Origin of the sequence: Kitasatospora xanthocidica (genome assembly GCF_014656195.1) — a bacterium.
Classification (GTDB): domain Bacteria; phylum Actinomycetota; class Actinomycetes; order Streptomycetales; family Streptomycetaceae; genus Kitasatospora; species Kitasatospora xanthocidica.
Map to the genome: position 1 here is coordinate 333579 of NZ_BNBY01000003.1, position 55633 is coordinate 389211.

Annotated in this window: 55 protein-coding genes and 1 pseudogene (2 of these 56 only partly in view); 26 read left to right on the forward strand and 30 right to left on the reverse strand. The window is 72.3% G+C overall.

Annotated features, from left to right (window positions below; genetic code table 11):
• The 3 genes from IE332_RS07615 to IE332_RS07625 form a co-directional block, all read left to right on the forward strand.
• Positions 1-464 carry the 3' end of a FecCD family ABC transporter permease gene (locus tag IE332_RS07615; RefSeq protein ID WP_189914366.1) on the forward strand. It extends 634 nt beyond the left edge of the window, so the window shows 464 of its 1098 coding nt (coding positions 635-1098); its start codon lies off the left edge, out of view; the stop codon is at positions 462-464.
• Positions 461-1492: a FecCD family ABC transporter permease gene (locus IE332_RS07620; RefSeq protein ID WP_189914367.1), complete on the forward strand. Its 1032-nt coding sequence runs from the start codon at positions 461-463 to the stop codon at positions 1490-1492. Before IE332_RS07615 ends, IE332_RS07620 begins: the two co-directional genes overlap by 4 nt.
• A 176-nt stretch (positions 1493-1668) precedes the next feature.
• The gene (locus tag IE332_RS07625) at positions 1669-2151 is read left to right on the forward strand and encodes a hypothetical protein (protein ID WP_373313683.1); all 483 of its coding nucleotides are present in this window, start codon (positions 1669-1671) and stop codon (positions 2149-2151) included.
• Positions 2152-2438: 287 nt separating this feature from the next.
• Here the strand turns inward: IE332_RS07625 and IE332_RS07630 are convergent, their stop codons facing one another.
• The 12 genes from IE332_RS07630 to IE332_RS07685 form a co-directional block, all read right to left on the reverse strand.
• Positions 2439-3233, reverse strand: a complete 795-nt coding sequence (locus tag IE332_RS07630; protein ID WP_189914369.1) for an SDR family NAD(P)-dependent oxidoreductase — start codon at positions 3231-3233, stop codon at positions 2439-2441.
• Between the two features lie 250 nt (positions 3234-3483).
• Entirely contained in the window at positions 3484-4929 is a 1446-nt protein-coding gene (locus tag IE332_RS07635) for a complex I subunit 5 family protein (protein ID WP_373313684.1), read from the reverse strand.
• Positions 4930-5303: 374 nt separating this feature from the next.
• Positions 5304-5651, reverse strand: coding sequence for a sodium:proton antiporter (locus IE332_RS07640; protein WP_189914371.1), 348 nt, complete (start codon positions 5649-5651; stop codon positions 5304-5306).
• Entirely contained in the window at positions 5651-6403 is a 753-nt protein-coding gene (locus tag IE332_RS07645) for an MnhB domain-containing protein (protein ID WP_189914372.1), read from the reverse strand. The genes IE332_RS07640 and IE332_RS07645 overlap by 1 nt, the downstream gene beginning before the upstream one ends.
• Positions 6400-6708, reverse strand: a complete 309-nt coding sequence (locus tag IE332_RS07650) for a Na(+)/H(+) antiporter subunit B (RefSeq protein ID WP_189914373.1) — start codon at positions 6706-6708, stop codon at positions 6400-6402. Before IE332_RS07650 ends, IE332_RS07645 begins: the two co-directional genes overlap by 4 nt.
• Positions 6705-7007 carry a cation:proton antiporter gene (locus tag IE332_RS07655; protein ID WP_189914374.1) on the reverse strand — a complete coding sequence of 101 codons (303 nt, stop codon included), beginning with the start codon at positions 7005-7007 and terminating at the stop codon, positions 6705-6707. Before IE332_RS07655 ends, IE332_RS07650 begins: the two co-directional genes overlap by 4 nt.
• A 74-nt stretch (positions 7008-7081) precedes the next feature.
• Complete coding sequence (locus tag IE332_RS07660; protein WP_189914375.1) at positions 7082-7372, reverse strand: MrpF/PhaF family protein; 291 nt, start codon at positions 7370-7372, stop codon at positions 7082-7084.
• Positions 7369-7842: a hypothetical protein gene (locus tag IE332_RS07665; protein ID WP_189914376.1), complete on the reverse strand. Its 474-nt coding sequence runs from the start codon at positions 7840-7842 to the stop codon at positions 7369-7371. The genes IE332_RS07660 and IE332_RS07665 overlap by 4 nt, the downstream gene beginning before the upstream one ends.
• 380 nt (positions 7843-8222) lie before the next feature.
• Positions 8223-8546, reverse strand: coding sequence for a plasmid stabilization protein (locus IE332_RS07670; protein ID WP_189914377.1), 324 nt, complete (start codon positions 8544-8546; stop codon positions 8223-8225).
• A 531-nt stretch (positions 8547-9077) separates the two neighbouring features.
• On the reverse strand, positions 9078-9302 hold the full coding sequence (locus tag IE332_RS07675; protein ID WP_189914378.1) for a hypothetical protein: 225 nt from the start codon (positions 9300-9302) through the stop codon (positions 9078-9080).
• A 320-nt stretch (positions 9303-9622) separates the two neighbouring features.
• Positions 9623-9859: a DUF6296 family protein gene (locus tag IE332_RS07680; protein WP_189914379.1), complete on the reverse strand. Its 237-nt coding sequence runs from the start codon at positions 9857-9859 to the stop codon at positions 9623-9625.
• A gap of 436 nt (positions 9860-10295) precedes the next feature.
• Positions 10296-10754, reverse strand: a complete 459-nt coding sequence (locus IE332_RS07685) for an SRPBCC family protein (protein ID WP_189914380.1) — start codon at positions 10752-10754, stop codon at positions 10296-10298.
• A 617-nt stretch (positions 10755-11371) separates the two neighbouring features.
• Between IE332_RS07685 and IE332_RS40750 the strand changes: the two genes are divergently transcribed.
• The 3 genes from IE332_RS40750 to IE332_RS07700 all read left to right on the forward strand — a co-directional run bounded on the left by IE332_RS40750 (position 11372) and on the right by IE332_RS07700 (position 12886).
• A complete protein-coding gene (locus tag IE332_RS40750) occupies positions 11372-11818 on the forward strand; it encodes a Rieske (2Fe-2S) protein (RefSeq protein ID WP_229928406.1) in 447 nt (148 codons plus the stop codon).
• A 170-nt stretch (positions 11819-11988) separates the two neighbouring features.
• A complete protein-coding gene (locus tag IE332_RS07695) occupies positions 11989-12645 on the forward strand; it encodes a HemK2/MTQ2 family protein methyltransferase (RefSeq protein ID WP_189914381.1) in 657 nt (218 codons plus the stop codon).
• A 25-nt stretch (positions 12646-12670) separates the two neighbouring features.
• The gene (locus IE332_RS07700; protein ID WP_268256543.1) at positions 12671-12886 is read left to right on the forward strand and encodes a CDGSH iron-sulfur domain-containing protein; all 216 of its coding nucleotides are present in this window, start codon (positions 12671-12673) and stop codon (positions 12884-12886) included.
• On the opposite strand, the gene IE332_RS41810 is transcribed toward IE332_RS07700, so the two are convergent.
• Positions 12839-13855 carry an iron-containing redox enzyme family protein gene (locus tag IE332_RS41810; protein ID WP_268256538.1) on the reverse strand — a complete coding sequence of 339 codons (1017 nt, stop codon included), beginning with the start codon at positions 13853-13855 and terminating at the stop codon, positions 12839-12841. The two genes, IE332_RS07700 and IE332_RS41810, sit on opposite strands and share 48 nt — an antisense overlap.
• Positions 13852-14019, reverse strand: coding sequence for a hypothetical protein (locus IE332_RS07710; RefSeq protein WP_189914637.1), 168 nt, complete (start codon positions 14017-14019; stop codon positions 13852-13854). Before IE332_RS07710 ends, IE332_RS41810 begins: the two co-directional genes overlap by 4 nt.
• 145 nt (positions 14020-14164) lie before the next feature.
• On the opposite strand from IE332_RS07710, the gene IE332_RS07715 reads away from it, so the two are divergent.
• Both IE332_RS07715 and IE332_RS07720 read left to right on the forward strand, forming a co-directional pair.
• A complete protein-coding gene (locus tag IE332_RS07715) occupies positions 14165-15184 on the forward strand; it encodes a YihY/virulence factor BrkB family protein (RefSeq protein ID WP_189914383.1) in 1020 nt (339 codons plus the stop codon).
• A gap of 116 nt (positions 15185-15300) precedes the next feature.
• Positions 15301-15873, forward strand: coding sequence for a flavin reductase family protein (locus IE332_RS07720; protein ID WP_189914384.1), 573 nt, complete (start codon positions 15301-15303; stop codon positions 15871-15873).
• A gap of 176 nt (positions 15874-16049) precedes the next feature.
• On the opposite strand, the gene IE332_RS07725 is transcribed toward IE332_RS07720, so the two are convergent.
• Positions 16050-16469: a hypothetical protein gene (locus IE332_RS07725; RefSeq protein ID WP_189914385.1), complete on the reverse strand. Its 420-nt coding sequence runs from the start codon at positions 16467-16469 to the stop codon at positions 16050-16052.
• 151 nt (positions 16470-16620) lie between these two features.
• Here IE332_RS07725 and IE332_RS07730 point away from each other — a divergent pair, with 151 nt between their 5' ends.
• The 3 genes from IE332_RS07730 (at position 16621) to IE332_RS07740 (ending at position 18648) form a co-directional block, all read left to right on the forward strand.
• The gene (locus IE332_RS07730) at positions 16621-16773 is read left to right on the forward strand and encodes a hypothetical protein (RefSeq protein ID WP_189914386.1); all 153 of its coding nucleotides are present in this window, start codon (positions 16621-16623) and stop codon (positions 16771-16773) included.
• A gap of 268 nt (positions 16774-17041) precedes the next feature.
• Complete coding sequence (locus tag IE332_RS07735; protein ID WP_189914387.1) at positions 17042-17638, forward strand: GNAT family N-acetyltransferase; 597 nt, start codon at positions 17042-17044, stop codon at positions 17636-17638.
• 110 nt (positions 17639-17748) lie between these two features.
• Positions 17749-18648 carry an aminoglycoside phosphotransferase family protein gene (locus IE332_RS07740; protein WP_229928407.1) on the forward strand — a complete coding sequence of 300 codons (900 nt, stop codon included), beginning with the start codon at positions 17749-17751 and terminating at the stop codon, positions 18646-18648.
• A 144-nt stretch (positions 18649-18792) separates the two neighbouring features.
• Here the strand turns inward: IE332_RS07740 and IE332_RS07745 are convergent, their stop codons facing one another.
• The 3 genes from IE332_RS07745 to IE332_RS07755 form a co-directional block, all read right to left on the reverse strand.
• Positions 18793-19164 carry a hypothetical protein gene (locus IE332_RS07745; RefSeq protein ID WP_189914388.1) on the reverse strand — a complete coding sequence of 124 codons (372 nt, stop codon included), beginning with the start codon at positions 19162-19164 and terminating at the stop codon, positions 18793-18795.
• A gap of 495 nt (positions 19165-19659) precedes the next feature.
• Complete coding sequence (locus IE332_RS07750; protein WP_189914389.1) at positions 19660-20397, reverse strand: VOC family protein; 738 nt, start codon at positions 20395-20397, stop codon at positions 19660-19662.
• 142 nt (positions 20398-20539) lie between these two features.
• Positions 20540-23263: a beta-L-arabinofuranosidase domain-containing protein gene (locus IE332_RS07755; protein ID WP_189914390.1), complete on the reverse strand. Its 2724-nt coding sequence runs from the start codon at positions 23261-23263 to the stop codon at positions 20540-20542.
• A gap of 930 nt (positions 23264-24193) precedes the next feature.
• Here IE332_RS07755 and IE332_RS07760 point away from each other — a divergent pair.
• A complete protein-coding gene (locus IE332_RS07760; RefSeq protein ID WP_189914391.1) occupies positions 24194-24958 on the forward strand; it encodes a glycoside hydrolase family 12 protein in 765 nt (254 codons plus the stop codon).
• Positions 24959-25112: 154 nt separating this feature from the next.
• Here IE332_RS07760 and IE332_RS07765 read toward each other — a convergent pair whose 3' ends face one another.
• Complete coding sequence (locus IE332_RS07765; RefSeq protein ID WP_189914392.1) at positions 25113-25799, reverse strand: NADPH-dependent F420 reductase; 687 nt, start codon at positions 25797-25799, stop codon at positions 25113-25115.
• A 74-nt stretch (positions 25800-25873) separates the two neighbouring features.
• Between IE332_RS07765 and IE332_RS07770 the strand changes: the two genes are divergently transcribed.
• From IE332_RS07770 to rbsD, 6 genes are all read left to right on the forward strand, one after another.
• Positions 25874-26254: a winged helix-turn-helix transcriptional regulator gene (locus IE332_RS07770; RefSeq protein WP_189914393.1), complete on the forward strand. Its 381-nt coding sequence runs from the start codon at positions 25874-25876 to the stop codon at positions 26252-26254.
• Positions 26255-26560: 306 nt separating this feature from the next.
• Positions 26561-27649 carry a LacI family DNA-binding transcriptional regulator gene (locus IE332_RS07775; RefSeq protein ID WP_189914394.1) on the forward strand — a complete coding sequence of 363 codons (1089 nt, stop codon included), beginning with the start codon at positions 26561-26563 and terminating at the stop codon, positions 27647-27649.
• On the forward strand, positions 27646-29166 hold the full coding sequence (locus IE332_RS07780; RefSeq protein ID WP_189914395.1) for a sugar ABC transporter ATP-binding protein: 1521 nt from the start codon (positions 27646-27648) through the stop codon (positions 29164-29166). The genes IE332_RS07775 and IE332_RS07780 overlap by 4 nt, the downstream gene beginning before the upstream one ends.
• Positions 29156-31102, forward strand: a complete 1947-nt coding sequence (locus IE332_RS07785) for an ABC transporter permease/substrate-binding protein (RefSeq protein ID WP_189914396.1) — start codon at positions 29156-29158, stop codon at positions 31100-31102. Before IE332_RS07780 ends, IE332_RS07785 begins: the two co-directional genes overlap by 11 nt.
• 80 nt (positions 31103-31182) lie before the next feature.
• Positions 31183-32097, forward strand: a complete 915-nt coding sequence (locus IE332_RS07790) for a ribokinase (RefSeq protein WP_189914397.1) — start codon at positions 31183-31185, stop codon at positions 32095-32097.
• On the forward strand, positions 32094-32483 hold the full coding sequence (gene rbsD / locus IE332_RS07795) for a D-ribose pyranase (protein WP_189914398.1): 390 nt from the start codon (positions 32094-32096) through the stop codon (positions 32481-32483). The genes IE332_RS07790 and rbsD overlap by 4 nt, the downstream gene beginning before the upstream one ends.
• Positions 32484-32631: 148 nt before the next feature.
• Here rbsD and IE332_RS07800 read toward each other — a convergent pair whose 3' ends face one another.
• Positions 32632-32925 carry a DUF1330 domain-containing protein gene (locus IE332_RS07800; RefSeq protein ID WP_189914399.1) on the reverse strand — a complete coding sequence of 98 codons (294 nt, stop codon included), beginning with the start codon at positions 32923-32925 and terminating at the stop codon, positions 32632-32634.
• Between the two features lie 175 nt (positions 32926-33100).
• Between IE332_RS07800 and IE332_RS07805 the strand changes: the two genes are divergently transcribed.
• The 4 genes from IE332_RS07805 (at position 33101) to IE332_RS07820 (ending at position 37275) form a co-directional block, all read left to right on the forward strand.
• A complete protein-coding gene (locus tag IE332_RS07805) occupies positions 33101-33988 on the forward strand; it encodes a LysR family transcriptional regulator (protein WP_308437536.1) in 888 nt (295 codons plus the stop codon).
• A 206-nt stretch (positions 33989-34194) separates the two neighbouring features.
• Positions 34195-34638 carry an SRPBCC family protein gene (locus IE332_RS07810; protein ID WP_189914401.1) on the forward strand — a complete coding sequence of 148 codons (444 nt, stop codon included), beginning with the start codon at positions 34195-34197 and terminating at the stop codon, positions 34636-34638.
• A gap of 143 nt (positions 34639-34781) precedes the next feature.
• Positions 34782-35771, forward strand: coding sequence for an aldo/keto reductase (locus IE332_RS07815; protein WP_189914402.1), 990 nt, complete (start codon positions 34782-34784; stop codon positions 35769-35771).
• 286 nt (positions 35772-36057) lie between these two features.
• On the forward strand, positions 36058-37275 hold the full coding sequence (locus IE332_RS07820; RefSeq protein ID WP_229928408.1) for a GTP-binding protein: 1218 nt from the start codon (positions 36058-36060) through the stop codon (positions 37273-37275).
• Positions 37276-37322: 47 nt separating this feature from the next.
• Here the strand turns inward: IE332_RS07820 and IE332_RS07825 are convergent, their stop codons facing one another.
• The 7 genes and pseudogenes from IE332_RS07825 to IE332_RS40770 form a co-directional block, all read right to left on the reverse strand.
• Positions 37323-38630 carry a YibE/F family protein gene (locus IE332_RS07825; RefSeq protein ID WP_189914404.1) on the reverse strand — a complete coding sequence of 436 codons (1308 nt, stop codon included), beginning with the start codon at positions 38628-38630 and terminating at the stop codon, positions 37323-37325.
• A 509-nt stretch (positions 38631-39139) separates the two neighbouring features.
• Positions 39140-39967, reverse strand: a complete 828-nt coding sequence (gene melC2 / locus IE332_RS07830) for a tyrosinase MelC2 (protein WP_189914405.1) — start codon at positions 39965-39967, stop codon at positions 39140-39142.
• Positions 39968-40017: 50 nt separating this feature from the next.
• Positions 40018-40413 carry an apotyrosinase chaperone MelC1 gene (melC1, locus tag IE332_RS07835; RefSeq protein ID WP_229928409.1) on the reverse strand — a complete coding sequence of 132 codons (396 nt, stop codon included), beginning with the start codon at positions 40411-40413 and terminating at the stop codon, positions 40018-40020.
• A 692-nt stretch (positions 40414-41105) separates the two neighbouring features.
• Positions 41106-41546, reverse strand: a pseudogene (locus IE332_RS07840) (condensation domain-containing protein); the annotation flags it as partial.
• A gap of 156 nt (positions 41547-41702) precedes the next feature.
• On the reverse strand, positions 41703-43193 hold the full coding sequence (locus tag IE332_RS07845) for an NACHT domain-containing protein (protein ID WP_505744296.1): 1491 nt from the start codon (positions 43191-43193) through the stop codon (positions 41703-41705).
• Positions 43109-43549 carry an NACHT domain-containing protein gene (locus IE332_RS07850; RefSeq protein ID WP_229928411.1) on the reverse strand — a complete coding sequence of 147 codons (441 nt, stop codon included), beginning with the start codon at positions 43547-43549 and terminating at the stop codon, positions 43109-43111. Before IE332_RS07850 ends, IE332_RS07845 begins: the two co-directional genes overlap by 85 nt.
• Positions 43452-44255: a hypothetical protein gene (locus tag IE332_RS40770; protein WP_229928412.1), complete on the reverse strand. Its 804-nt coding sequence runs from the start codon at positions 44253-44255 to the stop codon at positions 43452-43454. The genes IE332_RS07850 and IE332_RS40770 overlap by 98 nt, the downstream gene beginning before the upstream one ends.
• A 174-nt stretch (positions 44256-44429) precedes the next feature.
• Between IE332_RS40770 and IE332_RS41815 the strand changes: the two genes are divergently transcribed.
• Positions 44430-44561, forward strand: a complete 132-nt coding sequence (locus tag IE332_RS41815; protein ID WP_268256539.1) for a hypothetical protein — start codon at positions 44430-44432, stop codon at positions 44559-44561.
• A gap of 609 nt (positions 44562-45170) precedes the next feature.
• Entirely contained in the window at positions 45171-45677 is a 507-nt protein-coding gene (locus IE332_RS07855; protein ID WP_189914408.1) for a hypothetical protein, read from the forward strand.
• On the opposite strand, the gene IE332_RS07860 is transcribed toward IE332_RS07855, so the two are convergent.
• The 3 genes from IE332_RS07860 to IE332_RS07870 form a co-directional block, all read right to left on the reverse strand.
• Positions 45640-49344, reverse strand: a complete 3705-nt coding sequence (locus tag IE332_RS07860; RefSeq protein WP_189914409.1) for a WD40 repeat domain-containing protein — start codon at positions 49342-49344, stop codon at positions 45640-45642. The two genes, IE332_RS07855 and IE332_RS07860, sit on opposite strands and share 38 nt — an antisense overlap.
• Before the next feature lie 46 nt (positions 49345-49390).
• Positions 49391-49825: a carbohydrate kinase family protein gene (locus tag IE332_RS07865; RefSeq protein WP_189914410.1), complete on the reverse strand. Its 435-nt coding sequence runs from the start codon at positions 49823-49825 to the stop codon at positions 49391-49393.
• 195 nt (positions 49826-50020) lie between these two features.
• A complete protein-coding gene (locus tag IE332_RS07870; protein WP_189914411.1) occupies positions 50021-50167 on the reverse strand; it encodes a hypothetical protein in 147 nt (48 codons plus the stop codon).
• 559 nt (positions 50168-50726) lie between these two features.
• Here IE332_RS07870 and IE332_RS07875 point away from each other — a divergent pair.
• Complete coding sequence (locus IE332_RS07875; protein WP_189914412.1) at positions 50727-52829, forward strand: non-ribosomal peptide synthetase; 2103 nt, start codon at positions 50727-50729, stop codon at positions 52827-52829.
• Positions 52826-55633, forward strand: partial view of a type I polyketide synthase gene (locus IE332_RS07880; RefSeq protein ID WP_189914413.1) — the 5' portion only. 147 nt of this gene lie beyond the right edge of the window; only the first 2808 of its 2955 coding nucleotides appear in the window; it begins with the start codon at positions 52826-52828; the stop codon falls past the right edge of the window. The genes IE332_RS07875 and IE332_RS07880 overlap by 4 nt, the downstream gene beginning before the upstream one ends.

A 55633-nucleotide genomic window follows, 5' to 3' on the forward strand; every position in this document is an offset into this window, starting at 1 on the left:
TCTGGACGGTCGGCTCCCTCGCCGACGCCCGGCCCGAGACGGTGCTCACGGTGCTGCCGTTCATCGGCGTCGGACTCGTGCTGGCCCTGCTGCTACCCCGACCGCTGAACGCCCTCGCGCTCGGCGACGACACGGCCCGGGCCCTCGGCACCCGGCCCGCACCCGTGCGCGCCGCCGCCATCCTGTCGGTCACCCTGCTCTGCGGCGCGGCCACCGCGGCCTGCGGCCCGATCGTCTTCGTCGGGCTGATGGTCCCGCACCTGGTCCGCGCCCTCACCGGACCCGACCTGCGCTGGCTCCTCCCCTACTGCGCGGTGCTCGCCCCGGTCCTGCTGCTCGGCGCCGACGTGCTCGGCCGGGTGCTGGCCCGCCCCGGTGAACTCCAGGTCGGCGTGGTCACCGCCGTACTCGGCGGGCCGTTCTTCCTCTCCTTCGCACGCCGCGGAAAGGTGGCCCGGGTATGAGCACGATCCGCTCCCGGACCGACAGGCGGTCACTGACCTACCGCCCGCGCGCGCTGGCCGCCGGCGCCGGCTGCGCGCTCCTGGTCCTGCTGGTCGCCGTCCTCACCCTCGGCAGCGGCGACTACCCGCTCACCCCGGCCGAGGTGCTGCGCGCACTGACCGGCGGCGGCACCCCCGCCGAGGACTTCGTCGTCAACCAGCTGCGGCTGCCCCGGGTGGTCACCGCCCTGCTGGTCGGCGGCGCGCTGGCGCTGGCCGGCGCGCTCTTCCAGTCGTTGGTGCGCAACCCGCTGGGCAGCCCCGACGTCCTCGGCTTCACCCAGGGCGCGGCGGCCGGCGCGCTGCTCGTGGTGGTGGCCGGCGGCAGCAGCCTGGCGCTGGCCGGAGGAGCGGTCGCCGGCGGCGTGGTCACCGGCGCCGCGGTCTGCGCCCTCTCCTGGCGGCACGGCCTGCACGGCGGCCGGCTGGTGCTGGTCGGCATCGGGACCACCGCGATCCTCACCGGCGTCAACGGCTACCTGTTGACCCGCGCCCAGCTGATGGACGCGGCCCGCGCCATGCTGTGGCTGACGGGCAGTCTGGACGGACGGGGCTGGCGGGACGCCGTCCCATTGCTGGTCGCCCTGGCCGTCCTCGGCCCACTGGTACTGCTCGGCTGCGGCCGGGCACTGCGGACCCTGGAGCTCGGCGACGACACCGCCGCTGCCCTGGGCGTACGGGTCGAGCCGCTGCGCCTGGGTCTGCTGGCCGTGGCCGTCCTGCTGGCCTCGCTGGCGGCGGCCGCCGCCGGTCCGGTCTCCTTCGTGGCCCTGACCGCCCCTCAGCTGGCCAAGCGGCTGACCAGGGCCCCCGGGCCGAACCTGCTGACGTCGACGCTCACCGGCGCCGCCCTGCTGGTCACCGCCGACTGGGCAGGCCAACGGCTGGTCGCCGACCACCAATTGCCGGTCGGCGTGGTGACCGGCGTCCTCGGTGGCGGCTACCTGGTCTGGCTGCTGGCCGCCGAACGCCGGGCGGGCCGGATATGAGTTCGACGTGCTCAAGGCCGCTCCCCGTCACGGGAAATTCACAGATTGGGGTCTACTCGCATAGACAACGGTGGGCCATCCTGGTGCGATGCCGGTGCTCCAAGCCCCTCGCGCCGGAGCACCGCCGCGTCACAGCCCTGCGTACGACCCCTTCGTCCCACCGTCCTCACCGGGAGATGCAGATGAAGCCACGCACCGCAGCCACCGTCGTCGCCCTGACCGTGGCCGGCCTCGCCTTCTCGGCGCCCACGGCCGGCGCCAGCGGCACCAAGCTGTCGCAGTCGGCGGCCGCCGGCCAGTTCAGCAGCGCCGGCATCACGTGGAGCTCCAGTGGAGGCTGCACCACCAGGTCCAACTCCACCTGCACCTCGTTCGAGCAGATCAACTCGGGCACGGTGAGCGCCATCATCACCCTCAAGCGGGCCAGCGGCTGTGCCATCAACATCACGGGCGGGACGGAGGTGGGCCACGCCTCCGGCACCTACAGCCACTACAACGGCTACAAGGTCGACATCGCCCGCAACTCCTGCATCGACGGCTACATCCAGAACAGCTTCACCTACATCGGCTACCGCGGCGACGGCTACCCGCAGTGGAAGGCCGCGTCGGGCAACCTGTACTGCAACGAGGGCAACCACTGGGACATCCTCGTCTACTGACGCCGCGACCGCGGGTGCCGGCACCCCGGAAGCGTGTCAGTCGGTATGCCGACACCGGATCCGCATCAGGCCCGGGGACGGGCATGCTCCGCGACCGTCTCGTCGAGGACCACGTCGATCGCAGTCGCGGCGATCCGCTACCGCTCGCAGCAGTTGGAGGCTCCGTGACCGCACAGGTCTCGCGGTTGGTCGGAGCGACGCCGGGCAGTAGACCGTGAGCGCGCGGGGCTGATCCCACACCTCCACGCACTCTACGAGGTCGCGGTGGGGCGTCCCCCGGTTCGTGTTCAGGCGCCGGCGCCGCCGTCGACCGGGACGATCGCGCCGGTCACGTACGAGGCCCGGTCGCTGAGCAGCCACGCGGCCACCTCGGCGACCTCGCGGGGCTCGGCCATCCGGCCGAGCGGTGTCGCCGCGGCACTGGCCTCGATGACGCCGGGGGTCGCCGCCTCCCACTCCTCCGTCATCTCCGTGGCCGTGCCGCCGGGAGTGATGCCGTTCACCCGGATGCCCTCCGGGGCCCAGGTCACCGCAGCGGTCTCGGTGAGGCTGTTGAGCGCGCGCTTCATCGCGCCGTACGCGGGCAGGGGCGGTACCGCGCGGCGGCTGCCGATGCCGGAGGTGTTGACGATGGCCCCGCCGTCGTTCCGCCGCATGAGCGCGGCCTCGGCGGTCATGGCGGTCCAGTGCGAGCGGAAGTTCACCGCGAACTGCCCGTCGATGTCCGCGTCGCTCGTGGTGTCGAGCGGGCCGGGCCGCTGCTGGGCGATCCCGCCGTTGTTGAAAGCGCCGTCGAGCCGTCCGTACAGCTCCTCGACGCGGTCGACGGCGGCGCGGATGCTCGCGGGGTCGGCGAGGTCCAGGGGGACCGCGTCGGCGGCGCCGCCGTCGGCGCGGATCTCCTTCACGATGGGGTCCAGGGCGTCGGTGCTGCGGGCGGCGAGCACGACGACGGCGCCTTCGGAGGCGAAGAGCCGGGCCGCGGCCGCCCCGATGCCGCGGCTGGCACCCGTGATGAGGATGACCTTGCCGACGAGCAGGCCGACGGGCGCGCTGCCGGCGGAGTTCGTGTTGTTCGTCATGGCAACAGCGTCCGGCCGGCCGCCGGCCGGATACAGGCACAGGCTGTACCCCCTCACCCTCACGGAACGCGACCAGTACCTCGTGCTCTTCACCGCGCCGCCGGGATCCCCCGGCGCCGAGGCTCTGGCTCTTCTGGCCGTCCTCGGCGCCCGGGCGAGCGACTACCCGCGGTAGCGCCCTGGCCGGCCACGGCGGGCACCGCCGCCGGCCAGGGTGGCTTGCCGATCCGGTCGGCCGCGGTCTCGGGATTCAGATCTGGACGGCGATGGCGACGCACACCACCGCGACGCCGAGGGCGAGCCAGGCGAGGTAGTCGCCGAGGTGCCCGGAGTGCTGGCGCCGCAGCGCCCGTACGGCCCGGGCGGCGGGATGCCGGGAGCGACGTGCGGGGATTTCCCGGTGGACCGCCGTACCGGCCAGGGCGACCGCGATGCCGGCGGACAGCAGGCCGAGCAGCACCCCGGTTGCGGTCCAGTCGGCGGCCGGGACGGGTCCGGGCGGTGCGTCGGGCTGGGTGAGGACGGCCGCGGTGTAGCCGGCGGGGTCGGTGAAGACGGCCGCCCCTCGGGCGAGGGCGGCGGCGACGTCGGGCAGGGCGCCGACGAGCGCGGCGAGGGCGAGGAGTGCGGCCGGGACGACGGTCATGGTGGGCGGCAGGGTGCGCCGGGGGGAACGGATCTCGGGTTCCTCGCCCTCGCCGGTGGTTTCCTCCTCGCCCGGCCGGTTGCGCGGGACGGGGCCGGCGCCCCAGAAGATCCGCAGGGCCGCGCGCAGTACCGCGGCTCCGGTGACGGCGGAGGCGGCGACGAACACGGCGGGCAGCCACGGTTGCCAGTGGCCCGCGGCGTCCTCGCCCAGGGCCTTGCCGAGGCCGGTGCCGAAGGGCGGCAGTCCGGCCAGTGCCAGGGCGCCGGCCAGGAACAGCACGCCGACGGTGCGCAGTTCACGCCCCCTGCCGTGCAGGCCGTGCTCGTCGACGCTCCCGAAACGGTCCAGCAGTACCCCGCTGAGGGCGAAGAGCGCGGCCTTCACCAGGCCGTGCGCCGCGACGTACACCGCCGTCCCGACCACGCCGTCGGAGGTGAGCAGGGCGACGGAGACGAGGAACAGGCCGACGTGGCTGACGGTGGAGAAGGCGAGGAGCCGCTTGAGGTGGCGCTGCTGCCAGCACATCAGGGCCCCGAGCAGGGCGGTCAGGAGGCCGAGGGCGGTGAACGTGGTGCGGAAGGCCTGGTGGGGGATGCCGCCGGGGCCGGAGAAGACGGTCCAGTAGACGCGGGCGATGCCGTAGACGCCGAGTTCGACCATCGCGCCGGACATCAGCATGCACACCGGCGTGGGGGCCACGGCGTGGGCGTCGGGCAGCCAGAAGTGGAACGGTACGGCGGCGGCTTTGACCAGCAGGGCGGTGGCGATGAGGACGAACGCGGCCACGGTCAGCACGTCGGTGTGGTGGGCGGCCAGCTGTCCGCCGAGGCGGGCGAGGTTCAGTTCGCCGGTGCGGGCGTAGAGGAGGCCGATGCCGAGCAGGGAGCAGTAGGCGGCGAAGGAGGTGACGATGCCGAAGGTGAGTGCCCCGTGGAGGGGGCGGGGGTCCTCGATGTGGTAGCCGGTCAGGGCGTAGGCGGCGGCTCCCATGAGTTCGAAGAAGACGAAGGCGTTGAACAGGTCTCCGGTGAGCGCGAAGCCGGCCATCCCGGCCTCGAACAGCAGGATCAGGGCCGGGAAGGCGCCGGCGTGCTCGCCGGTGGGTTCGTCGAAGTACCGCCAGGCGTACACCACGACCGCGAGCACCAGGACCGCGACGAGGAGCGCGAGTCCTGCGCCGATGGGGTCGGCCGCGAGCACGATGCCCAGTCGGGCGGGCCAGCCGCCCAGGTCCGCGGTGGCGAGGCGCCCGCCGCTGTGGGTCCACAGCAGGACGAGGCAGACCACCTCCGCCCCGGCGCAGCCGGTGGCCAGGATGTCGCAGCCGGTCCGGGGCAGGATCCGGCCGGCGAGGGCGAGCAGCGCCGCCCCGAGCAGGGGAACGGCCACCGCGAGCGGCAGCAGGGCGGCTTCGGTCACGGTCAGCCCTTGAGCCCGGTCAGGGCCTGCGGGTCGACGGTGTGATGGCGTTTGCGCAGCTGGATGGTGAGGGCGAGCAGCAGCGCGGTGACGGTCGCGCCGACGACCACGTCGGTCAGGGCCAGGGCCTGTACGACGGGGTCGACCACAGGGCGGGTGCCGGGGGTGAGGTCGGAGTAGATGGGGGCGGTCGCGTCGCGGCGGTAGCCGACGGCCAGGAGCAGGAGGTAGGTGGAGGACTGGGCGACGGCCAGGCAGCCGATGGCGTGGATGAGGTTGCGGCTGGTGACCAGACCGTACAGGGCGATGAGCAGGACCCATCCGGCGGCCAGGAAGACCCACGTTCCCATCAGGTGTCTCCGTATCTCTGCTGGTCGGGGTCGGTGAGTTCGACGGCCTGGTCGAGGAAGTGGGCGAGCAGGGCGATCAGGCCGCAGGCGACCTCGACGCCGACCGCGGCGTTGAGGACCGGGACGGTGCCGCCGGAGGTGACGGTGTTGAAGGTGCCCAGCGGCAGCACGTTCTTGAGGAACGCGCCGCCGGCGATCATTCCGGCCAGGCCGATGAGGCTGTAGGACGCGGCGGCGAGCGAGTCCGCGACGTCGAGGACGGCCAGCGGGCGCAGCTTCTTCAGCGCCCTGTAGTCGGCGGCGACGTAGGCCAGGTGGAGGGCGGTGGCCAGGACGACGCCACCCTGGAAGCCGCCGCCGGGGCTGAGCTGGCCGTGCGCGACGATGTACACGCCCACCACCAGGGTGACGGGCAGGAGCAACGCGCCGAACAGGCGGGTGGTGGGCATGACGCGGTCCGCTTCGGCGCGGCGGTGGCGTTCGTCGCGGGCCCGGCGCAGCAGCAGGGTCGCGCCGAGGACGGTGCCGAAGAGGATGGACTCCTCGCCGAGGGTGTCGAAGGCGCGGATGTCGAAGTTGACGGCGGAGACGACGTTGGCGGTCCGCCGGTCCAGGGCCGCCGCCACCGCCCGCTCCCCGTAGGGGTGGCTGTCCGTCCCGAACGGCGGCAGGTCGGTGCACGCGGCCGTGAAGAACGCGGCGATCACCGCGGCCGCTGCCAGGAACACCGCCAGCCGGGCACGGGCCGTCACTTCTGCTCCCGTCCGTCGTCGCCGGTACCGGCGCGGTCGCCGTCACTGGCGCGGTCGTCGCTGCGGGTGGGGCGGCGGGTGACCTTGCGGACGGTCAGCAGGATCAGCAGCGGGGTCAGCGCGGTGCCCACCGCGAGCTGGGAGAGGGCCACGTCGGGGGCCTGCAGCACCGCGAACACCACCGCGAGGCTCAGGCCGAGCACGGACAGGACGACCGCCTGGCGGGCCGGGTCACGGGTGAGGACCGCCGTGGTGGCGGCGAGGACGACGAAGGCGACGGCGACGCCGATCAGCCACTGGTTCACACCCTGTTCCCTTCTTCCGCCTCGGCCTGGCGCGCGGCTCGGCCGACGGCGATCGTGGTGACCGTCCCGCCGACGGCGAAGACCAGGCCGATGAACAGCGTCTTGGCCGCCGCCCGGCCCGGTCCCTGGTCGACGGCCACGGCCGCGGCGATCAGCGGCACCCCGGCCACCGATGCCGGTGCGAGCGCGTGCAGGCGCATCAGCGTTCCGCGCAGCCGCAGCACCGCGGCCGCGGACAGCAGCACGCAGCCCGTGCCGGCCCACAGCAGGACGAGCACGATCACATGGCGTGGCGTCAATCCGAACTCCCTCCCGCGCCCCCGGTCCGGCGGGCCGCGCGGGGCACGGTCTCGTCAGGTCTCGTCAGGTCTCGTCAGGTCTCGGGCGTGGAACCGTGCGGGTGGGCGTCGTGGCGTTGACCGGCGACGAAGCGCGTGAAGACGAGGGTGCCGGCGGGGGCCAGTACGGCCAGCACCAGCGCGAGGTCCTGGTAGGAGGACCGCTCGTATGCCATCGGGAGCAGCAGGAACACCGCGCCGACCACGGTCGACAGCAGCGACGCCCCCACCAGGCGGCGGATCGTCAGACCGCGCGCCACCACCCACAGGCACGCGGGTGCCGCTCCGGCCAGCAGGACCAGCGAGGCCGCGGCCCAGGCGTTCACCGCGCCGTGTCCGTTCGCGACACGGCCTCTTCGCGCGACACGGCCTCTTCGACCGGACCGCTTTCTGGACGCAGGGCGTGCACGATCACCTCGTCATCGTTCGGGACGTCGATCACGCAGGTGTCCGGTGACGCGGCGATCAGCACGCCGGCCCACCCGGCTCCCGCCCCGCGCCGCATCCGAACCCGCCGCACACCCGCCCCGGCCGGACCGGCGGCCACGGCGGCCGCCAGTACGGCGAGCCCCCGCAGGACCGCGGGCGCGAGCGCGACGAGCGCCCGCACCGCGCCCCGGCCGCCCGCGACGCGGACGCCTGCGGCCAGGCGCATGCGCTGCGCCACGAAAGCTCCGCCGAGCGCGGCCACACCGGCCACCAGCATCTCGACGGGCGACACCGTGCCGATGAAGACCACCGTCAGGCCGATCAGCACAGCACCCCACACCACGATCTCAGCCGTCCTGGCGAGCACCCGGCCTCCTCCTGTCCCGATTGCCTGCTCGTCCTCGGGGCCGTACGCGGACACCCCGTGCGTCCGGCGCCGCCCGGGATTCACCCACGACCCAGTGGCGCCGCCGGCCCCGCTCAGTCGGGAGGCTCCGGCGGGCGGGGGTGCCCGGGTTCCGGCGGGGCCGGCTCCGTGGGCTCACGCGGGCCGAGCGGGGCGGGCGGTTCGGGTGGCGGTTCGGGCGAGCCGGGAGGCGCGGGCGGATCCGGCGACAAGGGGGGCTCCACCGGCTCCGGCGGGCCGGGCGGCCGTACGGGCTCCGGCGGGCCGGGCGGCTCGGTCGGCGGCAGGGGGTTGGTGTCGGGGTCGGGCGGCACGGGAACGGTACCCACGGTCACCAGCTCCTATCGGCCCAAGGCGTGTTCGAGTTCCTTCTTGTTCATCTTCGAACGGCCGTGGATGTCGCGCTGCCTGGCCTCGTTGTACAGCTGCTCCTTCGTCGGCCCCTGGGCGCCGCTCTGCGAGCGCAGCCCGCCGCGGCGGGAGGAGGAGATGTCCTGCACCGAGCTACGGCTGGCGGTCTTCGACTCGCCGTGCCGGGCCCGCTCCTTGTTCACGGTGCGGGCCGCGATCTCCTTGGCGCGCTTCTCGCTCTCACCGCGCTCCAGCGCGCTTTCCTTGATGTGCTCGTACTGCCGCTCCCGCTTGGGAGTCGATCCGCGAGGCATGATCACACACTCCTGTCCGATGACTGCGGGACCCGTGTCGCCCGCATCCGTGAGAGGAACCCGCTGCCCGCTCCGGGCAAACCGGCTTGCACCCGTCCGGCCGCGCACCGCGCCCTCCAGACTTGCGCGGCCGCGGGCGATCAGCGCGAGCCGGTCCCCGCGGGCGGCGAGCGCCTCGGCGCAGGCGCGGCCGATGCAGCCGCCGGCCCCGGTGATGACGACGGTGCGGCATGCCGCTTCCACAGGTTCCGTGCTGCTGCGGGTTTCCCCGAATCGGCGCGGCAAACAGCCGCGCGCCGGCGAATCCGGCCGGCCGGCCTCGTGCGTCCGGGCCCGAACGCACAGCGGGCCGGGCCTCCTCCTGGCCGGGTCGAGCAGGATTCGGGCTCGGTTCAGTCGGGTCGCGTCCGGCGGGTGATCTGCGCCTCGTCCCAGACCTGGCAGGCGACGCCGAGTTTCGGCTTCCCGTGGAACGTGGCGAAGGTGGCGCGCCTCACCGAAGGCACAGGCCGTCGCCGGCTTCGCTCCCGTTCACGGAGCTTGGGCATCCACCTGAGGCTCCTCAGTCCCCTTGTCCTCGTCCTCCTCGTCCTCCTCGTCCTCCTCGTCCTGCGAGCCTTCGGCCTTGGCACGGACGTCCGCCGGGGTAGGCGCCACGATCGACCGTTCCTCCGCCGACCGCTCCCGCGCCTTCTCGCCGCGCCGTGCCGTCTCCTCTTCGGGGGTGTTCGCCGAGCCGTCGTTGGGCGTGTTCATGATGCCGTCCTCTCGCCGATCGCCTCCTCCCGAGCAGAGGAGGCACGGGGCAACCCGCCCCTCGTCCTTACTCCCACACCGGGCGCGTCCGCGCAGCCGGGCTCCCCGTCCGACAGGCGTTCGCTGGGCAATGGCGCTTCCTGTCGCCGCCGTCCCTGCACGGGCGCCCGCACCGGTGGTGCCGCGCCGGGTTGCCCACGCTGCTCTGGGCCGGCCGGGGGACGCGCCGTGAGGCCGCCGTCGAGGGCCGGCGTGACCCGGTCGGTCCTTGGCCACCTGGTGGATCCCGTAGACGGCCAGTCACGTGGCCCGGAGCCCGGTCAGGGCATGGGTACGGCCTCCAGGCAGGGATGGATCGTCGCGTACTCGGCCGGCGCGGTGAGGATCTCCGCGGTGGTGCCGCTGATCTGAACACGGAACGTGCCGGTGGCGTCCTCGAAGACGGGCTCGCGTGCGGGGCCCAGCTGGTCGGTGAGGTGCACGATGACGGTGCGCGCTGCGGCGTGGGCGCCCGGCACGCCTGGGAGGGCGATGGCGTAGCGTCGGACGGGGTTCATGGTTCTCGGCTTGCGGTTGTGTGGACCCGCTGTGGTCATGGGTCCGCGTTGTCGTTGTGCGGGGGGTCTGAAGGGCGTTCGGCAGTGTCTTCGAGGGTGAAGAGGCCGGTCGTTTCGGTGATCGCGAGCAGTCGCTCGACCTGGAGACCGGCCGCCGAGACCACTCGATGTGCTCGTCCGAGCCCGCCCCGGCCACGACGCGGATGCCGACAGCCGCCCGGACGAGCCCGGTCGCGGCGAGGCCGGGGCCCCGGCCTCGCATCCCCTCGCCGCGAAACGCGCAGAGAGGACGTGACGGTGCACGGAGGGCTTCGGCGAGTTCTCGGCCCCTCGTGCACACCCAGCTCCCGGCAGTTGGCCTTCGGCGCGTGCCGTGCGGCGGCCCCGGTCTTTCGGACCGGGGCCGCGGCCAAGGGGTGCGGTCGACGACGGAGGTTCAGCCAGGGGTGATCCGGCCGCGCCAGCCGCCCTCCTCCCGGCCTTCGTGCTCGATGAAGTCCTTGAAGCGCCGCAGGTCTCCCTTGACCCTGCGGTCGACCATGCCCAGCATGTCGCCGGCCTTCTCGGCCATGCCCTCGGGCTGGAAGTCGATGGCCAGGTTGACCCGGGTGTGCCGTTCGTCCAGCCGCTGGAAGGTCACGACGCCCTTCTGGCGCACATCGCCGTCCGTCGTCCGCCAGGCGATCCGCTCGTCGGGCAGCTGGTCGACGATCTCGGTGTCGAACTCGCGGGTGACACCGCCTATGCTGGTCCGCCAGTGGTTGTGGCGGTCGTCCAACTGGGTCACCGCCTCGACGCCTTCCATGAAGCGCGGGAACTCCTCGAACAGCGTCCACTGGTTGTACGCGGTGTGCAGCGGCACGTCGACGTCGACGGTCTCCTTCACCATGCTCATCTGGGGCCTCCTCGCGGATGTGGCGGCCGGGGCCTTCCCGGCCCGCCCGCGCGCCTTCCCGATGCGCCGCGCCCTAACCACCGACACGTCGTCCCACGAGGCCCCGCCGGTGGTGGCATGGGGCAGCGCACCCGTCCGGAACGCAGGTTTGGCGGACGCCGGCCCGGCTAGGCGCCCGGCATGGACTCCTCACCGCACACTCACCCGTGGTCCCGGCGGCTGCGCCACGCGCTCGACGCGCCGGCCCGCTGGGAGTTCCTCGACACAGCGGCCGAGCCGCTCGCCGGCGCGGTGGCCGGGCTGCCGCTCGGGCCGTACCGCGACGCCCTGCACGGCGTGTGGCTCGGGCACCCGCTGCACCCCGCCCTGGTCCAGTTCCCGCTCGGCTGCTGGCTCTCCGCCGGGCTGCTGGACTGGACTCCCGCCGCGCACCGCGGCGCCGACCGTCTGGTGGCGGCGGGCCTGCTGGCCGCCGGCCCCACCGCGCTCGCGGGCTGGGTCGACTGGGCCCGGCTCGACCCGCCGCGCCGACGCACCGGGCTGGTCCACGCCGCGCCAACACGACCGGCGTACTGCTGTACGGCGCCTCGCTGGCGGCCCGCTGCCGTGGCCGGCGGATGCACGGCCGACTGCTGGGGCTGGCCGGGCTGGCCGCCGTCTCGGCGGGCGCCGCGCTCGGCGGGCACCTGTCCTACCGGCAGGCCGCCGGTCCGAACCGCGCGGCGGCGGTGCCCCTGCTGGCGCCGTCGGACTGGGTCGGGCTGGGCGCGGTCGACGACTTCCCGCCCGCCGAACCCGTCCGCCGCACGGTCGGCGAACTGGCCGTGGTGGTGGTCCGCGACGGGGACGACTGCCATGTGCTCGCGGACCGCTGCGCCCACCTCTCCGGGCCGCTCTCGGAAGGCACGCTGGTGGACGGCTGCCTGCGCTGTCCGTGGCACGGCAGCGAGTTCCGGCTGCGGAACGGCGAGGTGGTGCGTGGACCGGCCACCGCCCCACAGCCGGTGTTCGAGACCCGGGTCCTCTCCGGACACCTGGAGATTCGGCTGACCCGGCCGACCTGACCGGGTCCCACCGGGTCGCTGTCCCGCCCGGCACGCCCGCCCGTCGCACCAGCCGGACCGGAGACGGTATGCGTGCGTCCGCAGTCGGCCGTGTGCGGCTTCGGCGGGCACCGGGCGGTTCCGGCCGGCGTCCGAGGTGTGGGCGCCGCCGATCCGGGCAGCCGCCCGGCATGCTGTTGATCAGAGCGCCGGGCGTCTACGCGCCCCAGGGCGACACCGAGCTCCTGCTCTCCTGCCTCCGCAGCGAGGTGCTGGACACCGCCAGCCGGGTGCTGGACCTCGGCACGGGGACCGGTGCGGTGGCCCTCGCCGCGGCCGGGGCGGGCGCGCGGGTCACCGCCGTGGACCTCTCGGCCCGGGCGGTGGCGACCACCTGGGTGAACGCGAGGCTGAACCGCCGCAGAGTGCGACTGCGCCGGGGCGATCTGGCGGCCCCGGTCGCCGGCCAGCGCTTCGACCTGATCACCGCCAACCCGCCGTACGTCCCCACCGGCGACGCCGTGGCACGGCCCGGCCGAGGGGCCGCGCTGGCCTGGGACGCCGGTGCGGACGGACGGCTGCTGCTGGACCGGATCTGCCGGGAGGCGCCGCGGCTGCTGGCAGGGGGCGGGCGACTGCTGCTGGTGCAGTCCGCGCTGGCCGGTGTCCCGGCGACGCTGGCCGCGCTGCGGTCGGCCGGGCTGCGGGTGGCCGTGGTGGCCCGGCGCAGGCAGGCCTTCGGGCCGGTGATGACGGCGCGCGCCGAACTGTTCGAACGCCGGGGACTGATCCGGCCCGGCGAGCGCGAGGAGGAGCTGGTGGTGGTGCGCGGTGTCCGGGAGCGCTGACCGGGCCGCGACCCGGGTGGTCGTCGTGCCGGGCGGGCCGCTGCTGGTCGAGGGTCCGGTGGAGGTGGTCCTGCCGGACGGGACGGTCCGCTTCTGCGACCGCCCGGTGGTGGCGTTGTGCGCATGCCGGCGCAGCCGTCGCTATCCGTTCTGCGACACCAGCCACCGGCGCCGCGCGCGGCCGGAGCGGGCTTCAGAGCCGGTCGTCGGGCAGGCGGAGCCGGTCGTCGGGCAAGGGTGAGCGCAGCGAGGTGCGGCCGGCCCGCCACCGGCCGAGCAGGTGGTCGGCGAACCGGCCGTCGACGACCTCGGCGGCCGCGATGCCGAACGCGATGTCGGCCTCCAACTCGGGTTCGGTGGCGATCAGTTCTTCGATCACACCGCGTCGGAGCAGTTGCTCGTGGACGGCGTCGGCTTCGATGTGCTCGCGGTAGAACAGCGTGCCGTCCGGTCCCGCGCCGAGGCGCTGCAAGGCTGCGGCCAGGCGGGCGGATCCGGGCGAGGAGGTGATCTCGACGGTGGCGAAGTGTCCGACGGCGGCGCCGCGCAGCGCACGGTGCAGGCCGAACAGTGTCATCAGGTTGACCACCGCGAGCGCGGGCGCGGGGACGAGGTCGAGGTAGTGCCGGTACTCCGGATCGAGGCCGAAGTCGGCCATCATCCGGGCGAACAGCAGGTGGTGGGCGCGGTCGGGGCGGCCGGCGCCGTACTCGTCGTAGGCCACCGTCATCAGCACCGCCTGGGCGGGGCCGTGGAGCCGTGGCAGCATCCACAGCTGCGGGTCCGCTTCCTTGAGGTGGTAGACCGAGCGGTGCACCAGGTACTCGCGGGCCTGCCACCGTGCGCCCTCGGCCAGCAGGTAGTGGGACGGGCCGGTGCCGTCCGGAGGCTCCGCCAGGAGCCGTTCCAGGGCCTGGCGCAGCGGCCGGACGGGCTCCGCCTCGGTGCGCACCGCGGCGAGGAACGGCCGTTCGAGCCCCCGCCGGTAGGAGAGCAGTTCGGGCTCCCACTCCCAGCCCGGGTGGACCCCGGGCAGACCGCGGTCGTGGAGCTCGTAGCAGAGGTGGAGGGCGAGCTGGTGGTCCTCGCCCCAGGGGTCCGTGGCGGGCTCGGGCGGTACCGGGAACCGGGCCGCGCCGGACGGTCCGGCGGTCAGCAGGCCCAGCACCGCCTCGGACAGCGGCCCGCGCGGGTCCGGGAGCCGGCTCACCGCCCGCTCCCGCGACCCTCGGTGCAGGCACACAGCACCGCGACGGCGGTGCCCGGGTCGGCCATGGGGCCGAGGCCGAACCCGCGCAGCAGTGCTGCCGCCTCGTGGTCACGGCGCGGTTCGCTCCCGTTCCCGACCAGTGCCGTCTGTTCCCGCCGGTCCATCGTGCCCGCCTCCACGCAGTCGTCGCCCCTGGCACTGAGCGGTTGCCCTGCTTCGGTCGCGTCTAACGTCCGGATGTCGCGGGTGCGGGCCGTCGCGGGGGGGCGCCGGGGTGTCGGCCGGCACATCGCGGGCAGACGCGTCGGCGTGAACGCGATCGAACGAACCCTGCGCGCCCTGGACCGCTTCCAGCAGCGCCACCGCGTTCCCGGTCTGGTCGTCGGTGTCGTCAAGAAGTACGGCGACGACCGTGGCGGGCTGCTCGCCGCCCTCATCACGTACTACGGCTTCGTCGCGCTGATCCCGCTGCTGCTCCTGCTCAGCACCGCCCTCGGGTTCGTCCTGCACGGCCACCCCGGTGCCCAGCGGTCGGTGCTCGACTCCGCGCTCGCCGACTTCCCGATCATCGGCGACCAGCTGCGTCAGAACGTCCACTCCCTCCAGGGCAACGGCCTCGCCCTGGTCATCGGCGTCCTCGGGCTGCTGTACGGGGCACTCGGCATCGCGCAGGTGCTCCAGCATGCCATGGCCGAGATCTGGAACGTCCCGGGAGTGCGACGGCCCGGCTACTGGCCGCGGCTGGTGCGCAGCCTGCTGCTGTTCGCGGTCCTCGCCACCGGGTTGCTGCTCACCACGGCCGCTGCCTCGCTGGTCGGCACCGCCGCGGGCGGGCCGCTCGCCCGCGTCGGGGGGCTGCTGATCTCGGCGCTGCTGAACGCCACCGTGTGCCTGGCCTGCTTCCGGGTGCTCACGCCCAAGGAGGTTCCCGTCAGGGCGCCGTGGCCGGGGTGCGCGCTGGCCGGCCCGCTGTTCACGCTCCTCCAGGCGTTCGGCGCCCTGCTGGTCACCCACGAACTGCGCCACGCCGGCCAGGTCTACGGCTTCTTCGCCACCGTGATCGGCCTGCTCTCCTGGCTCTACCTGGCCGCCCAGATCACCGTCTACGCGGCCGAGACGAACGTCGTGCTCGCCCGCCGGCTGTGGCCGCGCAGCATCCTGCAGCCCCCGCTCACCGACGCGGACGAGGAGGTGCTGTCGTCCGTCGCCCGGCAGGAGGAACGCCGCCCCGAACAGCACGTCGACGTCTCCTTCCACGACGAGGACGGAGGCGAAGGCGTGGCCGGGGCGGAGGGCGACGACGACCGGCCCTCCGGCCCCGGGACGTGACGGACGGACCGGGGGCGTCACGCTGCGCCGTGCGCGAGAACGAGGGCCCGGTCTGGTCGCGGGAGAAGTGGGTACGCGCGGGGCGACCCACGTACGGCGAGCGTAGGAGGCCCGTCATGGCCGATCCAGTGACGTCAACCGACCGGCGGGGAGACCCGGACGGCCGCACCGTTGAGGGGCCGTCGTACGGGCCCGGACGTGGGGCACCGGCCGAGAACGACTTCGGCGACTTCGCCGCCCTGCTGGACTACCCCGTGTACGTGGTGACCGCCGCCGGGCGCGAGCCGGCCGGCTGCCTGGTCGGGTTCGCCGGACAGTGCTCGATCCGTCCGGCGCGGTTCGTGGTGTGGGTGTCGAAGGCGAACCACACCCATGCCGTCGCCCTGGCGGCGGAGGTTCTCGCCGTCCACCTGCTTCCGCACGACCACCGGCTGGCAGAGCTGTTCGGGGGCCGGACCGGCGACGACACCGACAAGTTCGCCCGGGTCGAGTGGTACCGCGGCCCGCACGGCGCGCCGATCCTCGCCGAGGCACCGGCCTGGTTCGTCGGCCGGGTCCTGGACCGCGCCGACTGGGGGGACCACACCGGGCTGCTGCTCGCGCCGGTCGTGGTCCACACCCCGCCGGGGGCGGTCCCGGTGTCGTCCTTCCGGGACGTGGCGGACATCGAGGCGGGCCATCCGGCCTGACCGGTCCTACGGACCACGGCGCTCCCGACCAGCGCGCCGCCGTAAACGGTGGAGCCGACTCCGATCAGCCGGGACTGGACGGCCGGCACCGTCCCGACGGTGCCGTAGGACCCGACGGTGCCGTAGGAGACGCCGTCGGGCACCACCCCGCGGGGGTGCCCGTGGTCGTCGTGCGGTCAGAGTCTGTGGGCTTCGCGGCCCTGGTGGCCGAACAGGTGGCGGATCCGACCGCCTCGGGCGGGCTCAGCCGGTGTGCCGACGGCCCCGCCACCCTGCTCGGCGGCACGATCCTCCGCGGGCGCGGTCGCCTCGTCGCGGGTGGGCGGAAGGGGCTGCGCAGGCGCTGGGCGGCTCCTCCGGTGCGAGCCCGGCCGGACGGGGCGCCGGCTTCGCCGGGTCATCAGGGCGAGGCCCAGGCAGAAGACCAGGGCGAGGGACACACCGGACAGGAAGATGCCCAGGCTGTCGAGCGTCGCCAGGCTGTTGCCCAGCACGGTCACCTGATAGTCGGGCCCGCCGGAGAGGTTGTCCGCGATCAGCAGCCCGACGAAGGCACCGGACGCCGTCATCAACAGGAGTCCAAGCAACAGCAACATGGCGATTCCTTTCCGTCCCGGTCACCCCCACGGGCCCGCGCCTACCCGGGCGGGCCCGCCCCTAACGCCGCGCCGTGCGGGCCCGCCCACCACTACACGAGGGGCTGTCGCGTGGTGCCGCGGTCGACGCCGGGCAGACCCCGCGCCGCCAGTGCAGTCCGACACGAGCACCGGGCTGCGCGTCGGCTGCCGCCAGGCCGTCGCCGACGAGATGGTGCGGGGGGAGGCCGAGCGCGAGCGGGCCGCCGCCGAAGCCGCGGCCGCCGAGGAGAAGCGGTGCGGCTCCTGGTGGCGCCGCTCTTGACGCCGCCTCACCCTGGCATTGCTCGAAGGGAGCTCAGGCGACGTCGAGGGCATCATGAAACGGGCCAAAGCACTCAAACGGCGCCATGTCCGGCCGAGCCTCGGTTCCGACCCCTTCTCCGGATCCCCGTCCTCACCCGGCCACGACCTTCACGGAACTCCGGCCAGGGCCAGGTGTCGGAGAACCTCATCAACCGAGACGATCGCGGTGCCCGGCGGGGCGGTAAAGGGGTGGACAGTCCTTCTGCCGCTCGGCGAGCATCTCCGCGATGAACAGCGAACCTCACCCCACCAACCCCAAGCGCGTCCGTTTCGTCGAGCTCAGTGCGAAGGCGCTGCGGGCGCTCGCCGACGGTGACCTCGCCGGCGGCAGCGCCGAGGCGGGCGTGGCCCTCGACCCGCACTTCGTCGGCGACCGGGCCCGCTGGATCTTCGGCTACCGCGCCGACCAGCTCGCCGGGGACCCGTCGGCCGCGCCCTGGATCACGCGAGCCGCGGTGTCCGAACCGGACGGGGCCGTGGTCGGCGACGCCGGGTTCCACGGCCCGCCGGACGAGGACGGCATGGTCGAGGTCGGCTTCACCGTGGTGCCCGGGTACCGCCGCCAGGGCTACGCCCGCGCCATGCTGCGGGCGCTGCTCGTCAGGGCCGCCGCCGAGCCCGGTGTCAGGACCGTACGGGCCAGGGTCAGTGCCGACAACACCGCTTCCCTGGCCACCGTCGCGGGCTTCGGATTCACGCGCGTCGGCGAGCAGGGAAACGAACGTGACGGGCTCGTCATCGTCTTCGAGGTCCCGGCGGAGGCGATTGAGACCGGGCACCCCACCGCCTCGGCGGACACGACGGCCGTCCCGGTCGAGCCCTGACCGGAGGAGGGTCACACAGGCCGTCCCGGACACCGACAGGCCATCCTGTGACGCACTGTGATGGCCTCAACTGCTCGCCGCGTGGGGCGGGCCGACTCGAGGAGTTGTTCTTGGCGACCGAGAGAATCGCGGTCACCCGCCCTGCGATCGACGCCGTACTGGTCAGGCGCATGGTCGATTCGCAGTTCCCGCAGTGGGCCGGTCTGCCCCTGGCACTGCTCGATCCGGCCGGATCGGACCATGTGATCTACCGGTTGGGCGAGGAGTTGTCCGTCCGCCTGCCCCGCCACAGCGGCGCCATCGGGCAGGCCAGGAAGGAGTCCGAGTGGCTGCCCCGGCTCGCCCCGCACCTGCCCCTGGCAGTACCGGTACCGGCGGGGTTGGGGGAACCCGACTTCGGCTATCCGTGGCCGTGGGCGGTGTCCCGCTGGCTGGACGGCGAGGTGGCGACCGTCGAGGCACTGGCCGATTCGTCCGAGGCCGCCGTCGAACTGGCGGGGTTCCTGGAGGCCCTTCAGCGGTTCGAGCCCGAGGGGATCCCGGCTCGGGGCGCTCGCGAGGATCTGACCGTCCGGCCGCTGGTCGCACGGGATCGGGCGACGCGGGCCGCCATCGCCGAGGTCGACGGCGTGTTCGACGGCGCGGCCATGACCGAGTTGTGGGACGCGGCGATCAGCACCCCCGGATGGGATGGTCCTCCGGTCTGGTTCCACGGCGACTTCCACACCGGCAACCTGCTGACCGTCGACGGCCGCCTCAGCGCGGTCATCGACTTCGGCGGGCTCGGCATCGGCGACCCTGCCTGCGACCTGATGATCGCCTTCACCCTGATGTCGGCCGGGAGCCGCGCCGCTTTCCGCACCGCGCTCGGCGTGGACGACGCCACCTGGACCCGAGGCCGCGGCTGGGCGCTTGCCACGGCCCTCAACGCCTACACCCACTACGCCGCCGTCAACCCCCGGGTCGCCGCGCAGACCACCCGTCAGATCACCGAGGCCCTCATCGGGTAGGCAACCGGGGAAAGACACACCGCTTCATGGGGGGTGTAATGGCCGGCGTGTGGTTACACCGGGCTCGGCGTGGTTGTTCGCCAGTCCGGGGTGGTGCGCTGTAGCTGGCGGCAGGCAACCGCTGCCGGTCGCCGACCTGTCGGCTCACCCCTCGGTGTGGACGGCCCGCGACGGAGCGTTGTGGCCCCGCCGCCGGGCGACCATGCGCCGGAGCAGCGGGTGCGCCGGCAGCGCGACTGCGCCACCCAGCGCGCCGAACAGGACCGGGGCGTTCCACCAGGGCACCAGATCGACGGAACGGCCGTCCGGCCACCGGCAGACGTGCGAGGGCGGGAAGAGCGACTCCTCGATCCGGATGTCCTTGTGCTCTGGTTCCCGGTACGCCACCGGGTCCCGCCCGTAGAGCTCGGTGACACAGGCCCGGGTCGGCCGGGTCTCGAAGCCGGACATCATGCCGAGCAGCCACACCACACCCGCCGCCAGCAGGCAGAGCACTACGCCCGCCGTCCTCGCCATGGCCGTCCCCCACTCGGTCGTCCGTTCGTACCGGACCCGGAGACGATCATGAAGCCGGGTTCGGTTCCCGTTCTCGCAGGCCCGCCCGCCGTCCACTGGCCGTGGGTGCACGCCGTCGTGTCGGCGGGCGGTGAGTCCAGTGGGCGAGCCGGGTCATGCGCGAGGAGCCATCGAGCAGCCGAGCCCGATCGTCGCCGGTGCCTGCGGTGTTGGCAACGCGCTCTGTGGAGACGGCCACCCCTTGGTCGGGAGTCGTCCCGCAGCTGCTCGACGGGATCTCCCCAGCCATCGGCCACCTGCGGCCGGGCGCCACAAGGGCGGCCGACCGCAGGTCAGCGAGTTCCGGGGCCGAGGCGGGCTGTCCGGGGCCGCCCGTCTTGCGTCCGCTGACGCGCGCCGGATCACCCGGGACGCCATCCGCGCCGCCGGCGGCATGCGCTGACGCCACCTCGTCCGCGCCGCCGGCCCGGAGCCGGGCGAAGCCGTTGCTCAGGGTCAGCCGGGGCTGAGGAGGCAGAACTCGTTGCCTTCCGGGTCGGCCAGAATCGTCCAGGAGATCGCGGACCGGTCGAAATCAGGGTCGGTGGCGCCCAGGGCGCGCAGTCGGGCCGCCTCCGCTGCCACGTCGTCACCGGAGTAGGGGCGGACGTCGAGGTGGACGCGGTTCCACCCGGTCTTGGTGTCGGGGGTCCGGCGGAACTGCAGGTAGGGGCCGACGCCTTGGGCGGAGCGCATGGTCGCGTGGTCGTCGGTGACCTCGTGCAACGTCCAGTCCATCGCCTCGTCCCAGAACTCGGCCATCGCTCGCGGGTCGGTGCAGTCGACCACCACCGCGGCGATCGGCCCGGTGTCCTGGTGGATCGGGCGGGGCTCCAGGACGCAGAACTCGTTGCCCTCCGGGTCGGCCATGACCGTCCAGGGGACGTCGCCCTGACCCACGTCGGCGAGCGTCGCGCCGAGATCCTTCAGGCGCGCGACCAACTCCGCCTGATGGGCGGTCGAGGTGGTGGCCAGGTCGACGTGCACCCGGTTCTTCACCGTCTTGGGTTCCGGGCGGGCGACGATGTCGATGCAGACGGCCACCGGGTCGGGGTAGGCGAAGCCCACGGGTTCGAGGTTGGTCACACCGGGCCCCTCGCTGTCGACCCCCCAGCCGAGTGCCTCCGCCCAGAACCGGCCGAGCGCGGAGTCGTCCTGGGCCTTCATGTTGATCTGCACAAGTCGTGTTGCCATAAGCGCAGATCCTAGGGCCCGTCTTCGAACCCCCGTCGTCCGCCCGCCAGGGCGGGCGGGGGTTCGAAGACGGGCCCCAGGCCCTGCCCCCGCCCCGGGCCCCCCCGGTCGCCCTGCGGCGGCCGCGGGGCCCGGCGCCGGATCAGATGAACCGCCACAGGTGGTCGCTGGTGCCGTTGTCGTCCCAGAGCACGGCCTGCGCCCCCGCGGTGGTGGAGGCGCCGGAGATGCCGAGGACGCGGCCGCCGTTGGCGCACTGGATCCTGAAGGTGTCGCCACCGCCGTGGCGCAGGCGCCACCGGTGGTCGGCGGCGCCGTTGTCGGCCCACTGGACGATCCGGGTGCCGTTGGCGGTGCCGCCGTTCTCCGTGGCGAGGACCTTGCCGCTGTTGGAGTTGCGCAGGCGCAGGTAGCCGCCGGTGTCGAGGGCGGCCGTCCAGAGGTGGTCGGCGGTGCCGTTGTCGTCCCACTGGAGGGCGAGGCCGCCGTCGGCGGTGGACATGTTCTGGACGCCGAGGACGAGTCCGCTGGCGACGTTCTGGATCCGCCTGGCGCCGACGGGGGCGAACTGCCACTGGCCGGCGGCGGCACCGCTGTCGGGCAGTTGTACCGCCGCGGCGCCCTGGGTGGTGGAGCCGCCGGCGATGCCGAGCAGCTTGCCGGTGTGGACGTTCTGGAGCTTGTGGTAGCCGTTGCCGGCGTCGACGACGGTCCACCGGTGGTCGGCGGTGCCCGAGTCGGCCCACTGGAGGATCGGGGCGTTGTCGGCGGTGGACATGTCCTTCACGCCGAGGACCTTGCCGCTGTTGAGGTTGCGCAGCCGCAGTGCGGTGCCGTCGACGACGAGGGCCCAGTTGTGGTCGGCGGTGCCGGTGTCGGCCCACTGCAGGGCGAGGCCGCCGTCGGCGGTGGACATGTTCTGGATGCCGAGGACGAGCCCGCTGGCCGCGTTGACCAGCCGGAAGCTCGCGCCGTCGGTCCGCCAGTAGACGGTGTAGTTGAAGCCCTGGGCGTCGTGGAACGGTCCGAGGCCGACCGTCGCCCCGTTGGCGGTGGCCGTGAAGGCGAGGGCGGTGCTGCTGGTCCGGGTGATCGTGCTGGCGTCCAGGGCCGGGAGGGCGGACAGCGTGGTGCTGCCGTAGTTGCCGGCCAGGACGGCGGGGCCGTAGGTGATCGCCGCGACACCGGGGCTGTCGTTGGCGGCCTGGAGGGCCACCCGCATGGGGAGCTTCACGGTGACGGTGTCGCCGGAGGCCCAGGACCGGGTGAGGGTGGCGTACGTGCCCGGGGTGGTCGCGACGCTCTGCGCGACGCCGTTGACGCTGACGCTGGCGCCCGAGGTCCACCCGGGGATGCGGACGCGCATGGACCATGTCCCGCCGGCGCTGCCGGTGACCTTGAGCGTCGTGGTGTCCTCGGCCGGGAACGCGGTGGTCTGGGTGACCGTGATGCCCCGGTCGGTCCAGTCCAGGACGGACGGGAGGAACAGGTTCACCGTGAGGGTGGTGCCGTCGTGGAAGTAGATGGAGTCCATCAGCTTGGTGTTGGACTCGATGCCCGTTCCCTGGCAGCACCAGAACGTGCCGTAGTCGGTGCTCCAGGTGCCGCCGCCCCAGGCCGGGCCCTTGCCCCGGCGGCTGCCCGGGTTGAGGGAGGTGAAGTACGTGATGTGGCCGTGCGGGTCGGCCGGGTTCTGGGCGCCGACGACGTGGTTGAGCAGTGCCTTCTCGTAGAAGTCGAAGTACGAGGCCCGGTCCGGGCTCAGCTGCCACAGTTCCCGGGTGAGCTTGAGCATGTTGTAGGAGTTGCAGAGCTCGCAGGTGTCGTCGGTGAGGTAGCCGGAGATGGCGTTCGCGGGCCGGAAGTGCTCCGCCTGGCTGTTGCCGCCGATGGCGTAGGTGTGCGAGCCGGTGGTGATCGCCCAGGCGTTGGCGGCGATGTCGCGGTAGCGGGTCGTCCCGGTGGCCTTGTACTCGCGGACGGCTCCGATCCACTTGGGCACCTGCGTGTTGGCGTGCAAGCCGCTGAGCTGGTCCAGGTTGGCGGCGAGCGGGTCGAAGACCGCGGCGTGGTCGAACCGCTGAGCGGTGGTCAGCCAGCGTGCGTCGCCGCTCTGTTGGTAGAGATCGGCCAGCACCTCGTTCATGCCGCCGAACTCGGTGCCCAGCATCGACTGCATCGTGCCGTAACTGAGCGCGGCGGTGCGGCGGTCGACCCAGTCGGCGAGTGCGAGGAGCACGTCGCGGGCCTGGGTGCTGCCCAGGAGGCGCCACACGTCGAGCAGTCCGGCCATGGTCTTGTGGACGCAGTAGTACGGGACGTTGCCGTTGCTCAGCCTGCCCGCTTCGAGGCTGGCGAAGTCGGACTCGGGGAAGCCCGACAGGTAGCCGGCCGAGAAGCCCGCGGCGGCGTTGTTGGCCTGGCACTTGGCGAGTTCGGCCACCATCCGGTTGGCCTTGTCGCGGCAGACGGTGTCCCCGAGCGCGGCGGCGGCCTGGGCCCACGCCGTGAGGAAGTGGCCCTGCACGTGGGTGCGGAAGGGGAATCCCGGGTCGTCCCAACCTCCGTTCGTGGCAGCGGCGTTGGTGGAGAGCCGGTGGTTGGCGCGGAAGTTGTACAGCAGGCGGTCGACGTCGACGAAGCGGAGGTACGCCAGGGTGCGGTTCTGGTTGTCGAGCCACCGGCTGCTGGTGAGCCGGACCTGGCCCAGCTCGAACGGGACCGTCGACACTCCGACGTCGGGCCTGGCCGGTCCCGTCTCCGCCGCGGCGGAGACGGGACCGAGTGCAGGGCCGGCGGCTGCGGCCACGGCCGCGACGCCGGTCGCCTTGAACATGACACGGCGGCTGAAGGGGTGAGCCGGCATGGCGAACTCCACGGTACGTAAGAGGAGGGAACGGGGCGTGCAGCGGCCAAGGGGTCCGCACACAAAGGCTGTTCGGCTCCGACCGGCTACCGCGCGGGCAGGGCGCTACAGCGTGCCGAGTCCGACGTGGCCGGTGGACCTCCGGACGCCGGTCCCGCCGCCGGAGCGGCTGCCGACGGTGAAGCCGCAGTCCTTCGCGTGGGCGTGCGTCGTCACCCGGGGATCTTGGTGGGGCGCCCGCCTGGTTACAAGAGTGTTAACGCTCACAATTGGCGTGTCAATGCTTTCGACGGCAGCGCCGACAAGGCCGCCCCCACCCCGGGCGCTCCCGCTCCGCTCCGCTCGGAGGCGGTCGGACGGCGGCGTGCGCGAGGCGCCTTCGTCCGGCGCGTCGGTACCGCGGTTGCCGACGCACGCGGATGAGCCGGTGACGATCGCCGCCCGCCGTCCGATCTTTCCCCACCGGCTTCGGGAATCTCCTCACCCGTCACATCGGCACCCGCCCCGGCACCTTCCGCCACATCCACCAGGGCCGATAGCGGTGCCGCGAAGGCCAGGTGGCGGGCGCGGCCGGTGCCGTTCGAAAGCGATTCGACGGTTCTTCGAGGGCGGTTCGACACTCGGCAGGTGAAAGAAATGTGCCCTCCCGCACAGAGTCTTGCCGCGCAGAGGTCCGATCATTACTACTGTCCCCAGACGCAAGGGCTTCGACGCTTCGCACCTGGGTCCGGCGAGCCCGGTGCTTGCGAGCAGAGGGGACCGAGCACCGTTCCCGCAGTTCCTGAGCGCGCCACCTCGGACGGGGCCGAGCCGCGCCGTCCCGAGCCCGAACTCGCCGGCCAGCGACACCTCGTAGCGACACCTCGCCGCGCCGGATCCCGCCACCAGACCGGGGTCCGGTACCACCCATCGCCGTCCTTGGAGGGACACATGAGATGGCACACCCGTAAATCCATCAGCGGAAGGTCGGCCGGGTTCGGCCGGCTGGCCCTGGCCGTCGCCGTGATCGCCGGGTTCCTGAGCCTCGCGTCCCCGGCGCAGGCCCAGGTGGACTCCACCTGCGACAAGGGGGGTCAGTACACCCAGGGCAGTTGGACGATCTACAACAACATCTGGGGCCAGAACGCCGGTTGGCAGTGCCAGACCGTCAACAGCATCAAGTCCTGGTACGTCGACGCCGACCACTCCGGCGGCGGGGTCAAGTCCTACCCGAACACCTCGGTCCGACCCCAGACGCCGCTGTCGCAGTTGAACTCTGCGGGCTTCTGGTACAACACGTCGTCGGCGCCCGTCGCCGGCGGTGACTGGTGGAACTGGACGAGCGACTTCTGGTCGACCGGCAGCCAGGACGAGATCATGGTCTTCACCAGCTGGTCCGGGACGGCAGGCGGCTGGGGAAGGCAGATCGCGTCCAACGTGACCATCGGCGGCATCCTGTACGCGTCGGTCTGGCAGGCCGATCCCGGCTGGAACGTCCTGCAGCTCATCCCCGCCCAGCAGAGCAACACCGGCACCATCGACGCCTCGGCGGTCTGGCGATGGGCCGCGTCGCAGCACCTCCTGCGCAACACCAACTTCGACACGATGCAGTTCGGCATCGAGATCACCTCGACCAGCGGCACTCAGAAGCGCTACTCACTGAACGCCTACAGCGCCTGGTGGAACAACACCTCCGGCGGCGGATCGAGCATCTAGCCCCGTACTTCGCGGGTAGCCGCACGACGCGCGACCCGACGGTGCACTCCGTCCGCGTACAGGGGGCGAACGCCGGAGCGTTCCCCCGACGCACACCCTTCCGCCGGGCCTCGAACGACAGGGTCCGGCGGAAAGGCATGCGGAGTCCTCGAATTCAGGCGGGGAATGCCCCCGTGCTGCCTTCCGCGTCCTGGTGGCCCGGTCCGGCCGCGTACGCCAGCGGAGGTGCGATGGCCTGGGCGTCCACTCCCTCACCGACCCACAGGCCGATGAACAGCGCGGCCGTCGCCTCCAGGAGAGCCGCACGGTCGAGTCCGCCGCCGGCCACGGGTTCGCACCCCACGTCCCGCACCAGCTCACGCACGCGCGCGAGGGCCGTCCCGTCGTCCCCGCACACCGGAACAGCCAGTGGCCGCCCGTCGAAGACGGGCGGCCGCATGCGCCACACGTCCTCGTGGCAGAGGTTGAAGGCCTTGACCACGTGGGCTCCCGGCGCCGCCGCGGCCAGCTGCCGCGCGGCCGAGGGGCCTCCCTCCGTCAGCAGCCGGAAGCCCTGCCCGACCGGGTTGGAGCAGTCGAGCAGCACCTTGCCCTCCAGGGCCGCGCGAAGGTCCCGTACCACCTCCACTCCCGCCCCGAAGGGCAGCGCGGCCAACACCACCTCCTGAGCGGACTCGGCCGCCGCTCGCAGACCGGCATGCTTCGCGCCGCCCGTGCGCGTCGCGAGCAGCTCCGCCCTGTGCGGGTCCCGTCCCCCGATGATCACCTCGTGCCCGGCCCGCACCCAGTGGGTGGCGAGGGCGTCGGCCATGTTGCCCGTACCCAGTACACCGATTCTCATCATGCATCCTCTCTCCGTGCCTGCTTCGACCGTTCACACCGACGCTAGAAGGCCCGTCGGGCACCATGTGGTACGTGACGACCGACGCCTTCCTCGCCGACTGCCGCGCCCGCCTCGCCTTCGACCTGCTCTCCAACACCTGGAACGCCGTGGTGCTCTGGGCGCTGCGCGACGGCCCCAGGCGCCCCGCCGAACTACGGGAGCGGATCGGGGGCATCAGCTCCAAGGTCCTCACCGAGACCCTGCGCCGGCTGCAGTCCAACGGGCTGGTCGATCGGCAGGCACACCCTGGCGCACCATCACGGGTCGAGTACCGGCTCACCGCTCTGGGCCGGACCCTGCTGGCGCCCATCGACGCCCTGGGCGCATGGGCCTTCGAGCACGGCGACGAGGTCATGGCGGCCCAGGAGGCGGCATGCGCTTCCGCCCCGGAGCCCCCTCCTGCCACCTGTTAGACCGGTCCACGGCGTCAAGGCGGACGCCGGCAGATGACAGGCGAAGCCCCAGGCCAGAGGCCTGGGGCTGGCCTTGTGCGCGCCCGGTTCCCGCAGCGGTCGGCCGACCAGCGGGTCCGGCTCCCCCGCGCACGCCGGAACGGGACCGGCCGGACCGTCACGCACGGTGACGGCGAGTCCGTCGGCGCGGGGTTCATCACGATCAGGTTTCAGCCATCGGCTCGGGTCTTGCCGTGCGGGCATGTAATCGATTCCAATCGTGTTCACACGTCGATGTAATCGATTCCACGAGGAGGTGGGGCGGCTGTGACGAGCATCAAGGACGTCGCCGCGGAGGCAGGTGTGTCCGTCGCCACTGTCTCGCGTGTCCTGAATGAGCACCCTTCGGTGAGCGAGGACGCGCGGGCGCGGGTGCTGGCCGCCGTCGCGTCGCTCAGGTACCGGCCCAACGCCGTGGCGCGGTCGCTGCGCACCGATCAGACCCACACCCTGGGCCTCGTGATCAGCGACGTGCTGAATCCGTACTTCACCGAGCTCGCACGCTCCGTGGAGGAAGAGGCGCGGGCGCTGGGGTACAGCGTGATCATCGGGAACGCCGACGAGCGGCCGGAACTGCAGGACCACCACGTACGGACGCTGCTGGACCGCCGGATCGACGGGCTGCTGGTCTCCCCCACCGACGGCGGGTCGCCGCTCATGCTGGACGCCGCCCGGGCCGGGACGCCGATGGTGTTCGTGGACCGGTGGATCCCCGGCGTCGACGTGCCGGTGGTGCGGGCGGACGGGCGGAGTGCCGTACGGGACCTCGTCGCGCACCTGCACCGGCTGGGGCACCGACGGCTGGCGATCATCGCCGGGCCGGCGGCCACCACGACCGGGCAGGAGCGTGTGGAGGCGTTCCGCGAGGCGCTGGAGGAGTACGGCCTCGACCTGCCGGACCAGTACATCGGCCAAGGCGACTTCCAGGCCGACAGCGGCCGGCGGGCGACCGAGCGGTTCCTCGACCTCGCCGAGCCCCCGCAGGTCGTGTTCGCGGCGGACAACCTGATGGCGCTGGGAGCCCTGGACGCCGTTCGCGCCCGTGGTCTGCGGGTGCCGGACGACATCGCGCTCGCCGCGTTCGACGACATCCGCTGGTTCGTGCACACGGACCCGCCGATCACCGCGATCGCCCAGCCCACGGGCGAGCTGGGCCGGGCCGCCGTGCGCGCGCTCGTGGACCGCATCGAGGGGCGGGCGCCGCGATCCGTGACGCTCCCCGCCCGTCTCGTCGTCCGCCGCTCGTGCGGCGAGCCCCCCACGACGAACGAGACCCCGGCGACGAGCGAGCACCCCTCGACGAACGAGACCCCGGCGACCAACGAGAACCCCGTAACGAACAGGAGCCAGTCGTGAGCGACCCGGACGAGTTGCTGCGCATCGAGGGCATACGGAAGTCCTTCCCCGGGGTGGTCGCGCTGGACGGCGTCGACTTCGACCTGCGGCGGGGCGAGGTCCATGTGCTGCTCGGTGAGAACGGCGCGGGAAAGAGCACCCTGATCAAGACGCTCTCCGGTGCCCACTCACCCGACGAGGGCCGCATCCTGGTCGGTGGTGAGGAGGTCCGCATCCATGGTGCGCAGGACTCCGAGCGGCTCGGGATCGCCACCATCTACCAGGAGTTCAACCTCGTCCCCGATCTGACGGTCGCCGAGAACATCTTCCTGGGGCGCCAGCCGCGCCGGTTCGGGATGATCGACCGGAAGCGGATGGAGGCGGACGCCTCGGAGCTGCTGGAGCGCGTCGGCCTCAGCGTGTCGCCCCGCGCGCGGGTGCGCGAACTGGGCATCGCGCGCCTGCAGATGGTCGAGATCGCGAAGGCGCTGAGCCTGGACACCCGGGTTCTGATCATGGACGAGCCGACGGCCGTGCTGACCTCCGAGGAGGTCGAGAAGCTCTTCGTGATCGTGCGCAAGCTGCGCGAGGACGGCGTCGGGATCGTCTTCATCACGCACCACCTGGAGGAGATCGCCGCCCTCGGGGACCGGGTCACGGTCATCCGGGACGGCAGGTCGGTCGGCCAGGTGCCCGCCTCCACGCCGGAGGAGGAGCTCGTCCGGCTGATGGTGGGCCGGTCCATCGACCAGCAGTACCCGCGCGAGCGGGCTGCCGCGGGCGACGCGCTGCTGTCCGTGGAGGGACTGTCCCGGGACGGTGTCTTCCACGACGTCAGCTTCGAGGTGCGGGCCGGCGAGGTCGTCGGCGTCGCGGGGCTGGTCGGGGCGGGTCGGACCGAGGTGGTCCGGGCCGTCTTCGGGGCCGACCCGTACGACCGCGGTACGGTCCGCGTCTCCGGGACTTCCCTGAAGCGGCACGACATCGGCGCCGCCATGACCGCGGGCATCGGGCTGGTGCCCGAGGACCGCAAGGGTCAGGGGCTCGTGCTCGACCAGTCGGTCGAGGAGAACCTCGGACTCGTCACGCTCAAGTCCGCCACCAAGGCCGGAATCGTCGACCTCAGGGGCCAGCGCGACGCCGCCGCGCGGATCGCCGGGCAACTCGGCGTACGGATGGCCGGCCTCGGCCAGCAGGTGCGCACGCTGTCCGGTGGCAACCAGCAGAAGGTCGTCATCGGCAAGTGGCTCCTGGCCGACACCAAGGTGCTGATCCTCGACGAGCCCACCCGCGGCATCGACGTCGGCGCCAAGGTCGAGATCTACCAGCTCATCAACGAACTGACGGCGGCCGGGGCCGCCGTACTCATGATCTCCAGCGATCTGCCCGAGGTGCTCGGCATGAGCGACCGGGTGCTGGTGATGGCCCAGGGCCGGATCGCGGGCGAGTTGTCCGCGGACGAGGCCACGCAGGACGCGGTCATGTCGCTGGCCGTGAGCATTCCCACTACCGAACTGGAGGCCCCCCGTGGCCGCTGAAACGCTCAAGAGCGGTACGGGCGCCGGTGGCGCCGCGGCGTTGCGCCGTCTGCTGCTCGACAACGGCGCGCTGACCGCGCTGATCGCCCTCGTCATCGCCATGTCGGCGCTGTCGGGCGACTTCCTCACCACCGACAACCTGCTCAACGTCGGCGTCCAGGCGGCCGTGACCGCCGTCCTCGCCTTCGGCGTCACCTTCGTGATCGTCTCGGCGGGCATCGACCTGTCCGTCGGCTCGGTGGCCGCGCTGTCGGCGACCGTGCTGGCGTGGAGCGCCACGGCGCACGGGGTGCCGGTGGTCCTCGCGGTGCTGCTGGCGCTGGCGACGGGTGTGGCCGCCGGCCTGGTGAACGGCTTCCTGATCTCGTACGGCAAGCTGCCGCCGTTCATCGCGACGCTCGCGATGCTGTCGGTGGGGCGCGGTCTGGCGCTGGTGATCTCGGACGGATCGCCGATCGCGTTCCCGGCCTCGATCTCCCACCTGGGTGACACGCTCGGCGGGTGGCTGCCGGTGCCGGTGCTCGTCATGGTGGCCATGGGCCTCATCGCGGCGTTCGTCCTCGGCCGTACGTACATCGGCCGCTCGATGTACGCCATCGGCGGCAACGAGGAGGCGGCCCGGCTCTCGGGTCTGCGGGTGCCCAAGCAGAAGCTGGCGATCTACGCGCTGTCCGGTGTGTTCGCCGCGGTCGCCGGTGTCGTCCTGGCCTCCCGGCTCTCCTCCGCGCAGCCGCAGGCCGCCACCGGGTACGAGCTGGACGCCATCGCCTCCGTCGTCATCGGCGGCGCCTCCCTCGCCGGGGGCACCGGCAAGGCCTCGGGGACGCTGATCGGCGCGCTCATCCTCGCGGTGCTGCGCAACGGGCTGAACCTGCTGAACGTCTCCGCGTTCTGGCAGCAGGTCGTCATCGGTGTGGTCATCGCACTCGCGGTGCTGCTCGACACCGTGCGGCGCAAGGCCGGGGCCGCTCCCACGCCGATCGGGTCACCCGGCGGCGGAAAGGGCAAGCAGTTCGCCACGTACGGACTCGCGGCCGTCGTCGCGGTCGCGATCGTCGGTGCGACGTCCTTCCTGCACAACGACCCGAAGTCCGGCACCCAGAAGATCGGCCTCTCGCTCTCCACGCTCAACAACCCGTTCTTCGTCCAGATCCGGTCGGGTGCGCAGGCCGAGGCGAAGAAGCTCGGGGTCGACCTGACGGTCACCGACGCGCAGAACGACGCCTCGCAGCAGGCCAACCAGCTGCAGAACTTCACCAGCTCGGGGCTCGGTGCGATCGTCGTCAACCCGGTGGACTCCGACGCGGCGAGCAACCCCGTGGCGGCCGCGGGCAAGGCGAAGATCCCGGTCATCGCCGTCGACCGCGGCGTCAACAAGGCCGACGTGAACGCGCTGGTCGCCTCCGACAACGTCGCCGGCGGTGAGCAGGCGGCCAAGGCCATCGCCGACAAGCTCGGTGGCAGCGGGAAGATCGTGATCCTCCAGGGGCTGGCCGGTACCTCCGCCGCGCGCGAGCGGGCCGAGGGCTTCGCCAAGGGACTCCAGGCGTACCCGGGGATCGAGGTCGTCGCGCAGCAGCCGGCCGACTTCGACCGGACCAAGGGGCTCGACGTCATGTCGAACCTGCTCCAGGCGCACCCGGACGTCCAGGGCGTCATCGCCGCGAACGACGAGATGGCGCTCGGCGCGGTGAAGGCGCTCGGGTCCAAGGCCGGCGAGTCCGTGCAGGTCGTCGGCTTCGACGGAACCCCGGACGGGCTCACGGCGGTCGAGCAGGGGACGCTGTACGCGTCCGTGGCCCAGCAGCCGTCGCAGCTCGGGAAGATCGCCGTGGACAACGCGGTCAAGGCGATCAAGGGTGAGAAGGTCGAGGAGACCGTCAAGGTGCCGGTGAAGGTGGTCACGAAGGAGACCGTGGCCGGGTTCAGCGGCTGACACGGGGAATGGGTGGCCGGAGTGCCCGCTGAAGCGGCGCTCCGGCTGCCCTGTTTCGGATTTTCTGATTGGGGAGTTTCATGTACGACTACGACGTGTTGGTCGTCGGGTCGGCCAACGTCGATCTCGTGATCGGTGTCGAGCGCAGGCCCGGCGCCGGGGAGACGGTGCTCGGGTCGGACCTCGCCGTCCACCCCGGCGGCAAGGGGGCCAACCAGGCGGTCGCCGCCGCGCGGCTCGGGGCGCGCACGGCGCTGCTCGCGCGGGTCGGGGACGACGCGAACGGCCGGCTCCTGCTGGAGTCGCAGCGGAACGCGGGGGTCGACACGGCAGGCGTCCTGGTGGGCGGGGCCCCGACCGGCGTCGCGCTGATCACCGTCGACCCGTCGGGGGACAACAGCATCGTGGTGTCACCCGGCGCGAACGGGCGGCTCACGCCGGAGGACGTCCGGGCCGCCGGGCCCCTGTTCCACGCCTCGCGGGTGGTCTCGGCGCAGCTGGAGATCCCCTTGGAGTCCGTCGTCGAGGTCGTGCGGCAACTGCCGTCCGGCACCCGGTTCGTGTTGAACCCCTCTCCCCCGCAGGCGCTGCCGGCCGAGGTCCTGGCGGCCTGCGACCCGCTGATCGTCAACGAGCACGAGGCCCGGGTGATCCTGGGCGGCGAGACCATCGGCGACGATCCCGCCGCATGGGTACGGACGTTGCTCGCGAGCGGGCCCAAGTCGGTCGTGGTGACGCTCGGTTCGGAGGGCGCGCTGGTCGCGTCCGCCGAGGAAGCCGAGGAGGAGGTCGTCCGGGTCGCGTCGGTGAAGGTCGACGCCGTCGACACGACGGGTGCCGGTGACTCCTTCACCGCCGCACTGGCCTGGAAGCTGGGCGCGGGGGCCTCACTCGCGGAGGCCGCCGCGTACGCCGCCCGGGTGGGCGCCGTCGCCGTGACGCGGCGGGGAGCCCAGGAGTCGTTCCCCACCGCCGAGGAGGTCGAGGCGCTGTGAGGAAGGGCGGGATTCTGAATCGCCATCTCACCGGAGCCCTCGCCGAGTTGGGGCACGGTGACCGGGTGCTCGTGTGTGACGCGGGGATGCCGATCCCGGACGGGCCCCGGGTGGTCGACCTCGCCTTCCGGGCGGGGATTCCGTCGTTCGAGTCCGTCCTGGCCGGGCTCCTCGACGAGTTGGTGATCGAGGGGGCCATCGCCGCACAGGAGGTACGGGAGGCGAACCCCGCCGCGGACCGGCTGCTGACCGACTCCTTCGCCGAACTGGCGTACGTGCCGCACGAAACCCTGAAGGAACTGAGCGCGGGCGCCCGCCTGGTGGTGCGCACCGGGGAAGCCCGGCCGTACGCGAACGTGCTGCTGCGGTGCGGGGTGTTCTTCTGACCGGTCCCGGCGGCTTCTAGCGGTTTCCAGGGCTGGTCGCACCACGTGGTCGGTTTGATCCGGCCCCGAGTTGCCTGTGCAGGCGCTCGGCTGGGGTTTCCCGGCCGAGCGTTCTGCGTGAGCGGCCGTTGAGCTCGACGCCCGCCGGTCAGTCGATGCCCTCGGTGATGCGGAAGTCGCGCTCGAAGCCGTCGGGGAGGGCCACCAGCGCCTTCTGGTACGCCTCGCTCTCGTATGCCGCGACGGCCTGTTCAAAGCTGTCGAACTCGACCAGAACGACGCGTTGCGTGATTCCGGCCTCGTGGGCGACGACTCGACTGCCACGGGACAGGAGCCGCCCGCCCGCGGCCCGGACAGCCGAACGGGCCAGCTCGTCGTAGGCAGCCAGCCTCTCAGGGCCGGAATCGGCGGGGTAGACACTGACCCAGTAGCCCTTGGCCATGGAAAACCTCCTGTGGTGGGCCGGACACGTCCGACGCCGAATTGACGCTCGGATCGATCGATCCCGGCATGTGCAGGCTAGGGCTCGATGTGCGGTCGGGGGAAAGACAGGTACGGGATAGAGTCAGAACGGATCGTTATCAATCGGCAGGGAGAGGCACGTGGCGCCGGATACGGTGAGCCTGCGGTACTTCCTGGTGCTGGCACAGGAGTTGAACTTCACCCGCGCGGCCGCACGGATCGGTATCGCACAGCCCGCGCTCAGCGCCCGGATGCGCCGGTTAGAGGCGGAACTCGGTACGCCCCTGCTGGTCCGCGACACCCGTAGCGTCGAACTGACCACGGCCGGTGCGGCTTTGGCGGAGTCCGCGCCGCCCGCGCTGGCGGCGCTGGACCGGGCATGGGACACCGCCCGGAGCGCGGCGGCCGGTGCACTGGGCACGCTGCGCATCGGATACAGCCTCAGCGCCGGGGCCGAGACCGCACCGGCCCTGGTGGACAGGCTGATTCGCGGCACCAGCGGACTCGAGGTCAGCGCGGTCCCGATGGCGACACCGGAGATCTCCCCCGCGGTCGCCGACGGCCGCATCGATGCCGGGATCACCCGCGGCGAACAACCGGGCCGTGACGTGCGCCGGTTCCTGCTGCGGCGTGCGCGCATCGGGGTCCAGCTGGCGCAGCACCATCCGCTGGCCGGACACCCGGAGATCGAGATCGCCGACGCGGCCGCGTATCCGCTGCGCCTCCCGGACCGTGCGGCCAACCCCGTGATCCACGATCAGCTGTCCGCGGTGTTCCGGGACACCCGACCGCACCCCCGATTCCACACGCTCCCGGTCTCTTTCGACATGTCCCAGCGCGACCTGCGCGACGGAGTCACCCTCGCCCCGGCCGGAGAAGCCGCGGCCACGGCACAACCGGCCGGTCTCACCTGGCGACCGCTGCGGGGCGCGCCCAGCCTGACGATCCACCTGGTCCTCCCACGCGAGCAGTCGCCACTGCACCGCCGCATCCGCGCCGTCGCCAGAACCCTGGCGCACGAACTCCACTGGCTGCCGGACTGACGCGCGAGAGGACAGCAGCCCCCGCCGCATGCTCGACCCGCGAGCGAGCCGAGCGGGAGGCACGCGAGTGTCGCCGGTGCGACGACGAAACCGGCGTCGCGACCCAGGGTGACCGGCGCCGTACCCCCCGCGGCCGGGAGGCGCGGGCCAGGACTCTCTGGAATCCTGGCAGTGAGGCGCTTGCCGGTACACAGCGAGGAGCCGACATGTCGGGACTGTTCGAGACGACTGTAGAGGTGGACCGCCCTGTGCAGGAGGTCTTCGCCTATCTCGCCGACGGTCGCCACGACCCCGAGTTCAGTCCCCGGGTCCTGGAGATGGCGAAGACTCCGGACGGCCCGACTGCCGTCGGGACGGTCTTCCGCAGCACCGTGAAGGACGCCGGGATGAAGACCTCCCGCCAGTTCCGCATCACCGGCCTGGAGGCTCCGCGCACGGTCCGCTGGAGCGAGGAGAGCAAGAACCTGATCACCGCCGAGGGCGGCTACGATCTGGAAGCCCTGCCGGACGGCCGTACCCGCGTCCGGATCTTCAACACGCTCGACGGCCACGGACTCGGCAGGGTCCTGGTCGGCCCGGCGCTTCACGCGGCTCGCAAGGACGCGCCCGACTTCGGCCGCCGGATCAAGGCCGCGATCGAGGGGTCCTGACCGGGGCCGGCAAGGGGATCGGTCTCGCCGTGACGCAGGCACTCGGCGAACAGGCACAGCGTGCTCACGGTCGCGCTGAACCAGCCCGGCGAGGACGGTTCGGCGATCCTGGGCCGCAACGAGACGAGGGGCTGGCACGCCACATGCACCAGCGCAGTCTGCGGGACCTCCAGGTGTCGGCCATCGGCCTCGGCTGCATGGGGATGTCCGCCTTCTACGGCACGGCCGACCAGGACGAGGGCGTCGCGACCATCCGCCGCGCCCTGGACCTCGGCATCACCTTCCTCGACACGGCGCAGGTCTACGGGCCGCTCACCAACGAGTCCCTGGTCGGCGAGGCCGTCCAGGGGCACCGTGACGAGTACGTGATCGCCACCAAGTTCAACTACCGCATGGACGACGCCGTTCCGGGCGACATGTCGACGGTGGGCCGCCAGGACGGCTCCGCCGAGCACGTCCGCGCCTCCGTCCACGGCTCGCTCGCCCGGCTCCGCACCGACCGCATCGACCTGTACTACCAGCACCGGGTCGACCCGACCGTGCCCATCGAGGAGACCGTCGGCGCGCTCGGCGAACTGGTCGCCGAGGGCAAGGTCCGCTACATCGGCCTGAGCGAGGCGAGCGCGGAGACCATCCGCCGGGCCGACGCCGTCCACCCGGTCACCGCCGTCCAGAGCGAGTACTCGCTCTGGACCCGCGACGTGGAAGCCGAGGTGCTCCCCACCTGCCGGGAGCTCGGGATCGGCTTCGTGCCGTACTCCCCGCTCGGCCGCGGCTTCCTCGCCGGCCGCTTCAGCTCCCCGGACGAACTCGACAAGGACGACTTCCGCCGCACCAACCCGCGCTTCACCGAGGCCAATCTCGCGGCCAACCTCCGGCTCGCGGACAAGGTCAAGCAGATCGCCGCCGAGAAGGACGTCACCCCGGCCCAGCTGGCGATCGCCTGGGTACTGGCCCGCGGCGAGCACCTCGTGCCCATCCCCGGCACCAAGCGCCGCACCTACCTGGAGCAGAACGCGGGCGCGGTCGACGTCGAGCTGACCGACGAGGATCTGGCCCGCATCGACGCCGAGTTGCCCGAGGTCGCGGGCGAGCGCTACGACGAGGACGGGATGCGGGCGGTGAACCGCTGACCGACCGCCACTGCCACTGACCGGACGGGTGCCCGCCGCAGCAGCCGGCGGGCCCGTACCGGATCACGTCGGTCGGCGGCCGCGCCTCCGGACGAACCCTCTCCCGGCCGTCGAGCCGCCTCGCGAACACCTCGGACCCTCGCTCCCGCGCGCCTTCCCGGCCCCCGCGCGCCCGTCGGGGACCGCCCCCACCCTCGGCTCCTCCAGCGGCTCCCCCCTCCCCGCTATTGAAAATGATTACCACTAGCATATGCTCCCAGGGGGATGCCGAACCAGAGGAGTCGATGTGAGCGGGAGCAGCGCCCGGGGCCTGTTGAGCGTGGTGGGTGGCAACACCCCGGGCATGCGAGGTCACCTGGTCGACCTTCTGCTCCACGGGCGGCCCGGGACCGTGGTGCTCGCGGTCTCGGTCGAGCCGGACGGCGGCCGGTACCCGACCGTGCAGCGGCACATCTCCGGCCACGGCCTGGGGCCGGAGATCCCGCTGTGCAGAGCGGGGCGGGGCGATCCCGCCGTGATCATCCGTCAGGAGCTGACCGCCCTCGCGCGCCGTACGCCCCGGGCTCACGTGGTGCTGGCGCTGCCCGGCGGCCTCGATGTCCTGGCCCTCCTGGCCGATCTCTGGCGCACGCCGATCGGCACGACGCCCGTGGAACACCACTACGACCTGGCCCCGATCGCCGTCGGCATCGATCCGGAACGCCTGCTCGCCGACCTGCGCTGCGTCCACCACTCGACGGCGATCGGCGTCGGAGACGGTGAGAGCGCCCCCGTCACCGTGGCGGAGGCGGCCGCGCGACTGACGGAGGCGGCGGAGGTGCTGGTCGTCCCGCAGGACGGGACCGACGCGTCGTACGTTTCGCACTCCGTCCTCGCGCACCTGAACCCGTCCGCGACCCTGCTGCCCGCCCCCGCCGACCTGCGGACCCGAGCCGCACGGGACGTCCAAGCCGCCCTCCTGACGCCGACGCCCCGGCAGGCGGTCTCCGACCGGCTGGCGGCGGCGTTCGACCCGGTCACCACTCCGCGCCTGCGGTCCCGCGACGACCACGGCCTCTCCTCGGTGCGCTGGCATGCCCGCCGGCCCTTCCACCCGGAGCGGCTGGCCCACGCGCTGCCGGCCGTCCTGCGCGGAATCACCCGCAGCCGGGGGCACCTGTGGCTGGCCAGCCGGCCCGACGCCGTGGTCACCTGGCGCTCGGCCGGGCGTCACCTGGAACTCCGCGAGGCCGACCGGTGGCTCACCGCGTCCGGGGGCCGGGACTGGTCCTCGGCCTCACCCGCACGCCGTACGCTCGCCGCCTGGCACTGGGACGGCTACTACGGCGAGCGCCGCAACGAGCTCGTCTTCATCGGCGGAGCGCTCGACCGTCAGCGGCTGCGCCGCCTGCTCGACACGGCCCTGCTCGACGACGGCGAGCTCTCCCTCGGGCAGGACGGTTGGCGTCACCTGCCCGACCCGATCCTCGGCCACCCCGGCCAGGACCCGCACGCGGGCGGCTGACCCGTCGGACGCCGCACGACCGACGGACGGTGGACCGAGCACCCGGCTCAGGTCCGGTCGGCGCCGCCGTTCCGTCGGCGGTGCCGACGGCCGTGCCGCGGGGGCCCTGCGGCCGCCCGGGGCGCGGAGTCGGGGTGGTCGGCCGCGGCGATCAGGGCGGCGAGGACGGTGGTGACCGGTACCGAGGCGACCAGTCCGATGCTGCCGACCAGGGTCCGGGCGATCTCCTCGGAGACCAGCTCGCTGGTCGCCACCGACACGAAGTCCCGCTGGGCGATGGAGAAGAGCAGCAGGAGCGGGAGGGCCGCGCCCGCGTAGGCGAGCACCAGGGTGTTGACGGTGGAGGCGATGTGGTCGCGGCCGATGCGCACGCCCGCACGGTAGAGCTGGCGGGCGCTCATCGTGGGGTCGGCCTGTTTGAGCTCCCAGACCGCCGAGGTCTGGGTGACCGTCACGTCGTCCAGCACGCCGAGGGAGCCGATGATGAAGCCGGCCAGCAGCAGGCCGCGGATCTCGATGTTCGGGTAGAGGTCGTGGATGAGGCCGGTCTCCTCGGAGGTGTTCCCGGTGAGGTGGGCCCAGCCGGTGAAGACCAGACCGAGGACGCCGATCAGCACCAGCGAGATCAGGGTGCCGACGACGGCCACCGAGGTACGGGCGGAGAGCCCGTGGCACAGGTACAGCGCGATCAGCATGATGGCGCTGGCACCGACCACCGCCACCAGCAGCGGATCGGAGCCGTGCAGGATCGCCGGGAGGATGAACAGCGACAGGACGGCGAAGCTGATCGCCAGGGCGATCAGGGCGGTCAGGCCGCGCCAGCGCCCCACCACCAGGACGGCCACCGCGAACAGTCCCGCCAGCAGCGCGATCGGGGTGTCCCGGTCGACGTCGACCACCGTGTACTGGATGTCCGGCGGCGCGTCGGGCGCGTAGGTCAGGATCACCTCCTCCCCCACGCTGTAGCGGCGCAGCTCGTTCGGGTGGACGCTCACGGTGAACGTGCGGCCCTTGTCCTTGCCCGTCGTCACCTCGACGGTGTCCTGCTGGCAGGTGCCGGTGTCCGCGGGGTTGACGTCGGAGCAGGGAATCTCCACCACCCGGGTGACCTTGCCGCGCTGGGTCTGCTGGTCGAAGCCGACGCCGGTGCGTTCGTGCGCGGGCACCCCGCCGGGCCACAGGACGACGAGCCCGACGACGACCGCCACGCCGAACGGGATCAGCACGGCGGCGATGATTCTGCGCAGGTGGGCCGAGACCGGCGTGGCGGGGCCGTGGGCGTGCGTGTGGACCACCGCGCCCACCGACGGTTCGTCATGGTGTGCGTCGCCGTTGCCCGGCGGCCTCTCCTCCATGCTGCGACTCCTCCACGCGGTCCCGACACCACGTCCGATCTTCGGCTCTTCTCCCCGCTCGGCCCGGCAGGTCACGTCGGCCGGGCGCGCCGCCGCCGGCCACCGGCACGGTGAGGCGGGCGTCACCGCTCACGCCCCCACGGGCCGGGTCTCCGCGGGAGCGGGGGCCCGGCCCGTTCCCGTCCGCGCGTACGCCAGCAGTTCCCGGGTGCACGGGTCGGCAGGAGCCTCGCACAGCCTGCGCGCCGGGCCGCTCTCCACGATCCGGCCGGAGCGCACCACCGCGATCCGGTGCGCGACGTGCCGCACCAGGGCCAGGTCGTGGCAGATGAGCAGGTAGGCCGGGCGGCCGGGCGGACCAGCTGGGACTCGCCTTCCCGGAGGGGCATCACGTCGTCCACGGATATGAGATCGACGGACGCCAGGAAGACTCGTCCGGTCTGGCGGCGCCGGGAGCGGGGGCCGGAGCATCGGCCACTGCTCCGGCCCCCCGGCCCGCACCGGCCGGATCAGTACGCGCTGTCGTACGTGTAGAACTTGGTGTGGTCGAGCAGGTCGGCCGGGGTGACGTCGTTCCACGGCTTCATGGTGTCGTTCAGGGCGACCACGTTCCTGGTGCGGCGGACCGGCTGGTAGCCCTGGCCCGGGTGGCGGCTCTGCCAGCCGGCCCAGAGGCGGTCGATCATGCAGTGGTGCATCCAGAACACCGGGTCGTTGGGCGACATTCCGGTGCTCATGTTGCCGCCGACCCAGACGTGCACCCGGTTGTGCAGGTTGATGCCCGTCCAGCCCTCCAGGTTGTTGCGGAAGCCCGAGCTGGAGCTGTTGAACGGCGCGGCGTCGTACGTGGCGATCGCCAGCACGGCGTCCACGTCGGCCCTGGTCGGCAGGGACTCCCCGCCCTGGCCCAGCTCGCGGGTCAGGTAGTTGCGGGTGTCGGGCCTGACGGTGAGCGTCCAGTTGCCGCCGCTCTGCGCGAACGGGCCGGTGGCGACCCGGCCGCCGGTGCCGGTGCCGTCACCGCCGAGGAAGTCCGGGCCCCAGAGCGAGGAGTTCGGGGTGCGGTCGGTGGTCCAGTCCCAGTACGGCAGCGTGACGGTGGCGTCGATCGCCTGCAGCGCCCGCTCGAAGCGCAGCAGGAAGCTGCGGTGCCAGGGCAGGAAGGACGGCGCACGGTGGCCGGTGCGCTCGGTGGTGTCGGTGTCGCTCATGATGAAGTCGTTGTGCGTGCTGACGAACGCGTCATAGGTGCCGCGGCGCTTGAGTTCCAGGACCGCGTTGACGAAGGCGCGCTTCTCCGCGGCCGTCAGGGTCGCCTGGTTCTTGCGGACTGCCATGGTTCTTCCTTCGAGGGTGGTTTGTGCGGAGGCCGGAGTGCGGTCCGGAGTCAGGCGGCGAGCGGGGCCAGGTCGGCGCCGTCCAGGGAGTTGACGGCGGCCCGGGCCAACGCGCGCGGCGTGGCGAAGGTCTGGTAGTGGTTGATGACGCTGATCCAGGTGCCGTCCGCGTTGCGCATCATGTGCAGTTCCCGGCCGTCGATCAGCACCATGTAGCCGCTCATCGCGTGGTGGCCCTCGCCGGACATCGGCATGCCCTGGATGCGGCGGTTGCGGAAGACCTCGTCGAAGCTGTCGCCGCTCTCGGTGTCGGCGCCGCTGGCGGGTGTCACGGTGGGGCCGGTGAGGCCCAGGACGACCGTGCCCGCGGCGACGGCCGTCGCGACGACGGTGCCTTGCAGCATCCGCCGGCGGGTGATTTCGGTGGTGGTGGTGGATTCGGACATGGCAGTGCCCCCCAGATGGAAAATGTGAAGAACTTTCAGTGCCCCCGTTCTTCGCGGACCGGTCGGCAACGTCGCGTGCCAGCCCCCGTCGGCGCTGGTCAGGACGATCCGGTGGCGATCGGCCCGCTCGGAATCATTCCTACCAGTCGTGAGCGAACACTCCGTATGTGTGATCGATTCGAGGAGCTTGAGTGACCGTTTCAAGCCGGTCGCGTGAAAGTTGTTGCATCTTCTACAGACGTCAGACCTTCGGTTCGCAGCGAATCCCGCACGCGGAAACCGAAGATCCTTCGCCCGGGGGGCCACCGCGCCGCAAGGCCTGCGGCCCTGACGCACCCTTTGTGACGGTCGCTACACGAACAGGATGGCGCGATGCCGACAGGTGATCACACACCTGCTTCGAGGCGGTCGGTCGCAAGGGACTCGCAGCCGTGGGAGCGGGTGCGGAAGGCCCCCGCACCCGGCTCGGGACGGCTGCCGGCTGCCGGCTGCCGGCTGCCGGCTGCCGGCTGCCGGGCCATGGTCGGTTCTCCTTCGCCGTCAGTCATCAGGTGTCAGTAGGCGACCGGAAGGCCGCACAGCCGGCGTTGCAGCGGGTTGGGACGCCAGTCCGGCGCCGCCTCGTCGGCCAGCCGCAGCTCGGGCAGCCGGCGGACCAGCGTGCCGATCGCCACCTCCGCCTGGAGCTTGGCCAGCGGGACCGGCACCTCGGCGGGGTCCAGCACCCGCTGGTGCGGAATGCCCGCGATGTGCGGGAAGACCGTCCGCAGGGTCTCGTGCCGGGCCAGCACGTCGGTGAGCGCGGCGCTCAGGGCGGCGCGGTCGAGGTCGCCGGACAGCCGTAGCGCCAGCGGCATGTGGTACGTGGCGCTCGGTGCCCCGAACTGCTGGAGGAACCAGAGCCGGCGCTGGGCGAAGGACAGCGGCATCGGTTCGCGGCGGGGCCGGGGCGCCAGGGCCTGCCGCGCGGCGGCGGCCTCGTCCAGCCCGGCCGCCAGCCCGGCGGGCGTCGGGGTCCGGAACAGGGCGCGCAGCTCCAGTTCGACCCCGAGGGTCGCCCGGACCCGCGAGACCAGCCGGGTGGCGAGCAGCGAGTGCCCGCCGAGGGCGAAGAAGGCCTCGTCGAAGGCAACCCCGTTCAACCGGAGCTTCGTTGTGTTCGTGACGGGTCGACCCCGAACTCCTCTCACCGCCGGGGCCTGCGCACTCACGTGATCACCGCGCTTTGGAACGCCCCTGCGGCGGTGGGGTTGCGACGACTTCTGGATTCGCTTGCGACGCTATGGAGTTCACGCGTGTCGAGTGAACGTGGCCTGGAATCTTCCATGTTCGTCAACACTTGTTGTGGCCCGCCAGTGTAGAAACAGGCAATCAGCGATCTGATTGGCCAGGTAGTTGGCGTCTGCTTCTGCGACCTCGAGCCGGAATGTAGTGACCGCCGTGTTCGCCTTCAGGCGTTTCAGCATGGACGCGACCTGGTCGATTCCGACCACGTAGTCCGGCCGGGCTGAGAGCACCTCCAGGTCGGGGAACGTCGCGGTCAGGTCCTCCACGTCGATGTCGGACAGGGAGCTGTCCGTCATCACCGTGGTAACGGCCCGGCGAGTCGCCTTGGGCATTCCGGCCACCAGCTGCCACGACGTGAGGGAGGAATCCACGCACCGGACCTCCGCCCGCAGTTCTTCCACTTGGGGTAGGAGAAGCCGTTGAAACGACCGATGCTCGACCCGGCCGATGATCGCGAGCGCCCGCAGTGTCGAAGGAGCCCTCAATCCACTCAGTTGAGGTGCTGGGTCCACGAGCGTCAACTCATGAAGGCTCTCCAACTGCTCGACCACCTTGTAGCTCGACACGGGTCCGTCGATCTGAAGCCGGGCAAGGTTGGTGAGACATGACAAGTATGGAAGCCAATCCGCGTCCACCCTGAGCCAGCTGATCTCGGACAGAGCGGACAGCACGACGCGGGCGTACTCGTCGCGGTCGAAATCGCGCCACATCTCAATCAGTTGGCGGGCGATGGACTGATCGAAATGCCTGGCGTAATGAGCCAGGACCCGCATGGCGGCCGCGCCCCCGACGAGCCGGCAGGTATGCAGGATCGCTTCCACCTCGTGCGACCCCAGGCCGGGCGTCGGCGCGGGCATCTGATCCAGCGCCACCTCGCCCAGCCCTGCCAGTGCCTCCGCCTGCTTTCTGTCCTGGGGAGGAATCAGTTCCTGCGCCCGAGTCTGTGTCTCCCGACGCAGGTCGGCGTCCAGTGAGGGCGCGTTGCCCGCGCAGTCGACGGCGAGCACGATCAGCCGCGTGCGATGGGCTTTTTCCTTGCGGGCTCGCTTCAGCAGAACCCTGACGAGTTGGTTGCGCTCCGAGTCGCGCGCCCGTCCCGAGGTCATGACGACGACGTCCTGCCACTGGTCCTCGTGAGCGTGCTTGATCAGGAAGTTGAGGTCGTCGTCGTTGAGTAGTTGGTCCGCGGCCAGGTACTCCTGGAACGTGCGATGTACGAAGTCGACGCGGCCGACGGCGGGAGCACGCAGCAGCCCGGTGCGGACGAGAAGGTGTCGGGCGACGGAAGCCGGGTCGAGCGTGTCGTCCAGGGTCTCCCTCAGGTAGCTCCCCACCCGCTCCGCCATCTGTTCCAGGGAGACCTCGGTGAGATCGTTGCGGATCATCCAGTAGGCGAGCTTCCTGAGAATCAGCTCCTGGACCCCACTGCTGAGGCGGACGGTGTCCCCGGCGATGTTCCGCTGCTGATCGCGTCGTACGAGCAGTATCTCCAAGGCTGCAACGACAGGAAGCTCATGTCATTCAGCCACCCACCGTCGATGGCGGCCTGCCGAGCCGTGATCACATAACGGCACTTCTCGTAGCTGTTTGTGAGTTCTCGCAGCCAGTCCCGGACTTCCCCTCGTCGCCCGCTGGGCAGCTCGTCCACACCGTCGATCAGCAGAATGGCATGGCCCGAGTCGAGCGCGTTCCGCACGAATTCCTCCGGCGCGGCCCCGGCCAAGGTCCGGGCCGTGTAGTCCAGGAACTGCTCAGGCGTGGGCAGTTCCTTGGCGAAATGCCGCAGTGGGACGAAGAATGGCACAGCCCCGTTCCACATCTCCATGGGTGCCGGCAGCGTGCTGTGCATGGCACCGACGGCGATCCACTTCAACAAGGTCGTCTTGCCCGACCCGGCATCCCCCCCGGATCAGAGCACGCCGGGAGCGCGCGATGGCGTCCTCCACCCGCAGAGGTCCGCTGTGGCTGTCCTTGTAACCGGTCGGTGCCGGAGTCTGGGGCCGGTATCGAGCCGTCGAGCCGTGCCGCACCGCGCTGAGGCTGATGTACGAGGTACTCATCCGGTAGCTGAAATCCTGCTGGCGCAGGGTGACGCCGAAGAGTTCCATGCGGTCCAGCGACGCCGTCATGCACCGGTAGTACTTGGCGAGGAACTCTTCCTCGGCCTCGGAGTGCTGCTGAAGCGCCGCAAGATCGGAGTCCGCCAGTGGCTCCTCCGTCGCATTACGGCTGATCTTCGCCACCTGCTCGGAGGACTTCGCCCGAATCCAACGGTCAGCGCACTCCTGCCGGGTGGCGGATATGGCGTTGCCGGTCCAGCCCGCGTGCAGAGCGCAGGCCTGGGCGACTGCCACCGCCACATCGAGTGACGGGAGACTCCGGCCCTGCAGCGCCTTACCCAACGTCGACTTCGGCACCTGATGCCCGCGCGGCACCTGGCCGGTCAGCCTCGACAACTGCTCCAGGGTGGGATCGCCGCTGCGGACCTTCAAATCGGCGAGCCATGCCGCGAACTCCGCCACCGGCGGCAGGCCACCCCGAGACTCCTCCGCCATGCCCCGTCGCTCCCGTCCCGTACACGCCAGTCCGTCCATACCCGTCTCGCGCCGTCTCTGTCGGCCCCCCATTTTCCACCCTGCTGGGATCCCGACGCCCGTTCCGGCCGAATGGTCACACGGCGATCGCAGCGACCGCCGTGGCCGGTTGGAAGAAAGGACGGAACGACAACCGTGGAAACCCTGAATGCCGTGACCGACGCCCTCACGGCCTTGGCCCTGCTGATCGACGCCACCCTCCGGGTGCATGCCGCGGTGCGGGGTGCCCGCGAGCGGGAGGCTTCGTCGGAGGACGGAGCGCCGTAGCCCCAGGGACGTTTCAAAGTCGCGGTGATCACCTGAGTCCGCAGGTCCCGGCGGCGTGAGGAGTGCGCCACCCGTTTGTGGCGGTGCTGCTGGTCACCGCCTCGGCAGTGGTCGCCGGCGAACGCTCCTACGAGCCCTTCACCCGGTGGCTCGGCGCGAAGCCACGGCGCCGCTCCTCTCGCAATCGGCGACAGGGGAACCCGCCGTACAGGTGCTCGGAGACGGGCCTCTATCAGCCTCACGGTTGCTCAGATAGCCTTTACTGGTCGGGAGTTGGCGGTTCGGGGCGCCCGCGAGGAATCCAAGCGTGACATTCAAGGTGTCGTCATCGGGGCGGACGTCACGGCGCCACTCCCTGGGTGGCGCCGGTGGCGTAGCGTGGCCTGGGAGACACGGAGTCGTCCTCCGGTGCGACGTCGTGGTCGTCGGTGGCGGGCGCATGGGTCGGCGGCAACGGCGCGGCCCGCTGCGGGCCCTGACTTCGGGTGCTGGTGCTGAAGCGGCTGCCGCAGGTGAGCGGGGCTGTGGTGTCGGCCTCGTAGGGCGGAGCACGATGGCCGGGCGCTTCGGAGGACGGGCCGCCCCGGGCTGAGGGGGAACGGGGACACGATGGGAAAGCTCAGGCTCGTGCGCACCGCGGTCGTCACCGCGGCACTGCTGATGGCGGTGGCCGGCTGTTCCAGCGCCGGCACGGCTCCGGTGGCGGCATCCGACACCGCCAAAAGTTCGGCCTCCACCGCGAGTTCGAGCCGTTCGCCGAGTCCGACGGGTGGGGGCGCGGTGGTTGCCGCCGTGGTGTACGAGTGTGGCGGCAGCTCGGTAGCCTCGCCGAAGTACTACCTGCTGGCCTGCGGGAATGCCGGTTGGTGGTTGAACGGGCTGACCTGGTCGGACTGGGGACGTGAGACGGCCACCGCCACCGGCCAGTTCTGGCAGCGGACGTGTAAGCCGAGCTGCGCCGAGGGCGGCGCGCTGCCGTACCCGGCGACCGTCACGGCCGGCGGCCTGACCGGCGGCGCCTACACCACGCTGCGCGTCACGGCACCTCAAGCCCCGGAACCGGTCATGGACTTCGGCCTCAGCGAGAAGGGGGCGAAGCAGAGGACCGCGGGCTGACGCAGAGCTGCGGAAGTGGCGCGTTCGGGACGAGCCGGGCCCACTGCGGAGCGGTGAGGACGCCCTCACTGGTCGCGCAGATCCGGGCGACGGCTGCCTCGACGTCGAGATCCCACAGGCGGACGGCGGCATCCACGCTGGAGACCGCGAGGGTGTGGCCGTCGGGGTTGAAGGAGAGGGAGTCGACGGCCCCGCTCGGACCTGTCAGGGGCCGGCTGAGGTGGACCGGACCCTCGGCGGAGCCGAGGGTCCAGAGATGCACGGTGCCGTCGCCCCCGCCGGCAGCGAGGGTCCGGCCATCCGGGCTGAAGGCGACGGCGTTCACGGACCCGGACGGGCCGGTGAGTGGCGCCCCGAGGGGGCTCGGGGTGCGCGGTTCACGGAGGTCCCAGAGCCGCACGGTACCGTCCCAGTGCCCGGAGGCGAGGGTCTGGCTGTCCTGGCTGTACGCGATGCTCGTGACGGCCCCCAGAACGCTGCCGGAGCCGGTCATCGGCGGGCCGAGCCGGACCGCTCGCCCGGGCTCATCGATGCTCCAGAGTTGGATCGCGCGGTCGCGGGCGGTGGCCAGGGTGCTCCCGTCGTGGGAGAACGCCACGGCGACCAGGGCGTTCGGCGGATCGGTCTGTGGTGACCCGAGCGGGGTGGCTGCGCGCGGATCGTCGACCCTCCAGAGATGCAGGGTTCCGGCGTCGTCGCCGACTGCCAGGGTACGCCGGTCCGGGCTGAAGGCCAGTGCGCGGGCGGCGGCGGATCCGGGGAGCGGCGGGCCGAGCGGAGCGGGATGGCGCGGATCGGAGATGTCGGCGAGCCAGACGGCTCCGCCGGTACCGCCGACGACCCCGGCGCCGAGCGCGAGGGTCTGGCCGTCCTGGCTGAACGCCAGGGCTCGCGGTGCCCCGGCTCCGATCTCAGCGGTGCCGAGCTTGGTGGGACGGCTGGGCCGCGCCACGTCCCAGAGCTGGGCATATGACATGCCGTCGGAGGTTGCGAGGGTCTGCCCGTCCCTGCTGAACACCACCGGGCCGCCAGAGGCGAGCAGGGTCGGTGGCAGGCTCCAGAGAGTGACGGAGCGAAGTTCGTCGATGACGGCCAGGGTGCTTCCGTCGGGGGAGAAGGCCACGGAGCCGGCCGCAACGGAGGACCTGGTCGGCAACTCGCCGAGGAGCGACGGGTTGTAGGGCTGTGCCATGTTCCAAAGACTGGTGACGCCGTTGCCGTGGGCCACCGCCAGGAGGCTGTTCTCACGCCCGAACGCCGCTGATCGGATGGCTCCGGTCCGGCCGGAGAGCGGGCGGCTGTCCAAGACCGTGTGAGGGGCGCGGGGGTTGCGGATGTCCCAGAACTGGAGTTCATCGTGCTCCCTGCCGGTGACCAGGACGCCTTGGGCGGAGTCGACGGCCAAGACCTGGCCAGCCGTCGAGATGGCGGACAGTGGCCGTGCCGGGTCGGTCGGGTCGGTGACGTCCCACAGCTCGGCGGCCCCGCTGGACGATCCGGTCACCAGGATCCGGCCGTCCATGCCGTACACGGCGGAGGTGAAGGGGCCGAGTTCGCGAAGCAAGCCCTTGCCCAGGCGGGTGGGCTTCTCCGGGGCGGTCACGTCCCAGCGGGTGACCAGGCCGGCTGGACCGGTGGTCTCGCCGATGGCGGTGAGGGTGTGCCCATCCGGGGAGAAGAGCACTTCGGCGACCTTGCCCGGGGCTCGGATGGGTGGTTGGACCGGTGTCGGCCGGTCGGGGTCCGCGACCCGCCACAGGCCCACGCCGCCGGGGGTTCCGGCGGCGAGCAGTTGTCCGTCAGGGCTGAACCGCAGGGCCGACACGGGGCCCGGGCTGGTGGGCAGCAGTTGGTGCAGGAGGCGGGCGCGGTGCGGGTCCTGGACGTCCCAGAGCTGGACGAGGCCGTCGGCGAGAGCAGTGGCGAGTAGCCGTCCGCGCGGGTCGAAGGCGGTCTGCGTCACCGCCGTGCCGGGCGGCGTGAGTTCGGTGGGGATGGGCGTGTTCTCAAAGTTGACCAGTCGGGCTGCGGTGTCCTCGTTCGGCGCCCGTCGGTATGCGGCCAACGCGAGCTGGGCGGCGAGGGCCGGGTCAGTGGGCGCGAACTCGGCCGCCAGGGCCGAGAGCTGACTGGTGATCGTTCGCTCGGTGGCGGCGCGGGCCTGGCGGCTCTGCCGGTAGCCGAGTACGGCGGTGGTGGTGGCGAGCAGGGCGAGCGCGGTGACGGTGGCGAGCACGGCCCGGCGGAGCTGCCGGCTCCTGCGCTGCTGGCGGTGGGCGGCGGCCAGGAAGGCGCGGGCCGTGGGGGTGAGGTCGGCTGGATGGAGCACGGCCCAGTTGGCGGCGGTTTCCAGCCGGGCTCCGGTGAAGAGCTCCGAGCCGCCCCGCTCCCAGGCGGCGGCGGCCTGCTCCAGGTCCTGGCGGACCAGGTGGTCGGCCCGGTCGCGCTCGATCCACCCGCGCAGGCGCGGCCAGCCACGGATGAGAGCTTCGTGGGCGATGGTCACGGTGTCCTGATCGGTGGTCAGCAGCCGATGCCTGGTGTAGGAGGTGATCACGGCCTCAGCCGGCAGTTCGCCAGGACCGCCGTCGGCCAGATCATCGGGCAGGGTGTTGACCAGCTCATGGCGCGGGACGTGCCGCCGGGTGTCCTCGGTGTCCCGGCCGATGACGACGAGGCGCAGGAACACGATACGCGCGGCCCTGCGGCCCTCGGGCGTGAGCCCCGCGTACGCTGATTCGGCGGTGCGGGTGACGGCGCCGTGGACACCGCCGGAGAGCCGGTAACCGGCGGCGGTCAGCACTCCGTCCTCGCGCTCCTGCCACGTGGCCCGGAGTGCGTGGGCGAGCAGCGGCAGCGTACCGGGACCACCGAGTTCGGCCAGCAGGAGCTCGACCAATCCGTCTTCCACGGCCAGCCCGACAGCCTCCGCCGGACAGCGCACCGCCTGCTCCAGCTCGGCCTCGGTCATCGGGTCGAGCAGTACCGGGTCGTCGCGCAGGGCGGCGCGCAGCCGTTCGTCGGCCGTGCACCGGGCGTAGAAGTCGGCGCGCACGCCGAGCACCACGAGCACGTTGGCGTCCCGCGGCCGGGCGAGCCGATCCAGCACCTCGATGAACCACAGCCGTTCGGCCTCGTCGGTGACGAGGGTGAAGACCTCCTCGAACTGGTCCACGACCAGCACCAGACCACTGCCGACCACCGAGCGGAGGATGTCCGCCGCACACCGTTCCGCATCCTCCCGCCAGTCGGCCGCCGAGGCTCCGAAAGCATGGGCAAGAACCTTCGCCGGTGAGGCCGTTGGCGTCAGCATCAGTTGTCGCCAGTGCGAGGATCCGCGCGCGGGGAGCGCCCCGTCGGCGAGGGCGGGAAGCACCCCGGCGGCCAGAAGTGAGGACTTGCCCGCGCCGGACGGGCCGAGGAGTACCAAGGGTCCACCCCGCTGCAGTTGGGCGTCCAGCCGCCGGCAGAGCTCGGCGACGGCCCGGCCTCGGCCGTGGAACCAGACCGCGGAGGAGGCGTCGAACGGCTCCAGGCCCGGGTACGGGCACTCCCCGGTACCCCGGGAGTGGCGGACCGGGTGCGAAGAGGTGACGATGTGGATGTCCCGGCCGGCCACGTAGGCGTCGCCGCCACCCGAGACGGTGACCTCCAAGTGCTCTGGCAACGCCGGATCCTCCGGCCGGGACCGCTCCTGCTCGTTCGGCGTCACGTCACCCGGCGGTGGGTCGGTGGACGGTGAGGTCGCGGCCCGCCTGGTAGGCGTCGCCGCCCCCGGTCACGTGCGCGGTCATCGTGACGGGGCCCGTCGTCCGGGCGCCGTCCGGGCCCCGTTCGGCCACCAGGCCGGCGACCAAAGACCTGAGTTCGTCCGCGAGTTCGGGGTAGGCGACCAGCAGGCGGCTGAGTCGCGCCTGCCACTCGTTCACCAGCAGGACCTGCAACTCCTCCGGCCGGCCGGACTCCTGGGCTGAGAGCAGGTCCTCGCGGGCCTGTTCCAGGTCGGCTTCCACCCGCTCCGGGTGCGAGCGCCGCCAGAGCGCCAGGACGGCGGCCTTCACCGCCGGCCAGGCGTCCGTCGCGATGGCGCTCACGACCTGGGTGGCGCCGCTGGCTGCCAGCGTAGTCAACTCCGCGTTGAGATCCACGATTTCACGATAGCTAATGCCTGCTTGCCGATGAACTGTCAGAGCAAGGTGGATCTCGGTGATTTCACGACGCGCATGGTGGCGCGTGGCCCGGGGAGACAGTCCTGGTCCTGGGCGAGGCGGCGGCCCCCAGAAGTCAGCAGGTCGGCAGCCCGCGCCGATCACGCCGGGTTGTATCCGATGCAACACCGCTCGTCAGTCCAGGTAGATGCCGGTGAAGGTCCCGTCGAAGCCCGGGACCACCCACTCGTTCCCGCAGCGGCACCGCACCCGCACGTTCCGGCGGTGGTTGAGCAGCAGCCCGTCCCGGCGGGCCCGGCAGGCCGACCACGTCACCGGCAAGCCGAGCAGCGCGAGTTCGGCCGGGTGCGGCAGACCGCGGACGGCCTCCGGGCCGCCGGGGGTCTGGGTCTCGTACTCCGGTTGCAGGAGCGGGTCGAAGCCGTCCGGAACCGGGGTGGTGATCGACGCCGGGGAGGTGGTGGTGGGAAGGCGCCCAGCGGATCCAGCAGCTCTTCCTCGAAAACGTCCGGCTGCGCCGGCGCGTCGAGCACCTGGCCAAGCGTGCGGACGCGGCCGATCGCGCCCTGCGCGTCGTGAGAGGCCGGCGCGACGAGGCGCGAAGGCAGAACACCGCGTTGTCCAGGGCGCTGGAGCGCACCCACGGCCTGAACCGGCCACCCGCCGGGCAGGCCGGCGGGAAGCTGGGCAGGCTCCCGCGCCCGGCTCACGGCGAGAGCCCGAGGGCCGAAGGGGATCCCGAAGACGGGGGCACGGACGGGGCGCTCGCGGGGAGCGTTGGGCGTGCTCGTTCATCGGATGTCTACCGGTGCCTCCCACACTCCTCGGCAGCAAGCTCGCTGATCGTTTGAAAGCTCAACAGCAGCTGTCTACAGCTGCCGTGACGTCGACGACCCGCGATGACCCCGCCCGGCTTCCCATGAGCTTCCTGAATCCCCGCCCGGCCGGGTCGGGTTCGCTTCGGACGGACGGCACGGCCGGGGCCTGCGCCCGTCCGTTGTCCGGCGGGCTGCTGAACGTGCCGTTTTGGAGAGGAGTTGGCCTCGTGAGGCCCGAACTGAGTCAAGAGGATGAGAGCCGAGCCGCTACCGCGCTCTCATCGGCCGGTCCGCGTGCCGCGGTCTGCGTACCGCAGCTGTTCGAGGAGCGGGTACGGGCCAGCCCTGGTGCTGTGGCTGTCGTCGACCGCGACGGGTGCGTGACGTACGCGGGGCTTGACGCTGCCGCCAACCGGCTGGCCGGAGTGCTGGTGGAGCGTGGTGTGGGCGCCGAGAACGTGGTCGCGGTGAACCTGCCGCGCGGGCGTGGACTGGTGACGGCGGTGCTGGCCGTGCTGAAGTCCGGTGCCGCCTACCTGCCGCTCGACCCGGCGCTGCCGGCCGAGCGCCGCAGGTACCAGTTGGAGGCCGCCGGTGCCGCCCTGCTGATCGGGCCCGAGGGCTGTGAGGGGGTCGAGGGGGTCGAGGTGGTCGAGGTGGTCGACCTGGCTGCCGGCGAGCCGGCCGGGCGCACCGCGCGGAACCCGGCGGTGGCGGTTGCCCCCGGCGACCTTGCCTATGTGATCTTCACTTCGGGTTCGACCGGGCGCCCCAAGCCGGTGGCCGTCACCCACGGGTCGCTGGCCAACCACGCGGTTGCCGTCGGTGCGGCCTTCGACTTGACCGCAGCCGATCGGGTGCTGCAGTTCGCCGGTCCGGGGTTCGATGTGTTCGGCGAGGAGGTGTTCCCGACCTTGCTGGCCGGCGCCCGGGTGGTGGTGGCTCCCGATTCGGTGCCGTCGCCCGCGGAGCTGGAGGAGCATCTGTGCCGTGAGCGGGTCACGGTGGCCAACGTGCCGACGCCGTACTGGGACCAGTGGGTCCGCGATCTCGACGCCGAACCGCGGGAGGTGCCCGAGGCCCTGCGGCTCCTGGTCGTGGGCAGCGACACCGGGCACACCCGTACGTTGGCCGGCTGGCGAGGGCATACCTCGGTGCCCGTGGTCAACGCCTACGGTCTGACGGAGACCACCATCACCGCCACGCTCCAGGCGTTCACCGGGGAGGTGATGCCCGAGGGGGAGACGCTGCCGATCGGGCGGCCGCTGGCCGGGGCGCGGGCGTATGTGCTGGACGCCGATCTGGAGCCGGTTGCGGCGGGCACCCGGGGCGAGCTGTACCTGGGTGGGGCGGTGCTGGCTCGCGGGTACCTGGGGCAGCCGGGGCTCACCGCCGACCGTTTCGTGCCGGACCCGTTCGGCGAGACGCCGGGTGGGCGGCTCTACCGCACCGGCGACCTCGCGGTGCTGCGCGCCGACGGTGCCCTGGCCTTCGCCGGGCGGGCCGACGACCAGGTGAAGATCCGCGGCCAGCGGGTCGAACCGGCGGAGATCGGTGCGGCCCTGTGCACGCACCCCGCGGTGCGTCAGGCGCACGTGCGGGCGGTGGACGACGAGGCGGACGGCAAGCGGCTGGTCGCCTACGTGGTCGCTGCCGAAGTCGAGTCGTCGCAGCTGCGCGCCCATCTGGCCAAGAGTCTGCCTGCCGCGATGGTCCCGGCCTCCTACGTGCTGCTCGACGAGCTGCCGCTGACCGCGAACGGCAAGATCGACCACAGGGCGCTCCCGGTGCCGGCCGCCGCCGACGCCACGTCCGGCGCGCCGCAGGCGGTGGCGCTGACCGGCCTGGAGGAGCGGATAGCGGCCGTGTGGCGTGAGGTGCTGCGGGTCGGCCAGGTCGGGCTGGACGACAGCTTCTTCGAGATCGGCGGTCACTCGCTGCTGCTCGTTCAGGTGCAGCGCAAGCTCAGCGGGGCGCTGGGACGCCAGGTTCCCGGCGTGGCGCTCTTCGCCCATCCGACCGTCCGCAGGCTCGCCGCCCATCTGCGCGACGGCTCCGGGCCGGCCGTCGGCGCGCTCGGTGACGAGCGTGCCGACGAGCGCCGCAGCGGGTACGCCCGGCTCCAGCAGCGCCGCGCCCGCCAGAGCGCCGGGGGTGCCCGATGACGCAGGCGGCACAGCCGGTGGGTCCGGACAGCCCCTTCCTCGCCGTCGTCGGGATGGCCGGGCGGTATCCGGGAGCGCGTGACCTCGGGGAGTTCTGGGACAACCTGGTCAAGGGCGCGGAGTCGGTCACTCGCTTCCCCGGCGACCCGTCCACTCCCGAGTACGTCCCCGCGCTCGGAGTACTGGAGGACGCGGACGGGTTCGACGCGGCGTTCTTCGGCTACTCGCCGCGGGAGGCGCTGATCCTCGACCCGCAGCAGCGGCTGTTCCTGACCTGCGCCTGGGAGGCGCTGGAGGACGCCGGGTACGACGCCCGGTCCTGTGCCGGGCCGGTCGGCGTGTATGCGGGCAGTAGCCAGACCGGCTACCTGGACACGCTGACGGCCCACCGCGACCGGCTCGGCCCGGTCAGCGAGTGGCAGCTGCGGCTGGCGACCGGCATCGACTTCCTCACGTCGCGGGCGGCCCACCGGCTCGGTCTCACCGGGCCGGCGGTGACGGTGCAGACCGCCTGCTCCACCTCGCTGGTCGCCGTTCACCTCGCCGCGCAGGCGCTGCTGTCCGGCGAGTGCGACCTGGCTCTGGCCGGCGGGGCCAGTGTCAACGTCCCGGCGCGCCTGCCCGAGTACTCCGAGGGCGGTGTCATCTCGCCCGACGGCCGCTGCCGGGCCTTCGACGCCCGGGCCCGTGGGACCGTTGCGGGCAACGGTGTCGGCATCGTCGTCCTCAAACGGCTCGCCGACGCACTCCAGGACGGCGACCACATCCGTGCCGTCCTGCGCGGCAGCGCGGTGAACAACGACGGCATGGACAAGGTGGGCTTCACCGCTCCGGGAGTGGCCGGCCAGGCCGAGGTCATCCGCGCGGCCCACCTGGTGGCCGATGTCGAGCCGGACAGCATCGGCTACGTCGAGGCGCACGGGACCGGGACGCCGCTGGGTGACCCGATCGAACTGGCCGCGCTGACCCAAGCCTTCCGGCGCGGCACCGACCGGCGCGGGTTCTGCCGGATCGGGTCGGTGAAGACCAACATCGGCCACACCGACGCGGCCGCCGGGGTGGCGGGCTTCATCAAGGCGGTGCTGGCCGTCCAGCACGGCCTGATCCCGCCGAGCCTGCACTACACCTCACCCAACCCCGAGATCCCCTTCGCGGACGGCCCGTTCGTGGTGAACACCGGACTGTACCGGTGGCGCCCCGACGGTCCCCGCCGGGCCGGGGTCAGCTCGTTCGGGATCGGAGGCACCAACGCGCACGCGATCCTGGAGGAGCCGCCCGCGCGACCTCGCCCGCCCGCCGCGCCCGCGAGCCATCTGCTGGTGCTGTCCGCCCGGACCGCCCCCGAGCTGGACCGCGCCGCCGCCAGGCTCGCCGAGCACCTGCAACGGCAGGCCGCCGACGCCGCCGACCCCGGCCGGGAACTGGCCGACACGGCCTGGACGCTGCAGACCGGCCGCCGCGCCTTCACGCACCGCCGGTTCGCCGTGGCCGCCGACCACGCCGAGGCGATCGAAGCGCTGACCGGGGCCGGCACCTTCGGCCACCCGCCCGTGGGCGGCGAGCGGCCGGTGGCGTTCGTCTTCCCCGGGCAGGGCGGACAGCACGTCGGCATGGGCCGCGAACTGTACGAGAACGACCCGGTCTTCCGTGCCGAGGTCGACGCGTGCTGTGCGCAGCTCGCGCCCACGCTCGGCCTGGACCTGCGGGCGGTTCTGTACCCTGCCGGCGGGCAGCAGTCCGCGGCGGCCGAAGAGCTGCTGCGCGACATGAGCGTGGCCCAGCCGGCCGTCTTCGTGGTGGAGTACGCGCTCGCCCGGATGTGGGAGCAGCGAGGGGTACGGCCGACGGCTGTCGCCGGGCACAGCCTCGGTGCCTTCGCCGCCGCGTGCGTGGCCGGTGTGTTCTGCCTGCCCGACGCGCTCCGGCTGGTCGCCGAGCGCGGCAGGCTGCTTCAGAGCCTGCCCGTCGGGGCGATGCTGGCCGTGCCGCTGTCCGAGCGCGACGTCACCGGACTTCTCGGCGACGGCCTGGAGCTCGCGGCCGTCAACGGACCGAACCAGTGCGTGGTGTCCGGGCCGCGGGGGGCGGTCGACGCGGTCTTCGCACGGCTGACGGAGGACGGTGTCGACGCGCGTCGGCTGCGCATCGCCGCCGCCGGACACAGCGCTCTGGTGGAGCCGATCCTCGACCGGTTCGCCGCCCTGGTCGCCGAGCTCGACCTCAAGGCGCCGTCGATCCCCTGGGTCGGGGACACCAGCGGGGAGTGGGTCCGCATGGACCGTGTTCCGGGCGTCGAGTTCTGGACCGCCCACATGCGCCAGGCGGTGCGCTTCGGCGACACCCTCGCCACCCTGTTCGCCGAGCCTGACCGGATCCTGCTCGAAGTCGGCCCCGGCCTGGCCCTGACGACACTGGCCCGCCGGCACCCGGCCCGCACCGAGGGCCACCTGGCGCTGCCCAGCCTGCCGCACCCGGCCGGCGAGCAGTCCGCCCTGCGGACCTCGCTGGCCGCCGCCGGACAGCTGTGGGCGGCCGGCGTCGAGCTCGACTGGCCGCGGCTGCACGACGGCCACCGGCCGGGCCGGACTCCGCTGCCGACCTACCCGTTCAGCCCGCAGCGGTACTCACCGCTCCCTGCCGACGACCCCGCGCCGACCGTCACCACCCAGCCCTCGCCGACCGCCCCGAAGCCCGCACAGGACGGCGACACCGAGACACAGCTCGCCCGGATCTTCGGTCAACTGCTCGGACTGGAGCACGTAGCGGCGCAGGACGACTTCTTCGACCTGGGTGGGGACTCGCTG

Coding starts and splice junctions, on each gene's coding strand:
- IE332_RS07625 (WP_373313683.1), top strand. CDS start 1,669: ATGCAGATGAAGCCACGCACCGCAGCCACCGTCGTCGCCCTGACCGTG.
- IE332_RS07790 (WP_189914397.1), top strand. CDS start 31,183: ATGTACGACTACGACGTGTTGGTCGTCGGGTCGGCCAACGTCGATCTC.
- IE332_RS07745 (WP_189914388.1), bottom strand. CDS start 19,164: ATGGCGAGGACGGCGGGCGTAGTGCTCTGCCTGCTGGCGGCGGGTGTG.
- IE332_RS07750 (WP_189914389.1), bottom strand. CDS start 20,397: ATGGCAACACGACTTGTGCAGATCAACATGAAGGCCCAGGACGACTCC.
- IE332_RS07720 (WP_189914384.1), top strand. CDS start 15,301: ATGGCCGATCCAGTGACGTCAACCGACCGGCGGGGAGACCCGGACGGC.
- IE332_RS07630 (WP_189914369.1), bottom strand. CDS start 3,233: ATGACGAACAACACGAACTCCGCCGGCAGCGCGCCCGTCGGCCTGCTC.
- IE332_RS07695 (WP_189914381.1), top strand. CDS start 11,989: ATGCTGTTGATCAGAGCGCCGGGCGTCTACGCGCCCCAGGGCGACACC.
- IE332_RS07685 (WP_189914380.1), bottom strand. CDS start 10,754: ATGAGCATGGTGAAGGAGACCGTCGACGTCGACGTGCCGCTGCACACC.
- IE332_RS40750 (WP_229928406.1), top strand. CDS start 11,372: ATGCACGGCCGACTGCTGGGGCTGGCCGGGCTGGCCGCCGTCTCGGCG.
- melC1 (WP_229928409.1), bottom strand. CDS start 40,413: ATGTCCGAATCCACCACCACCACCGAAATCACCCGCCGGCGGATGCTG.
- IE332_RS40770 (WP_229928412.1), bottom strand. CDS start 44,255: ATGGCGGAGGAGTCTCGGGGTGGCCTGCCGCCGGTGGCGGAGTTCGCG.
- IE332_RS07680 (WP_189914379.1), bottom strand. CDS start 9,859: ATGAACCCCGTCCGACGCTACGCCATCGCCCTCCCAGGCGTGCCGGGC.
- IE332_RS07725 (WP_189914385.1), bottom strand. CDS start 16,469: ATGTTGCTGTTGCTTGGACTCCTGTTGATGACGGCGTCCGGTGCCTTC.
- IE332_RS07850 (WP_229928411.1), bottom strand. CDS start 43,549: ATGCACAGCACGCTGCCGGCACCCATGGAGATGTGGAACGGGGCTGTG.
- IE332_RS07800 (WP_189914399.1), bottom strand. CDS start 32,925: ATGGCCAAGGGCTACTGGGTCAGTGTCTACCCCGCCGATTCCGGCCCT.
- IE332_RS07765 (WP_189914392.1), bottom strand. CDS start 25,799: ATGAGAATCGGTGTACTGGGTACGGGCAACATGGCCGACGCCCTCGCC.
- IE332_RS07710 (WP_189914637.1), bottom strand. CDS start 14,019: ATGGACCGGCGGGAACAGACGGCACTGGTCGGGAACGGGAGCGAACCG.
- IE332_RS07670 (WP_189914377.1), bottom strand. CDS start 8,546: ATGCCTCGCGGATCGACTCCCAAGCGGGAGCGGCAGTACGAGCACATC.
- IE332_RS07620 (WP_189914367.1), top strand. CDS start 461: ATGAGCACGATCCGCTCCCGGACCGACAGGCGGTCACTGACCTACCGC.
- IE332_RS07735 (WP_189914387.1), top strand. CDS start 17,042: ATGAACAGCGAACCTCACCCCACCAACCCCAAGCGCGTCCGTTTCGTC.
- IE332_RS07815 (WP_189914402.1), top strand. CDS start 34,782: ATGCACCAGCGCAGTCTGCGGGACCTCCAGGTGTCGGCCATCGGCCTC.
- IE332_RS07755 (WP_189914390.1), bottom strand. CDS start 23,263: ATGCCGGCTCACCCCTTCAGCCGCCGTGTCATGTTCAAGGCGACCGGC.
- IE332_RS07825 (WP_189914404.1), bottom strand. CDS start 38,630: ATGGAGGAGAGGCCGCCGGGCAACGGCGACGCACACCATGACGAACCG.
- IE332_RS07675 (WP_189914378.1), bottom strand. CDS start 9,302: ATGAACACGCCCAACGACGGCTCGGCGAACACCCCCGAAGAGGAGACG.
- melC2 (WP_189914405.1), bottom strand. CDS start 39,967: ATGGCAGTCCGCAAGAACCAGGCGACCCTGACGGCCGCGGAGAAGCGC.
- IE332_RS07760 (WP_189914391.1), top strand. CDS start 24,194: ATGAGATGGCACACCCGTAAATCCATCAGCGGAAGGTCGGCCGGGTTC.
- IE332_RS07810 (WP_189914401.1), top strand. CDS start 34,195: ATGTCGGGACTGTTCGAGACGACTGTAGAGGTGGACCGCCCTGTGCAG.
- IE332_RS07635 (WP_373313684.1), bottom strand. CDS start 4,929: ATGGCCGGCTTCGCGCTCACCGGAGACCTGTTCAACGCCTTCGTCTTC.
- IE332_RS07855 (WP_189914408.1), top strand. CDS start 45,171: ATGGGAAAGCTCAGGCTCGTGCGCACCGCGGTCGTCACCGCGGCACTG.
- IE332_RS07640 (WP_189914371.1), bottom strand. CDS start 5,651: ATGGGAACGTGGGTCTTCCTGGCCGCCGGATGGGTCCTGCTCATCGCC.